Source organism: Micromonospora sp. NPDC049529 (assembly GCF_055586685.1).
In genome coordinates, this window is record NZ_JBVJHT010000001.1 from 533,273 (window position 1) to 576,670 (window position 43,398).

42 protein-coding genes and 1 riboswitch are annotated in these 43,398 nt (G+C 72.1%); of the genes, 25 read left to right on the top strand and 17 right to left on the bottom strand.

The window, feature by feature from the left end; all coding sequences use genetic code 11:
- Positions 1 to 181: 181 nt before the first annotated feature.
- Complete coding sequence (locus ACZ6QQ_RS02490) at positions 182 to 1,102, bottom strand: HhH-GPD family protein (RefSeq protein ID WP_465873668.1); 921 nt, start codon at positions 1,100 to 1,102, stop codon at positions 182 to 184.
- Between the two features lie 187 nt (positions 1,103 to 1,289).
- Here ACZ6QQ_RS02490 and ACZ6QQ_RS02495 point away from each other — a divergent pair, with 187 nt between their 5' ends.
- The 3 genes from ACZ6QQ_RS02495 (at position 1,290) to ACZ6QQ_RS02505 (ending at position 3,491) form a co-directional block, all read left to right on the top strand.
- Complete coding sequence (locus ACZ6QQ_RS02495; RefSeq protein WP_465873669.1) at positions 1,290 to 1,802, top strand: glycine cleavage system transcriptional repressor; 513 nt, start codon at positions 1,290 to 1,292, stop codon at positions 1,800 to 1,802.
- Positions 1,803 to 2,020: 218 nt separating this feature from the next.
- On the top strand, positions 2,021 to 2,614 hold the full coding sequence (locus ACZ6QQ_RS02500) for a peptide deformylase (RefSeq protein ID WP_465873671.1): 594 nt from the start codon (positions 2,021 to 2,023) through the stop codon (positions 2,612 to 2,614).
- Positions 2,615 to 2,756: 142 nt separating this feature from the next.
- Positions 2,757 to 3,491, top strand: coding sequence for a hypothetical protein (locus ACZ6QQ_RS02505; RefSeq protein ID WP_465873673.1), 735 nt, complete (start codon positions 2,757 to 2,759; stop codon positions 3,489 to 3,491).
- A 54-nt stretch (positions 3,492 to 3,545) separates the two neighbouring features.
- Here ACZ6QQ_RS02505 and disA read toward each other — a convergent pair whose 3' ends face one another.
- The 4 genes from disA to ACZ6QQ_RS02525 all read right to left on the bottom strand — a co-directional run bounded on the left by disA (position 3,546) and on the right by ACZ6QQ_RS02525 (position 8,218).
- The gene (gene disA, locus ACZ6QQ_RS02510) at positions 3,546 to 4,730 is read right to left on the bottom strand and encodes a DNA integrity scanning diadenylate cyclase DisA (RefSeq protein ID WP_465873675.1); all 1,185 of its coding nucleotides are present in this window, start codon (positions 4,728 to 4,730) and stop codon (positions 3,546 to 3,548) included.
- 163 nt (positions 4,731 to 4,893) lie between these two features.
- The gene (gene radA, locus ACZ6QQ_RS02515; RefSeq protein WP_465873676.1) at positions 4,894 to 6,336 is read right to left on the bottom strand and encodes a DNA repair protein RadA; all 1,443 of its coding nucleotides are present in this window, start codon (positions 6,334 to 6,336) and stop codon (positions 4,894 to 4,896) included.
- Between the two features lie 118 nt (positions 6,337 to 6,454).
- Complete coding sequence (locus ACZ6QQ_RS02520; protein ID WP_465873677.1) at positions 6,455 to 7,189, bottom strand: hypothetical protein; 735 nt, start codon at positions 7,187 to 7,189, stop codon at positions 6,455 to 6,457.
- Between the two features lie 141 nt (positions 7,190 to 7,330).
- Positions 7,331 to 8,218: a UbiA family prenyltransferase gene (locus tag ACZ6QQ_RS02525; protein WP_465873679.1), complete on the bottom strand. Its 888-nt coding sequence runs from the start codon at positions 8,216 to 8,218 to the stop codon at positions 7,331 to 7,333.
- A gap of 20 nt (positions 8,219 to 8,238) precedes the next feature.
- Here ACZ6QQ_RS02525 and ACZ6QQ_RS02530 point away from each other — a divergent pair, with 20 nt between their 5' ends.
- The 4 genes from ACZ6QQ_RS02530 to ACZ6QQ_RS02545 all read left to right on the top strand — a co-directional run bounded on the left by ACZ6QQ_RS02530 (position 8,239) and on the right by ACZ6QQ_RS02545 (position 11,915).
- Positions 8,239 to 9,009, top strand: a complete 771-nt coding sequence (locus tag ACZ6QQ_RS02530) for a methyltransferase domain-containing protein (protein WP_465873680.1) — start codon at positions 8,239 to 8,241, stop codon at positions 9,007 to 9,009.
- Between the two features lie 70 nt (positions 9,010 to 9,079).
- The gene (locus tag ACZ6QQ_RS02535) at positions 9,080 to 10,249 is read left to right on the top strand and encodes an acyl-CoA dehydrogenase family protein (protein ID WP_465873682.1); all 1,170 of its coding nucleotides are present in this window, start codon (positions 9,080 to 9,082) and stop codon (positions 10,247 to 10,249) included.
- Positions 10,243 to 11,322 (top strand): type III polyketide synthase, encoded by a 1,080-nt coding sequence (locus tag ACZ6QQ_RS02540; protein ID WP_465873684.1) that lies wholly within the window; start codon positions 10,243 to 10,245, stop codon positions 11,320 to 11,322. The genes ACZ6QQ_RS02535 and ACZ6QQ_RS02540 overlap by 7 nt, the downstream gene beginning before the upstream one ends.
- Positions 11,316 to 11,915 carry a hypothetical protein gene (locus ACZ6QQ_RS02545; protein ID WP_465873685.1) on the top strand — a complete coding sequence of 200 codons (600 nt, stop codon included), beginning with the start codon at positions 11,316 to 11,318 and terminating at the stop codon, positions 11,913 to 11,915. Before ACZ6QQ_RS02540 ends, ACZ6QQ_RS02545 begins: the two co-directional genes overlap by 7 nt.
- 84 nt (positions 11,916 to 11,999) lie before the next feature.
- Here ACZ6QQ_RS02545 and ACZ6QQ_RS02550 read toward each other — a convergent pair whose 3' ends face one another.
- Positions 12,000 to 12,746, bottom strand: a complete 747-nt coding sequence (locus ACZ6QQ_RS02550; protein WP_465873687.1) for a hypothetical protein — start codon at positions 12,744 to 12,746, stop codon at positions 12,000 to 12,002.
- Positions 12,747 to 13,073: 327 nt separating this feature from the next.
- Here ACZ6QQ_RS02550 and ACZ6QQ_RS02555 point away from each other — a divergent pair, with 327 nt between their 5' ends.
- The 4 genes from ACZ6QQ_RS02555 (at position 13,074) to ACZ6QQ_RS02570 (ending at position 16,016) form a co-directional block, all read left to right on the top strand.
- Positions 13,074 to 13,559 (top strand): CarD family transcriptional regulator, encoded by a 486-nt coding sequence (locus ACZ6QQ_RS02555; protein ID WP_121157498.1) that lies wholly within the window; start codon positions 13,074 to 13,076, stop codon positions 13,557 to 13,559.
- A 64-nt stretch (positions 13,560 to 13,623) separates the two neighbouring features.
- Entirely contained in the window at positions 13,624 to 14,334 is a 711-nt protein-coding gene (gene ispD, locus ACZ6QQ_RS02560; RefSeq protein WP_465873689.1) for a 2-C-methyl-D-erythritol 4-phosphate cytidylyltransferase, read from the top strand.
- A 35-nt stretch (positions 14,335 to 14,369) separates the two neighbouring features.
- Positions 14,370 to 14,843 (top strand): 2-C-methyl-D-erythritol 2,4-cyclodiphosphate synthase, encoded by a 474-nt coding sequence (gene ispF, locus ACZ6QQ_RS02565; protein WP_465873691.1) that lies wholly within the window; start codon positions 14,370 to 14,372, stop codon positions 14,841 to 14,843.
- 105 nt (positions 14,844 to 14,948) lie between these two features.
- Entirely contained in the window at positions 14,949 to 16,016 is a 1,068-nt protein-coding gene (locus ACZ6QQ_RS02570) for a tetratricopeptide repeat protein (protein ID WP_465873692.1), read from the top strand.
- A gap of 113 nt (positions 16,017 to 16,129) precedes the next feature.
- Here ACZ6QQ_RS02570 and ACZ6QQ_RS02575 read toward each other — a convergent pair whose 3' ends face one another.
- Positions 16,130 to 17,299, bottom strand: coding sequence for a homogentisate 1,2-dioxygenase (locus tag ACZ6QQ_RS02575; RefSeq protein WP_465873694.1), 1,170 nt, complete (start codon positions 17,297 to 17,299; stop codon positions 16,130 to 16,132).
- A 95-nt stretch (positions 17,300 to 17,394) separates the two neighbouring features.
- On the opposite strand from ACZ6QQ_RS02575, the gene ACZ6QQ_RS02580 reads away from it, so the two are divergent.
- From ACZ6QQ_RS02580 to ACZ6QQ_RS02590, 3 genes are all read left to right on the top strand, one after another.
- Positions 17,395 to 18,387 carry a hypothetical protein gene (locus tag ACZ6QQ_RS02580; RefSeq protein WP_465873696.1) on the top strand — a complete coding sequence of 331 codons (993 nt, stop codon included), beginning with the start codon at positions 17,395 to 17,397 and terminating at the stop codon, positions 18,385 to 18,387.
- On the top strand, positions 18,384 to 19,586 hold the full coding sequence (gene fahA / locus ACZ6QQ_RS02585; RefSeq protein WP_465873697.1) for a fumarylacetoacetase: 1,203 nt from the start codon (positions 18,384 to 18,386) through the stop codon (positions 19,584 to 19,586). Before ACZ6QQ_RS02580 ends, fahA begins: the two co-directional genes overlap by 4 nt.
- A 268-nt stretch (positions 19,587 to 19,854) precedes the next feature.
- On the top strand, positions 19,855 to 20,058 hold the full coding sequence (locus ACZ6QQ_RS02590) for a DUF397 domain-containing protein (protein ID WP_465873698.1): 204 nt from the start codon (positions 19,855 to 19,857) through the stop codon (positions 20,056 to 20,058).
- A 105-nt stretch (positions 20,059 to 20,163) separates the two neighbouring features.
- Here the strand turns inward: ACZ6QQ_RS02590 and ACZ6QQ_RS02595 are convergent, their stop codons facing one another.
- Positions 20,164 to 20,367, bottom strand: a complete 204-nt coding sequence (locus tag ACZ6QQ_RS02595) for a hypothetical protein (RefSeq protein WP_465873699.1) — start codon at positions 20,365 to 20,367, stop codon at positions 20,164 to 20,166.
- Positions 20,364 to 20,780: a hypothetical protein gene (locus ACZ6QQ_RS02600; RefSeq protein ID WP_465873700.1), complete on the bottom strand. Its 417-nt coding sequence runs from the start codon at positions 20,778 to 20,780 to the stop codon at positions 20,364 to 20,366. The genes ACZ6QQ_RS02595 and ACZ6QQ_RS02600 overlap by 4 nt, the downstream gene beginning before the upstream one ends.
- Positions 20,781 to 21,118: 338 nt before the next feature.
- Between ACZ6QQ_RS02600 and ACZ6QQ_RS02605 the strand changes: the two genes are divergently transcribed.
- Both ACZ6QQ_RS02605 and ACZ6QQ_RS02610 read left to right on the top strand, forming a co-directional pair.
- The gene (locus ACZ6QQ_RS02605; RefSeq protein WP_465873701.1) at positions 21,119 to 22,057 is read left to right on the top strand and encodes a helix-turn-helix domain-containing protein; all 939 of its coding nucleotides are present in this window, start codon (positions 21,119 to 21,121) and stop codon (positions 22,055 to 22,057) included.
- The gene (locus ACZ6QQ_RS02610; protein ID WP_465873702.1) at positions 22,054 to 22,254 is read left to right on the top strand and encodes a DUF397 domain-containing protein; all 201 of its coding nucleotides are present in this window, start codon (positions 22,054 to 22,056) and stop codon (positions 22,252 to 22,254) included. The genes ACZ6QQ_RS02605 and ACZ6QQ_RS02610 overlap by 4 nt, the downstream gene beginning before the upstream one ends.
- A 376-nt stretch (positions 22,255 to 22,630) precedes the next feature.
- Here the strand turns inward: ACZ6QQ_RS02610 and bluB are convergent, their stop codons facing one another.
- Positions 22,631 to 23,263: a 5,6-dimethylbenzimidazole synthase gene (gene bluB / locus ACZ6QQ_RS02615; protein WP_465873704.1), complete on the bottom strand. Its 633-nt coding sequence runs from the start codon at positions 23,261 to 23,263 to the stop codon at positions 22,631 to 22,633.
- A gap of 33 nt (positions 23,264 to 23,296) precedes the next feature.
- Positions 23,297 to 23,497, bottom strand: a riboswitch (cobalamin riboswitch).
- Positions 23,498 to 23,636: 139 nt separating this feature from the next.
- Between bluB and ACZ6QQ_RS02620 the strand changes: the two genes are divergently transcribed.
- Positions 23,637 to 24,143 carry an SRPBCC family protein gene (locus ACZ6QQ_RS02620; RefSeq protein ID WP_465873705.1) on the top strand — a complete coding sequence of 169 codons (507 nt, stop codon included), beginning with the start codon at positions 23,637 to 23,639 and terminating at the stop codon, positions 24,141 to 24,143.
- 207 nt (positions 24,144 to 24,350) lie between these two features.
- Positions 24,351 to 25,568, top strand: a complete 1,218-nt coding sequence (locus ACZ6QQ_RS02625) for an outer membrane protein assembly factor BamB family protein (protein ID WP_465873707.1) — start codon at positions 24,351 to 24,353, stop codon at positions 25,566 to 25,568.
- A 29-nt stretch (positions 25,569 to 25,597) separates the two neighbouring features.
- On the opposite strand, the gene ACZ6QQ_RS02630 is transcribed toward ACZ6QQ_RS02625, so the two are convergent.
- The 6 genes from ACZ6QQ_RS02630 to hppD form a co-directional block, all read right to left on the bottom strand.
- Positions 25,598 to 26,593 (bottom strand): hypothetical protein, encoded by a 996-nt coding sequence (locus tag ACZ6QQ_RS02630; RefSeq protein ID WP_465873708.1) that lies wholly within the window; start codon positions 26,591 to 26,593, stop codon positions 25,598 to 25,600.
- A gap of 25 nt (positions 26,594 to 26,618) precedes the next feature.
- The gene (locus ACZ6QQ_RS02635) at positions 26,619 to 27,173 is read right to left on the bottom strand and encodes a hypothetical protein (RefSeq protein WP_465873710.1); all 555 of its coding nucleotides are present in this window, start codon (positions 27,171 to 27,173) and stop codon (positions 26,619 to 26,621) included.
- 140 nt (positions 27,174 to 27,313) lie between these two features.
- Positions 27,314 to 28,432: a histidinol-phosphate transaminase gene (gene hisC / locus ACZ6QQ_RS02640; RefSeq protein WP_465873712.1), complete on the bottom strand. Its 1,119-nt coding sequence runs from the start codon at positions 28,430 to 28,432 to the stop codon at positions 27,314 to 27,316.
- A complete protein-coding gene (locus tag ACZ6QQ_RS02645) occupies positions 28,429 to 29,469 on the bottom strand; it encodes an RDD family protein (protein WP_465873714.1) in 1,041 nt (346 codons plus the stop codon). Before ACZ6QQ_RS02645 ends, hisC begins: the two co-directional genes overlap by 4 nt.
- Complete coding sequence (locus ACZ6QQ_RS02650) at positions 29,466 to 30,212, bottom strand: RDD family protein (protein ID WP_465873715.1); 747 nt, start codon at positions 30,210 to 30,212, stop codon at positions 29,466 to 29,468. Before ACZ6QQ_RS02650 ends, ACZ6QQ_RS02645 begins: the two co-directional genes overlap by 4 nt.
- 10 nt (positions 30,213 to 30,222) lie before the next feature.
- Entirely contained in the window at positions 30,223 to 31,431 is a 1,209-nt protein-coding gene (hppD, locus tag ACZ6QQ_RS02655) for a 4-hydroxyphenylpyruvate dioxygenase (RefSeq protein WP_465873717.1), read from the bottom strand.
- 133 nt (positions 31,432 to 31,564) lie between these two features.
- Here hppD and ACZ6QQ_RS02660 point away from each other — a divergent pair, with 133 nt between their 5' ends.
- The 5 genes from ACZ6QQ_RS02660 to ACZ6QQ_RS02680 all read left to right on the top strand — a co-directional run bounded on the left by ACZ6QQ_RS02660 (position 31,565) and on the right by ACZ6QQ_RS02680 (position 39,966).
- Positions 31,565 to 32,125, top strand: a complete 561-nt coding sequence (locus tag ACZ6QQ_RS02660; RefSeq protein WP_465873718.1) for an Lrp/AsnC family transcriptional regulator — start codon at positions 31,565 to 31,567, stop codon at positions 32,123 to 32,125.
- Between the two features lie 26 nt (positions 32,126 to 32,151).
- Complete coding sequence (locus ACZ6QQ_RS02665; protein ID WP_465873719.1) at positions 32,152 to 33,600, top strand: PQQ-binding-like beta-propeller repeat protein; 1,449 nt, start codon at positions 32,152 to 32,154, stop codon at positions 33,598 to 33,600.
- A 101-nt stretch (positions 33,601 to 33,701) separates the two neighbouring features.
- Positions 33,702 to 35,372, top strand: coding sequence for a fumarate hydratase (locus ACZ6QQ_RS02670; protein WP_465873721.1), 1,671 nt, complete (start codon positions 33,702 to 33,704; stop codon positions 35,370 to 35,372).
- A 237-nt stretch (positions 35,373 to 35,609) separates the two neighbouring features.
- Positions 35,610 to 38,504: an AfsR/SARP family transcriptional regulator gene (locus ACZ6QQ_RS02675; RefSeq protein WP_465873722.1), complete on the top strand. Its 2,895-nt coding sequence runs from the start codon at positions 35,610 to 35,612 to the stop codon at positions 38,502 to 38,504.
- A gap of 52 nt (positions 38,505 to 38,556) precedes the next feature.
- Positions 38,557 to 39,966: a class II fumarate hydratase gene (locus ACZ6QQ_RS02680; RefSeq protein ID WP_465873723.1), complete on the top strand. Its 1,410-nt coding sequence runs from the start codon at positions 38,557 to 38,559 to the stop codon at positions 39,964 to 39,966.
- Between the two features lie 4 nt (positions 39,967 to 39,970).
- On the opposite strand, the gene ACZ6QQ_RS02685 is transcribed toward ACZ6QQ_RS02680, so the two are convergent.
- Complete coding sequence (locus ACZ6QQ_RS02685; RefSeq protein ID WP_465873725.1) at positions 39,971 to 40,618, bottom strand: IclR family transcriptional regulator; 648 nt, start codon at positions 40,616 to 40,618, stop codon at positions 39,971 to 39,973.
- A 90-nt stretch (positions 40,619 to 40,708) separates the two neighbouring features.
- Between ACZ6QQ_RS02685 and cysS the strand changes: the two genes are divergently transcribed.
- Positions 40,709 to 42,124, top strand: coding sequence for a cysteine--tRNA ligase (gene cysS, locus ACZ6QQ_RS02690; protein WP_465873726.1), 1,416 nt, complete (start codon positions 40,709 to 40,711; stop codon positions 42,122 to 42,124).
- Entirely contained in the window at positions 42,124 to 43,287 is a 1,164-nt protein-coding gene (gene rlmB / locus ACZ6QQ_RS02695; protein ID WP_465873728.1) for a 23S rRNA (guanosine(2251)-2'-O)-methyltransferase RlmB, read from the top strand. Before cysS ends, rlmB begins: the two co-directional genes overlap by 1 nt.
- Positions 43,288 to 43,398 lie beyond the last annotated feature (111 nt).

The following is a 43,398-nucleotide window of genomic DNA, read 5'->3' on the forward strand; positions in this document are numbered from 1 at the left end:
CAAGAGCGGGAGGGGAGGGGCAAAACAACCCCCCCCCCCCCCCCCCCCCCCCCCCCCCCCCCCCCCCCCCCCCCCCCCCCCCCCCCCCCCCGCTTCACGCCCCCCACCCCCACCCGCCACCCCCCCACCGTCGATCTAGGGCAAATACGTGTGGTTAGAGATCAACAAGCACGTATTTGCCCTAGATCGACGCGGGGAGGGGTGGCGGGGGGAGGGGCGGGAGGGGGTGGGTGGGGAGGGTGTAGGTGGTGTTGGGGAGACGGGTTACCAGGCCGTCTTCGACGAGGGTGGCCAGGGCGCGGGTGCGTTGGGCGTCGTCGGGCCAGACGAGGTCGAGCTGGGCGAGGGGTACAGGGGCGGTCGCGTCCCGGAGCACCGCCAGCAGAAGGCCGCGTACCTGACGGTCGGTGCCGGCGTAGCCCTGGGGGCGGCGGGTCGGGCCGGTCGGCGGCGGTGCGCCCGAGGCCAGCCAGGCGCACCGGTCGGCGAGCGGGCAGTCCACACACCGGGGAGCACGGGCGGTGCAGATCAACGCCCCGAGCTCCATGAACGCCGCGCTGGCCCGAGCCGCCCTGGCCGGCTCCACCGGCAGCAGTTCCGCCGTGGCGACCAGGTCCGAGGGGCGGGTCGCCGGGCCGGCATCCGCGGCACCGGCCACCGCCCGAGCCACCAACCGGCGTACGTTCGTGTCCACCACCGGATGCCGCTGCCCGTACGCGAACGCGAGCACCGCCCGTGCCGTGTAGTCACCGATACCGGGCAGGGAGAGCAGGGCAGTCAGGTCGGTCGGCACTTCGCCGCCGTGCCGTTCGACCAGTGCCACCGCACAGTCGCGCAGCCGGAGCGCCCGACGGGGGTAACCGAGCCGCCCCCACATCCTGATCGCCTCGCCTGGCGGGTCGGCGGCCAGTTCGGCCGGCCCCGGCCAGCGGGCCAGCCACGCACGCCAGGCGGGTAGGACCCGTACGACCGGGGTCTGCTGCAGCATGACCTCGCTGACCAGCACCGCCCAGGCGGTCACGTCGGGCTCTCGCCACGGCAGGTCACGCGCGTTCTCGTCGTACCACCGGATGGCCACGGTGGCGAGGGATGGTTCGGACATCGCGCCCGATCCTGTCACGGCCACCGGCGCCGCGACAGCGGACCGCCGTCGGCGTCGTCGTCCGCACATCCCGACGTGCGGTGGCGCGCCGTGGATCGGTGCCCGGCGGTGTGGTGGCTGTCCCGCAGCGTGGACCGGTGGGCCGTCCCGAGGCGAAAGGCGGGCGCCGATCGGGCAGAATGCCCGGATGAGCCAGCTCGCGATCACCGTCATCGGTCATGACCGGCCCGGCATCGTGGCCGATGTGGCAGAGGCGCTCGCCCGGCTCGGTGCCAATCTGACCGACTCGACGATGACCCGGTTGCGCGGGCACTTCGCGATGACGCTGATCTGTGTCGGCCCCAGCGCCGACGAGGTCGAGTCCGCGCTGCTCCCGCTGGGCGCCGACGGTCAACTGCTGGCCACCGTACGGGCGGTGCGCGCGGACGGGGAACAGCCACCGGCCGGCGAGCCGTACGTGCTCGCGGTCCACGGTGCCGACCGTCTCGGCATCGTCGCCACGGTCACCCGGGTCCTGGCCGAGTACGGCGGCAACGTCACCGACCTGACCACCCGGCTCACCGGGCCGCTCTACCTGATCGTGGCCGAGGTGGATCTGCCGCCGGGTACCGCCGACCCGCTCGGCGTCGCGCTGACCGAGGTGGCCGCGGGCCTGGACGTTGAGGTGACCCTGCGACGAGCCGACTCGGACCTGCTGTGAGCGCCGACGACGCCCTCGTCGAGCCGGGGCCCACCGACGATCGACAACGGAACGGGTCGGGTGACCCGACTCCGGCCGGGTCGGGTGGTGGCGTGGGCCGAGCCGGACAGACGCCGGTGGTGGCCGATCGGGCTGCCGGGCCGAGTCACAAGGCCGCTGGCGGGGACGCCGGGCAAACGCCCGAGGTCGCTGGCGGGAAGGTCGGGCAGAGTCCCGAGGTGGCTGGCGGGGACGCCGGGCAGGGGCCCGCAGAGGCCGGCGGGGATGTTGGGCTGGGGGGCTGGAGGCCGGAGCTGCTCGGCCCGGTGGGGCGGGTACGGCCGGTGGTTTCCGCGCCGGACCCGGTGCTGAGCCGGGGCGGTGTCGATGTCGACCCGACCGCCGACGAGGTGGTCCAACTCGCCGCCGACCTGATCGCCACCATGCGCGCCGCACCCGGCTGCGTCGGGCTGGCGGCGCCGCAGATCGGGATCGGGGTACGGGTGTTCGCGGTCGACGTGACCGGACATCCGAAGGCGGTGACCGTGCACGGGACGTTCGTGTTGTGCAACGCGACGGTGGTCGAGGCGAGCCGGTGGCGGCCGGGCCGGGAGGGCTGTATGTCGGTGCCGGACCTGACCGGTGACGTGAAGCGGGCCAGTCGGCTCGTGGTGACCGGTGAACTGCCCGGCACCGGTGAGCTGGTCCGGTTGGTCGCGGACGGCTTCGAGGCGCGGGCGTTGCAGCACGAGATCGACCACTGTGCCGGTCTGCTCTTCCTGGACCGGGTGGCCGGTGCCCACGCTGTGTACCAACGCAAGGTCTACCTGTGATCGACACCGGATTGGCTTGCCCCGTACGGGTTTCCGGACGCCCGCAGCGGGTCTGCGGGGGCTCGGATCGGGGATTCCGTACCCGCGAACCCCGGCGCGTCGCGGGAGTCCGCCGAGTGCGCCCGGATACGGTGAACGCATCATGCGTTTGACGGTTGGCCCCCTGTCACCCGCCGTCTATTGGCGGCGTCGAGCCGTCGTGCTCGGCGTGGCTCTGCTCTTCCTCATCGTCGTGCTCTGGTCCTTCACCGGGCAGGGTAAGTCCGATCCGAACGCGGCGAAGCCCACGCCGACGCCGACCACACCGGCCGAGGGGCAGCCCAGTTCGCCGGTGCTGACCCCGGAGACCGGTGCGCCGGCCTCCGAGGGGGCGGAGGAGCAGCCGGCGGATGTCGGACCGGCCGTCGCGGACCCGCAGCCGCCGGCCGGAGATCCGGTGGCCCCGCCGGCCGGGACCGTGCCGGACGTGGTGCCGCCGGCCGCCGGCTCGTGCACCGACGACGAGATCTCGGTCGTGCCGGTGCCGTTGGCAAAGTCGATCAAGCAGGGTGGCACGGTCGGGCTGCGACTCGAAGTCACGAACACCTCGAACCGTACGTGCAGCCGTGATCTGGGGGCCGATCTCCAGGAACTCTTCATCAAGCGCGGTGCGGAGCGGGTCTGGTCGTCGGACACCTGCGGGACGAAGGGCACCAGCGTGGTGTCGCTGGTGCCGAACGTGAAGCACACCTTCCAGGCGGACTGGAACGGCAACCGCGACACGAAGTGCAGCGGCTCCCTGGCGGCGGGAGACAACGCGGAGCCCGGCGAGTATCAGATCTTCGCGCGGCTCGGCACCAAGCACAGCGACCCGGTGGCGCTGACCGTCACGAGTTGACCCCGGTCACCGCCCACCCGGCCGCTGTGAGCCGGCCGGGTGACGGCTGACGAGTCAGACGTACCGCTCCAGGATGGACGCCTCGGCGAGCCGGGACAGACCTTCCCGTACGCCACGGGCGCGCGCGTCACCGACGCCGTCGACCGCCTGGAGGTCCTCGACGGTGGCGCCGAGCAGTTGCTGAAGGCTGCCGAAGTGACCGACCAGCCGGTCGACCACCGCACCGGGCAGCCGGGGCACCTTGGCGAGCAGCCGGAAGCCGCGTGGGCTGACCGCCGCGTCCAGCGCGTCGGAGGCACCGTGGTAGCCGATCGCCTTCGCGACCGCCACCAGATCGATCAGCTCGGTGGCGGTCAGCAGGTCGAGTTCGACCAGCGCCTCGTCCAGAGTCCGCGCCTTGCGCCCGGTGGGCAGGTAGTCGCGGATCACCAGGGTCCGGTCGGCGTCGACCCCGGCCATCAGCTCGTCCAGTTGCAGGGCGAGCAGTCGGCCGTCGGTGCCGAGTTCGACCACGTAGCCGGCGATCTCGTCGGCGATCCGGCGCACCATCTCCAGGCGCTGCACCACGGCCACCGCGTCCCGTACGGTGACCAGGTCCTCGATCTCCAGCGCCGACAGGGTGCCGGAGACCTCGTCGAGCCGCAGCTTGTAGCGCTCCAGGGTGGCGAGCGCCTGGTTGGCCCGGGACAGGATCGCGGCCGAGTCGTCGAGCACGTGCCGCTGGCCGTTGACGTAGAGGCTGATGATCCGCATGGACTGGCTGACCGAGATGACCGGGTAGCCGGTCTGCCGGGCGACCCGTTCGGCGGTGCGGTGCCGGGTGCCGGACTCCTCGGTCGGGATCGACGGGTCGGGCATCAGGTGCACGGCGGCCCGGACGATCCGGGTGCCGTCGCTGGACAGCACCACCGCACCGTCCATCTTGCACAGTTCGCGAACTCGCGTCGCGGAGAACTCGACGTCGAGCGGGAAGCCGCCGGTGCAGAGGGTCTCGACGACCTTGTCGTAGCCGAGCACGATCAACGCGCCGGTACGGCCGCGCAGGATCCGCTCCAAACCGTCGCGCAGGGCGGTGCCCGGCGCCATCAGCGCGAGATTGGCGCGTAGCGGATCGCCGGTGGTTCCGGGTACGTTCACGGTCACCCCCGCGCTGATGGTGCGTGCCAGAGAACCCACGGCGCTGCCGCGGGCCGGGGCACTCGCGCCAGCGCTTCTGCTCGCGTCGCGGTCGGTTGGCACCCGGACAGTCTACGGATCGGCGTGCACTCGGTGCTGCCGCGGTTACTGTGATGTGGCACTGCGTCCGTTCCCTTCGCCGCGATCGGGCCGGCGCCGGGCTCGGCGCAGACCATCCGGGTGTCGGTCAGATTCGTCGTACGAGGATCTATCAGGGACTTTCCGGTCACTCGGCGGAGACCCGGGCAGCCTGTTGCAGGGCCGATCGTACGTCGGTGACCTCCAATACCCGCATGTTCTCCTGGCTCACACCGGTCGATTCCGGTCCGCAGCCCTGCGGCACCAGGGCGAAGCGGAAGCCCAGCCGGGCGGCCTCGGCCAGTCGCCGGGGCACGGCACCGACCCGGCGGACCTCGCCGGTCAGGCCGACCTCCCCGATCGCCACCAGGTTCGGTGCGATGGCGAGGTTGAGGCCACCGGACGCGACGGCGAGCGCGACGGCCAGGTCGGCGGCTGGTTCGACCACCCGGATTCCGCCGACGGTGGCGGCGAAGACCTCCCGGTCGTGCAGGGTGAGCCGCTCCGTACGGCGTTGCAGGACGGCGAGGACCATGGCCAGCCGGGCCGAGTCGAGCCCGGAGACCGTCCGCCGGGGCGAGCCGGCGACGGTCGCCCCGATCAGTGCCTGGACCTCGGTGAGCAGGGCCCGGCGCCCCTCCATCGCCACCGTGACGCAGGTGCCGGGCACCGGCTCCGTGTAGCGGGTGAGGAACAGCCCGGACGGGTCGGCGAGACTGCTGATCCCGCCCTCGTGCATCTCGAAGCAGCCGACCTCGTCGGCGGCGCCGAACCGGTTCTTCACCCCGCGCACCATCCGCAGCGAGGAGTGCTTGTCGCCCTCGAAGTGCAGCACCACGTCGACCAGGTGTTCCAGCACCCGGGGGCCGGCGACCTGGCCGTCCTTGGTGACGTGCCCCACCAGTACGACCGCCACGCCGCGCTCCTTGGCGACCGACACCAGGGCGGCGGTGACCGCCCGGACCTGGGTCACCCCGCCGGGCACCCCGTCGCTGGTCTGGGTGGCGATGGTCTGCACCGAGTCGAGCACCAGCAGGCCGGGCTTGACCGCGTCGAGGTGGCCGAGCACCGCGCCGAGGTCGTTCTCGGCGGCCAGGTAGAGCTGCTCGTGCAGGGTGCCCATCCGTTCGGCCCGCAGCCGGACCTGGCTGACCGACTCCTCACCGCTGACCACGAGCGACGGGCTGCCGGCGACGGCGGCCCACTGCTGGGCCACGTCGAGCAGGAGGGTCGACTTGCCGACGCCGGGCTCACCGGCGAGCAGCACCACCGCGCCGGGCACCAGGCCGCCGCCGAGCACCCGGTCCAGTTCGCCGATGCCGGTCGGTCGGGCCTTCGCCGGAGCGGCGCTGATGGTCGCGATCGGCCGGGCCGGCTCGCCCGGCATGCGGGAGCTGACCACCCGGCCGCCCACCGTGGGGCCGCTGACCACCGTCTCGATGACCGCGCCCCACTCGCCGCACTCGGGGCACCGGCCGACCCATTTCGGTGGCTGGTGCCCGCAGGCGTCGCACTGGTAGGCGGGCCGGGGTTCACGGGTCGTGGCTCGGGCACGCGTGGGGGTCGCGCGGGGAGCGGGGGGCGGGGTCACCCCGCGACGTTAGCCAATCCGTACGACGAAACGGGCCGGTCGTGGCCACTGCCACGCCGACCCGGTTCGATGATCTTGCGATGTGCCGGCGGTGCGCCGACCTCGGAGCCCCGGAGGCTCAGCCCTCGTGGCCCTCGCCACCGACCACCGGGGTGGCCGCCGGAGGGGCGGTCAACGGGATCGCGACCGGAGCCGGGGTCCGGATCTGCTGGCCGCCGAAGTCGAAGACGAGCTCGACCGACTGTCCCGGCCGCAGCGTCTCGTTGAGCCCGGCGAGCTGGAGGAAGCTGCCGGTGGTCGGGTTGAGCACGACGAATTCGTGCGCCGGGATCTCGATCTTCGCAGGCTGGTTGCTCGGCGGCTGGCTGGTCGCGGCGGTGGTCGGCTCCGGCGAGCCGCTTGCGCCGCCGGACGGGGTCACGCTCGGCGAGCCGGACGGGGTCACGCTCGGCGAGCCGGACGGGGAACCGGACGGCGAAGCGGGAGCGGAAGCCGGCGGCGACGCGCTCGGCTGCGGGCTCGGGGCCAGCTTTCCGCCGAGCACCACGGCCTGGGCACTGGTGGTGGTGACGGTGACCGTCACCGGCTTCATCGAGTCGTTGTAGATGGAGACCTCGAGCGGCGCGTCGGAACCGGCCGGGTAGCCCTTGGTGTCCTTGTAGACGACCGCGAGGTTGCGCAGCTTGAAGGCGTCGTCGTCCGTCTGGGTGTTCACCCCGGAGACGGTCGGCCGCATGGCCGCCGTCTCGGCGATCTGGCCCGTCCCGCAACCGGAGAGCAGCAGGGCGGCAGCGGTTGCCGCACCGCCCAGCAGCAGCGCCGCCCGCCGGGGTCGCCTGATCGAGCGCGTCACGTCGGTCCTCCTCGTTGCGATCCACGCCCAGCTGACACCGGGCGCGGTGGCCATACCCGCGCAGACCGGGCTCCAGGGTAGTGGGGGGTCGTGCCGTCCCGTACGCCGACCCGGTTAACCCGCCAACAGGGGACGGCCCGCTCACACCACCCGTCCGCTGGCGACCAGGAGCACCACGTCGATCACGGCCACCACCAGCACCGCCCGGAACACGCCGACGGCCCGGTTGCCCCGTCGACCGGCCGAGCGGCCGGCGTACCAGCCGAGCGGAAGGACCACGGCGGCGGCGGCGATGGCCGCGAGCCCGGCCCACGACGGCGGCCCGGACGGACCGAAGACGAGCATCGCGGTCGCGGCGAGCAGCAGTACGGCGGCGGCCACCCGCGACCCGGCCGGGCCGATCCGGTGCGGCAGGCCCCGCACCCCGGTCCGGGCGTCGTCGTCGAGATCCGGCAGTACGTTCGCGAAGTGCGCGCCCGCGCCGAGCAGCGCTCCCGCCGCGACCAGCCAGCCGGGCGGGGCGGGCGAGCCCGGTAGGGCGAGTACGACGAAGGCCGGCAGTGTTCCGAACGAGACCGCGTACGGCAGCACGGAGACCGGAGTGGACTTGAGCGGCCAGTTGTAGAGCAGTGCGGAGATCAACGCCACGCTGATCGCGATCGTGGCGGACGGGTTGAGCAGCAGGGCCAGTGCCGGGGCGGCGAGCGCGGCGGCGAGCCCGCACACCAGGACCAGGCGACGGTCGAGCGTCCCGTCGGTCAGTGGTTTGTCGGTGCGGCCGACGGCGGTGTCGCGGTCGGCGTCGAGCCGGTCGTTGAGCCAGCCGACCGCCAGCTGCGTCGCCAGTACGGTCACCGCCACCGTCGCGACGCCGCCGGGCCGGTGGCCGACCCCCCAGGCAAGGAGTGCCGACACCCCGGTGACGGCGGCTGCCGGCTCCGGGTGACTCGCCCGGACCAGCCCTAACACCATTCGCGACATAGAAGAAGTCTGTTCGTTACCGGCGAGTCGTGCCAGGCTCAACGCCATGGCGAGTGAGGATCCCTGAGGTGGGCGACGTCGAGACGGCGCGCGCCGGGTTTCCGGTCCGGCCGCGTAATGATCCACGACAGTACGACGATCTGGCCGACGAGTGGTGGCGGCCGGATGGTGTCTTCGCGATGCTGCACTGGCTGGCGCGGGCACGGGCGGAGATGGTGCCGGTGGCGACCCGCGCCGGGGCGCTCCTGGTGGACGTGGGCTGCGGCGCCGGCCTGCTCGCCCCGCACGTGGCGGATCGTGGTTACCGGCACGTCGGGGTGGACCTGACCAGGTCGGCGCTGGCTCAGGCGGCGGGGCACGGGGTCACGCCGGTCAACGGCGATGCCACCGCGCTGCCGTTGGCCGACGGCTGCGCGGACGTGGTGGCCGCGGGTGAGCTGCTGGAGCACGTACCGGACTGGCGGGCGGCGGTGGCCGAGGTGTGCCGGGTGCTCCGGCCGGGCGGCACGCTGGTGCTGGACACGCTGAACGACACGGTGATCAGCCGGCTGGTGGCGGTGACGCTGGCGGAGCGGGTGCGCGGGGTGCCGCGCGGGATCCACGATCCACGGTTGTTCGTGGACGCGCGGGCGCTGGTGGTGGAGTGCGCCCGGTACGGGGTGGTGCTGCGGCTGCGCGGGATCCGTCCGGCAGTACCGGGCCTGCTGCGCTGGCTGGTCCACCAGTCGAGTGGTGGCGGGGCGGTGGGACCGGTGGCCGGCGGTCGGGCAGCACCTCGGATCGTGCCCACTCGGTCGACGGCGGTGCTCTACCAGGGCCGTGGGGTGAAGCATGGGTAGGTGTGGAGGGCGGCACGGGTAGGCAGGCGGGTGGCCCGGCAGTACGGGTGACGTGCAGGAGGGGGCAGGTATGGCGGTGGACGCGCTCGGAGCCGCGCGCCGGTTGGCGCCACGGTTGGCCGCGCGAGCGGCCGAGCACGACCGCGAGGGCACGTTTCCCGTTGAGGATTTCGTGGACCTCCGGGATGCGGGCCTGTTCGGGCTGATGGTGCCGGCGAACCTGGGCGGCTTCGGTGCCCGCTTCGCCGAGTACGCCGGCGTCGCCACCGAACTCGGGCGGGGCAACGGTGCGACCGCGCTGGTGTTCAACATGCACGCCTCCGTCACCGGTGCGCTCGGTGCGGTGACCGAGGAGTTGGCCGAGGCGCTGGGCCTACCGGACGAGGCGCTGGCGGCGCGGGACCGGTTGCTGGCCGAGGCGGCGGCCGGCGCCTGGTACGGCGTGGCGATGAGCGAACGGGGTGCCGGTGCCCGGCTGTCCCAGCTTTCCACGGTGTACGAGCCGGTTGACGGCGGTTTTCACATCAAGGGCGCGAAGACGTTCTGCTCCGGTGCGGGGCACGCGGACGCGTACCTGGTGGCGGCCCGGAGCGTGGCCGACCAGTCGGTGGTGTCGCAGTTCCTCGTGCCCGCGTCGGCGGACGGGCTGCGGGTCGAGCCGACCTGGGACTCGCTCGGCATGCGCGCGACCGCCTCGCACGACCTGCACCTGGACGTGACGGTGCCAACGGACCGCCTGCTCGGCGGGGTGGAGGGGCTGGCCCTGGTGGTGGCGCAGTTGATGCCGCACTGGCTGGTGGCGAGCTACGCCGCGGTCTACGTGGGGGTGGCCCAGGCGGCGATCGATGCCGCGGTCGCGCACGTCAACGCCCGCAACCTGGGTGAGCTGCCGGCGATCCGGGCCCGGATCGGGCGGGCCGACGCGGCGGTGGCCGCGGCCCGGCTGGTGGTGGCCGAGGCGGCCCGCCGGGTGGACTCCGAGCCCGGTGACGCGGAGACCAACCGCTGGGTGTGGCGGGCCAAGCTGCTCGCCGGGACGACGGCGGCGGAGGTGGCCGCGTCCATGCTGGAGGCCGCCGGTACGTCGGCGACCCGGCGGGGCCACCCGCTGGAGCGGTTGTACCGGGACGCGCGCTGCGGATCGCTGCACCCGGCGACCTCGGACGTCTGCGCCGACTGGCTCGGCGTCGCGGCGATCGGTGGGGACCCGGACCGGGACGGGTCGGCCCCCCGATGGTGAGCGCGGGCGGTACGGGGGAGCTGCCGGTGATCGCCGGCCTGGGTGTCGCACTGCCGCCCCGCGCGGCACAGACCGACCTGTGGGCCGGTTTCTTCTCGAAACACTTCGAAGGTACGACCCGTGCCCTGGCCGAGCGGATCTTCGCGAACTCGGGCGTGGTGACCCGGCAGGCGGCGGTCAACCCGCTGCTGGAGGACGTTTCGGCCTGGCCGACCGAGCGGCGGATGCGGCGCTACCTGGTGGAGGCGTTGCCGCTGGGTAAGGAGGCGGTCGGCCGGGCGCTGACCGGCGCCGGGCTCTCCGCCGGTGACGTGGGCCTGTTCGCGGTCTGTTCCTGCACCGGGTACGCCACACCGGGGCTGGACATCCTGCTGGCGCGGGACATGGGCATGTCGGCCGCGACCCAGCGGGTCTTCATCGGGCACATGGGCTGTTACGCGGCGCTGCCCGGACTCGGCACGGTGAGTGATTTCGTCGCCGCCCGTGGCCGACCGGCGTTGTTGCTCTGCGCCGAGTTGACCAGCCTGCACATCCAGCCGTCGTCGGCGCGGGTGGACACCCAGCAGATCGTTTCGCACGCGCTCTTCTCGGACGCCGCGGTGGCCGCGGTGCTCACCCCGGCCGGCCGCCCCGGGTACGCGGTCCGCGAGGTCGTCGCGGTGACGGACACCTCGACGGCGGACCACATGACCTGGGACGTCACCGACACCGGGTTCCGGATGGGCCTGTCCCCCCGGGTGCCGCAGGTCCTCGCGATGCACGTACGCGGCCTGGTGGACGACCTGTTGGCCCGGCACGGGCTGGGCATCGACGAGGTGGACGGCTGGGCGGTGCATCCGGGCGGTCCCCGGATCCTGAACGTGGTGGAGCACGAGCTGGGCCTGCCGCCGGAGGCGTTGGCCGACTCCCGGGCGACCCTGGCCGACCACGGCAACTGCTCGTCGCCGACGGTGCTGCTGATCCTGGACCGGTTGCGGTCCAGGCCGGTGCCGCCGCGTCGGGTGGTCATGCTCGCGTTCGGCCCCGGCCTGACCCTGTACGCGACCCTGCTCGAATTCGTCCCGCCGTGCTGAGCCGTGCCGCGCCGAACCGCGCCCGGCCGAGCCGCGCCGGGTCGACCGGTGACCGCCCCGACCCGGCCGGGGCTGATCGGGACGTCGGTGTCCTGCTGGCCGTCGGTACGGCGGTGGTGCTGGCGGCCGGCGGCTGGTGGTGGGTGGCGGCGGAGCCGGAGTCGCCGGCGCCGGTCGCCGCGCCGAGGGTCGCGCCACCGGTCGCTGCGCCGGAGCCGTCGTTCGACGTGTACCGGGTGGAGCCGGGGGCCCGGCTGTTGCTGCCCGACGCCGGTGGGTCGCTGCCGGAGTTTCCCGGGACAGTGCGGCGGGACCTGTTCGCGGTGCACGAGGGGACCACCACCGACTGGCCGGTCCAGGTGGAGTCCGGTGGGCGTTACCTGTTGCAGTACGTCTGCGCCGGGTACGGGGAGTTGACCATCCGGGTGGACGGCGACCGTACGGGTCCGACCGAGAATGCGCTGGTCTGTGGCGACGGGTTCACCAGCAGGATGGTGACCACGGCCGGCACCCGGATGGTTATCCAGGTGTCCCGGGCCCGCCCGCAGTCGGGGCCGGTCGAGGTGGCGATCCAGTTGCTGGCCCTGTCCTGATCAGCGCCGTACCGACCGGTGCCGTCCCGGTCGACCCGTCCTGGTGTGACCTGTTCCGGGCAGGGAGGTGCCGTCGGAGTGGGCTCACCGTCGGGTGAGCGCGGGCAGGTCGGGCTGGTAGTCGGCGGGTGAGGCCAGGGCGGGCAGGATCCGGACGATCGAGCCCGCGCGGTCGACCAGCACGGCGGTGGCGGCATCGGGCCGGGGTTCGACCTGGACGAGACCGCGTAGTTCGGCGGCCGGGTCGGCCAGTGCGCGTACCGGTGCGCCGACCACCGGTGCCGGGCTCGGCAGTGGGCTGGGTCGGGACCGGCCGCTGGTCACCACGATCACGGTCACCCCGGCGGGTGCGGCCGCAGCGGCGGCGGTCACCTGTTCGGCGCAGGCGCAACCGTCGGTCAGCAGGATCACCGCCGGGAGCAGTCCGCGCAGGGCGACCGGGGCGGCGTCAGAGTCGACCAGGTCGAGCGCGGGCAGCGTACGTCCGGGGCTGCCGCCGGTGCTGGCGCGCGGAGCCGCGGGTTGGCGCTGCTGGCCGGGCCAGGCCACCGCGAACAGGCTGCCGAGGGCGGCGATCAGTGCCAGCGGCATGATCAGCAGGGTGAGTCGTACGGCGGAGAGACCGCTGGTACGGCCGAGGCCGAGCCGTCGGCGCCAGGTCGAGCGCCGGGCCTGCTGGCGCAGCTCGCGGCGGACGAGGGCTGCCTCGGCGGCGAGTTCGGCCGGGTCGTCGGGGATGACGATCGGGCCCCAGCCCGGCGGCAGGTCGGGCAGGCCGTCCGGTTGGCCGCCGAACTCCGGCCAACCTTCGCTGTTTCCCGGCGTGCCCATCGTGCCCCCTGGCCGGTCACGTGATAATGGATCGGGCTCCTCGTCCAGCGTCCCGTACCGGGGCCCGTACCGCTAGTCTCCGGCGCCCCCTAAGGGGGAGAGATATGATTGAACCACCGGAACGCCCTACATCCGATTCTTCCGACTAGGCTCGCCGGCCGGTGATCCGGAGGTTACGCAGCGTGGTGGAACTCGTGGATCGGCGGCCTGTCAAGCGGAAGAAAGACCTCTCACAGGGCCTCTGAGCTGCGCTAATGGTCAGGACTGAGGTGGGACATCAGTGCCTGAGCGTGTTACCCTAGACACAGCGAAAGGGGTTTCGAACCTATGGTTTTCAGTGTCGGCGAGACCGTTGTTTACCCCCACCACGGGGCCGCACTCATCGAGGCAATCGAGACTCGGGTCATCAAGGGCGAGCCAAAGCAGTACCTCGTCCTCAGGGTCGCGCAGGGTGACCTGACGGTCCGGGTGCCCGCTGAGAATGCCGAGATCGTCGGCGTCCGCGAAGTGGTCGGCGAAGAGGGCCTGGGCAAGGTCTTCGATGTCCTCCGCGCCCCTCACACCGAGGAGCCGACCAACTGGTCGCGGCGTTACAAGGCGAATCTGGAAAAGCTGGCCTCCGGAAACCCCCTTAAGGTGGCTGAGGTTGTTCGTGACCTCTGGCGCCGGGAGCGGGAGCGGGGCCTGTCGGCGGGCGAGAAGCGGATGCTCGCCAAGGCCCGCGACATCCTGGTCGGCGAGGTCGCGCTCGCCGAGAAGAGCACCAAGGACGAAGCCGAGAACCTTCTCGACAAGGTGCTCACCGAGGCGTAACACCCGGGTTGGGATGATCCGCCGCAATCCCACCCACGGATCGCACAGAAACGAGGACCGCGACGTGACCGCGCAGCTCAATCCGCGCGGTGACGTCGCGGTCCTCGTTCCTGCGGCGGGTGCGGGCGTACGACTCGGGCCCGGTGCGCCGAAGGCCCTCCGGCTGCTCGCCGGGGAGCCGCTGCTGGTGCACGCGGTGCGCCGGATCGCCGCCGCTCCCTCCGTACACACGATCGTGGTGGCGGCGCCGCCGGCCGAGGTCGAGGCGGTGCGGCTGTTGCTCGCCCCGGTCGCCGAACTGACCGTGGTGGTCGGTGGACTGACCCGGCAGGCGTCGGTCGCCGCCGCGCTGGCCGCCGTACCGGACGGCCCGGAGATCGTGCTGGTGCACGACGCCGCGCGGGCACTGCTCCCGCCGGTGCTGGTCGAGTCGGTCGCCGCGACGATCCGGGCCGGGCACGACGCCGCGATCCCGGTACTGCCGGTGATCGACACGGTCAAGGAGGTCTCCGTCGACGGGATGGTGCTCGGCACCGTCGACCGGTCCGTCCTGCGCTCCGTGCAGACCCCGCAGGGCTTCCGCCGGGCGGTGCTGGCCGCCGCGCACGCCGTCGCCGTCGACTCGCTCACCGACGACGCCGGGTTGGTGGAGAAGCAGGGCGTACAGGTGACCTGCGTGCCCGGATCGCCGTACGCGATGAAGATCACTCAGCCGTTCGACCTGGCCCTGGCCGAGCACCTGTTGCAGAGCCAGCCGGGACCAGACACCGCCTGACCGGTGTCGAGCCGTCCGCTCGGTACCCTGTCCCGGTGATCGTTCCCCGGGTCGGCATCGGCACCGACGTACACGCCTTCGAAGCTGGCCGGGCCTGCTGGGTCGCCGGCCTGCACTGGCCCGGCGTCGACGGGCTGGCCGGACACTCCGACGGTGACGTCGCCGCGCACGCCGCCTGCGACGCGCTGCTCTCCGCCGCCGGGCTCGGCGACCTCGGCGCCAACTTCGGCACCGACCGGCCGGAGTGGGCCGGCGCGGCCGGGGTGGTCCTGCTCTCCGAGACCGCCCGCCGGGTCCGGGCCGCCGGATTCGAGATCGGCAACGTGTCGATCCAGGTGATCGGCGTACGGCCGAAGATCGGGCCCCGACGCGACGAGGCGCAGCGGGTGCTCTCCGACGCGGTCGGCGCCCCGGTGACGGTCTCCGGCACCACCACCGACGGCCTCGGGCTGACCGGCCGGGCCGAGGGGCTGGCCGGACTCGCGGTGGCCCTGATCCACGCTCGCTGACACCCCGGAACCGGCGACGGTGACACCCTCGATCCGGCCCCGGTGACAGTCCTGCCCATCCATGGCCGCCGGCCCTCGTTCGTCCGGTCCGTCTAGGCTCGAACGGTGTCCAGCGACGCCGTACCCGAACAGCACGCCTCCGCCGACGACTACCTTCAGCGGGCCGACCTGATGGCCGAACTCGGCCGCTACGACGACGCCGTGGCCGAACTGGGCTTCGCCATCACCCTCGACCAGGCCAGCGTGCAAGCCTGGACCATGCTCGCCCGGGTGCAGTTGGCGGCGGAGCGCCCGGAGGAGGCACTGACCGCCGCCGACACCGCGATCGCCGTGTCGACCGCGACCGCAGCCATCCCCGGTGCCGCACCCGACTGGGCGCCCCCGCTGGTCGCCCGAGGGCTGGCCCTGGTCGACCAGCGCCGGTTCAAGGAGGCCGCCGAGGTCGCCGACGAACTCCTGCGCCGGGGACCGGCGGACGCGTACGCCCAGCGCAGCGCCGCCGGGATCCTGGCCGACGCCCGCAACGGCCAGCCGGCGCTGAACGCGGCCTGGCGTGGGGTCGAGTTGGCCCCGCGCGAGGCGCAGGCGCACTTGGTGCTCGGCATGGTCGCCGCCCGACTGGACCTGTTCGACCTGGCCGAGCGGGCCTACCGGGAGGCGCTGGAACTCGATCCGTCGCTCGCCGAAGCCCGCGACGACGTGGGGCAGAGTCGGCTGGAGCGGCGCCGTTACGTGTGGGCGCTGGAGCAGGTCGCGGCGACCGTCGCGGTCACCCCGATCCGCACGAACAGCGTCCACTCGGTTGGCGAGAGCCTGCTCCGCCTGGTCATGTACGGCGCCGGCTACTCGATCGTGGCGGCGGTGCTGGTCGCGTTCATGGCTGCCGGGAGCGGTCCCACCTCGCGGGTCTGGGCGGCGCTGCTGGCGATCGGTGGCGGGGTGCTGCTGTGGCGGTTCGCCTCGGCGGTGCCCGGCCTGGTCCGCACCATCCTGCCCGAGCTGCTGCCCCGGGACCGGACGTTGGCCCTGGCGGTGTACGCCGCCCTGGCCGCGCCCGTACTGATCCTGCTCTATGCCCTGGTCGGCTCGCCGTGGCCGCTGGTCCTGGCGATCGCCGCCGCGTCAGTGGCCGAACTGGCCGTCCTGCGCCGCTACGGCCCCGCCCCGAGCTGACCCCGCCCCGCTCCGCACTCTTTCAGAGAAAGCGTGCCCACTCCCGCGCGGACAGGCACGCTTTCCGTGGAAGAGTGCGGATCTCGGGACGGTGCGATCTCGGTTGACCGGGGTCAGGTCGTGCGGCGGGCCCAGGTCCAGGCGTAACCGGGGTCCTCCACGCTCAGGCCGGGTTCGCAGAGGTCGAGCGGGCGGAACGTGTCGACCATGACGGCGAGCTCGTCGAAGTAGTCGACCCCGATCGACCGTTCCGCCGCACCGGGCTGCGGGCCGTGGGTGAAACCGGCCGGGTGCAGCGAGATCGAACCCTGCTCGATGCCGGAGCCGCGCCGGGCCTCGTAGTTGCCGCCGGTGTAGAAGAGCATCTCGTCGGAGTCGGTGTTGTGGTGGTTGTACGGCACCGGGATCGCCAGCGGGTGGTAGTCCACCTTGCGCGGGACGAACGAGCAGATGACGAAGTTGGGCCCCTGGAAGGTCTGGTGCACCGGCGGCGGCTGGTGCACCCGGCCGGTGATCGGCTCGAAGTCGTGGATGGAGAACGCCCACGGGTAGAGGTGCCCGTCCCAGCCGACCACGTCGAACGGGTGATTGGCGTAGACGTACCGGGTCCAGCCGCGGCGGTGTTGGACGTACACCTCGACGTCCTCCCCGTCGACCAGGAACGGTTCGGCGGGGCCGCGTACGTCGCGTTCGCAGTAGGGGGAGTGCTCCAGGAACTGGCCCCGCGCGGAGAGGTACCGCTTCGGCGGGCCGATGTGCCCGGTCGCCTCGACGGTGAGCAGGCGCAGCGGAACGGGGGCGATCGGCACGATCCGGTGGATCACCGAGGTCGGGATGATCACGTAGTCGCCGGCGGTCACCCCGAGCACGCCGAAGGTCGACTCGATCCGGGCGGCACCGGACTCGACGTACAGGCACTCGTCGCCGATGGCGTTGCGGTAGAGCGGTGAGGGGCGGTCGGCGACCACGTACGAGATGCGCACATCATCGTTGGCGAGCAGGTGCTGCCGGCCCAGTACCGGGTCCGCGCCGCCCGCGTCGAGCTTGTGCGTACGCAGGTGGCGGGGCTTGAGCGGCAGGTTCGGCAGCCGGGACCAGGCGGTCGGGGTGAACTCCTGCGCGTCCACGATCGCGGTCGGCGGGTAACGGTGGTAGAGCAGCGACGAGTCGGAGGAGAAGCCCTCCTGGCCCATCAGCTCCTCGGAGTAGAGGCTGCCGTCGGGTTGGCGGAACTGGGTGTGGCGTTTACGGGGCAGCTCACCGACGCTGCGGTAGTAAGGCACTTTGACCTCCGCATTTGTCCCATTCAGCGGCCGATGGTGTCCGATAATCGGACGCTGTTGTCCGTTAGTCGTAGCGTCCCGTAAGTTCTCTGTTCGTGTCAACGCAGGTGCCCCGGCTCTTCGCCGGCCTGGTCGACGACGCGGCCGTCTTCCCGCCCGGCAGCGCGTCGCTGGCCGATGCCCTCGCCGCCCACCGAACGCACCGGACCACCTGGTACGCCGACCTCGTCGGCCCGCTGCTCGTCCCCGCCTCGGCCCTGACCCACCTGCCCGCGCTGCTGGGGCCGGGTGAGCGGATCGAGGTCGGTGTCATCGGGGACGTGCCGATCGGCCGGCTGCCCGCCCTGCTGGCGGCGGCCGATCCCCGACTGGTGGTCCGGCAGATCGAGGTGGCGGTCGCGAAACGCGGCGAGGACCCGCTCCCCGGCCTGACCGACCTGCTCGCCGTCCGGGCCGACCTGCCGGCACCTGATCCGACGGCACCTGATCCGACGGCGCCTGATCCAACGGGGCCGGATCCAACGGGGCCGGATCCAACGGGGCCGGATCCAACGGGGCCGGATCCAACGGGGCCGGATCCAACGGGGCCGGACTCGGCGGGGCCCGAGTTCTATGCCGAGGTGCCGCTCACCTGGGGGCTGCTCGCCGCCCTGGACGAGATCGCGGCGGCACGGGCCGCCGGCACCCCGATCGCGGCGAAGTTCCGCACCGGCGGGCTCGCCGCCGAACTCTTCCCCAGCCCGGTCGAACTGGCCGCCGTGATCCGCGCCTGCCGGGACCGGGACCTGCCGTTCAAGCTCACCGCCGGGCTGCACCACGCGCTGCGGCACACCGACCCGGAGACCGGCTTCACCCATCACGGCTTCGTCAACGTCCTGGTGGCTACCGCTGCCGCAGCCGAGGACACCGAGGTGGCCGGGATCGCCGAACTGCTCGCCAGCGGCGACCCGCTGCGCCTGGTCGAGCCGGCCCGGATCCGGCGCGACCGGCCCCGGCCACTCTGGCGCGGCTTCGGCTCGTGCAGTATCGACGAACCACTGACCGACCTGGCCCAACTGGGGCTGATGAACCACGGGGAGACCGAGTGAGCTGGGTCGAGGGCGCGGCGGGTTCGCCGTACGACGTGCACAACCTGCCGTACGGGGTGTTCGTCCGGGGCGACGAGGGGGCGCGGCGGATCGGCGTACGGATCGCGGAGTTCGTCCTCGACCTCGACGGCGCGGAGGCGGCCGGGCTGATCCTGGCCGGCGGTGCGCTGCGCGAGCCGTCGCTCAACGAGTTCATGGCGCTCGGGCACGCCCAGTGGGCCACCGTCCGGCAGCGGATCGTCGAACTGCTCACCGAGCCGGCGCACCGGGCGGCGGTGACCCCGCTGCTGGTCCCGCTGACCGAGGTGAGCATGGTGCTGCCGTTCGAGGTCGGCGACTACGTCGACTTCTACTCCTCCGAGCAGCACGCGTCGAACGTCGGCCAGATCTTCCGCCCGGGTGGGCCGCCGCTGCTGCCGAACTGGAAACACCTGCCGATCGGCTACCACGGCAGGGCCGGCACCGTCGTCGTCTCCGGTACGCCGATCGTCCGCCCGTGCGGGCAGCGCTCCACTCCGGACGGTCCGGTCTACGGCCCGTCGATCCGGCTCGACATCGAGGCCGAGGTCGGCTTCGTGGTGGGGCTGCCGTCGGCGCTCGGTGACCGGGTGCCGGTCGAGGACTTCCGGGCGTACGTCTTCGGGGTGGTGCTGCTCAACGACTGGTCGGCGCGGGACCTGCAGAACTGGGAGTACCGGCCGCTCGGCCCGTTCCTGGGCAAGTCGTTCGCGACCTCGATCTCGCCCTGGGTGGTGCCGCTGGACGCGCTGGCGCACGCCTGGGTGCCGGCGGCCGAGCAGGACCCGCCGGTCCTCGACTACCTGCGCGACGACCCGCATCTCGGTCTCGACCTGCGGTTGGCGGTCGACTGGAACGGCAGCCGGGTGAGCGAGCCGCCGTTCGCCGGCATGTACTGGACCCCGGCCCAGCAGTTGGCCCACCTGACCGTCAACGGCGCCTCCGTACGCGCGGGCGACCTCTATGCCTCCGGCACCGTCTCCGGGCACCGGCGTGACCAGGTCGGCTCGTTCCTGGAGTTGAGCTGGGGCGGCACCGAGCCGCTCACTCTCTCCGACGGAACCACCCGCACCTTCCTCGAAGACGGCGACACCGTCACCATCTCCGCCACCGCCCCCGGCCCCAACGGCCGCCCTCTCGCCCTGGGCGAGGTGACCGGCACCATCACCCCCGCCCGCTGATCCGCGCTTCGTGATCACGGAGACTTCGGCTCGCTACAGCCGGCCGAAGTCTTCGTGATCATCGGGCGCTTCCGATTGTGGTGGAGCGGTCTATCGACTGTGGAGTAGTCCTGGTCGCGGGCTGACGGGCGAGTCGCACAGTGTGTGCGCGGACGTGTCGCCACGCTCGGGCATGTTGCAGTCGGTGACGCACGATTCACGCTGCGCTGTGCGAGAATACCGGCGAATGCACATGAATGTGCATAAACCGCGACCAAAGGGGTAGAACATGCAGCTTGATCTCGCGCGTGCGACGTGGCGGAAGAGCACCCGTTCGAACGACCAGGGCTGGTGCGTCGAGGTGGCCGACAACGTGGCCGACGTGGTGGGTGTGCGTGACTCGAAGGACATCAGCGGCCCGGTGCTGGCATTCAGCCCGGTCGACTGGTCCACGTTCATCGGTGCGGCACGATCCGGCGCCTTCGACGGCTGATACAGACCACCGTCAGAGCTAGGTTTCGGGCGGCCCCGCCCCATCCGTGATCGGTCGGGGCCGCCCATGTGCGTCCGGCACCGGTTGCCGCCGGGCCGGACAAAATCAAGAACTCACCGGTACGGGGCAAGCCGCCGCGCCACCGTCGCGCACCTCGTACGCCCAGGTGAGTTGGGGGCAGCCGGCGGGAGTGCACTGCCAGCAGGTGCCCGGATTCCAGATGTTGCCGCCGGGCTCGTGCTGCCGGATCGTCAGGTCCGCCGACAGTTGCAGGGTTGCCGTAGTGATCGGCTCCAGGTTGCGGCTCATCGGGCCCGTACCCGTGCGCTCGCCTGCTCTAACAGCGCGTCCGCTCGGACGAGGATCTCGACACACGGCGGATGCCGCTCGGTGGACTGCCACGAACACTCCGGCAGGTGCCCGGTGACCCAGACCTCCTCGTGGTTCGGGTGCGCCCGATCAATGTGCACCTTGGCGACGTGCAGGTCGACGGTTTCGCCGGGATGGCGGCCCGTGCAGTGTGACCACTGGCCGGGCAGGAGGCGGATCGGCGTACCGGGTGGCGGGTCGAAGGTGCCGATCTCGATCAGCGCGCCCCGGAGGCGGTGGCAGTCGCCGGGCTCCGCACACCGTTCGCACATCTTCCCGTCGCGGTGCGCGGTGACGACGTTGTGTGCCAAGCGGACGATCTCCGGCCAGAGGTAGCGGGAAAGAATGCTCATATCCGCCGCCTCGGCCAGCCGGGTCCCCGGTTGACCCCGGTACGACCGCCGGTGCGGTTCTCCCTGTCGTCATGATGGTCGGACCGGTTGTCGTACGGGGAAGGCTCTTGTTCTTCGTCCGGATCCTCGGGATCGGACTGACCGGCCACGGCTGTGCGCATGACACCCTCCAGACCTGCCCGTCCGTGGTCGGGCACGGCGAATCGCGCCCGGTTCGGGCGTTTTTCGGATGATTATTCGAACAACCCGAAGCTTCCTCGATCCGTTTCGGTGACGCAATGGTCACCAGGGGATGTGGTAGAGATAGGTACGAATAGCCGAGGCCCGACATCGGGCGAGTGCGCATCGTCTTTGCCGACAGCACGACCGGACGAGTGGACGATGCACAGGCCGGGGGGAGCATCATGCCGGAGTCCGTTGTCGGGTCGACCGTCCCGCGTCGACAGCTCGGCCGGGAGCTGCGCCGGCTCCGCGAACACGAGGCGCGTATGCCGCAGGTGGACGCCGCCCGTGCGCTGGAGTGGTCGGTGACGAAGCTGTGGCGCTTCGAGAGCGGCGAGCTGCCCGCCCGTACGGTCGACGTCAAGGCCATGTGCGACCTGTACGGCGCCGACGAGCAGACCACCACCGCCCTCACCGCCATCGCCCCGCACACCAAGTCCAAGGGCTGGTGGCACGACTACGCGGACATCCCGCCCTGGTTCGAGCTGTTCATCGGTCTCGAAGAGGCCGCGAGCAAGCTCCGCGAGTACCACACCGATCTCGTCTCCGGCGTCCTGCAAACCAGGGAGTACGCCACAGCGGTGTTCAAGAGAAGCGTGCTGGGGTTGTCACCCGATGAGATTGAGCGGCGCGTCGCGGTGCGGATGAGCAGGGCCCGCCTGCTGACCAGGCTCGACCCGCAAGCGCCGGTATTCGACGTGATGCTCGACGAGGCGGTCATTCGTCGGCCCGTCGGGGATGGGCAGATCATGGCCCGGCAGCTGCGGCGCCTGGCCGAGGCAAGCGAGCTGCCCAACGTATCCATCCGCCTGCTGCCGTTCAGCGCCGGCATCCACGGAGGCACCATGGTCGGTGGATTTACCATCATGGACTTTCCGAAGCGCCAGGAACCCACGACAATCTACGTGGAGGGCCTGACCGGTGCTCTCTACCTGGACAAGCCAGCCGAGACCGCGCGGTACGCCCTTGCCTTCGAGGACATCACCGCGTCAGCACTGAACGAGGCCGCATCGCGCGATGAGTTCGTGCGCGCGGCGAAGGAGTATGAGTCGTGAGCAGTCTTTCAGGAGCCCGCTGGCGCAAGAGCAGTCGCTCGAATGATCAAGGTCAGTGCGTTGAGGTGGCGGACAACCTGGTGGGGGTTGTCGGGGTGCGTGATTCGAAGGATGTGGCTGGGCCGGTGCTGGTGGTGGAGTCGGCGGGTTGGATGGCGTTCGTCGGTGGGGCGAAGTCAGGTGCCTTCCGTCGCTGACGGCTGGGTGAACACATGATCCACGCGCGCTCACCTGTTGTGGGGGCGGTCAACAGAACAGCTCAGCGGGCGTCGATCATGGTCTGTCCGTGCGCTTCGGCGCCGAGGTGGGGCGTCTGCGGACAGTAAAAGTTTGCCTAAAAACCCACGTTTAGCTGTCGCAGGCAAACCGGGGTTTTTAGGCAAACTTTGCCAATCGCGCTGTGAGAGTCCCGGCGCGGTCAGGCAGCTCACGGTCGCCCCGGATCGGTCGAGTCTGAGTCTGAGCTGGTCGTGCCGGGGTCGGTGGCGGTACGGATGCGGTGAGCTGTTCCAGGGCGGCGACCTCGGCCCGCAGGGCGGCTCGCCCCTGCCGACCGGTTCCCGACGGAGAGGTTCAGGCCGACGGGTGCCAGCGGTCGTGGTGCAGCGCCGCCGACAGGGGGCGGCGTTGGCGCCAGCCGTGTCGTTCCAGGTCGGGCGTCTGCTCGAAGTGGGTCACCGGGCCCAGGCAGAGCCAGGCGACCGGGCGGATGGTGGCCGGGATGCCGAGCAGGTCACGCAGGAACGTCTCCCGGTAGAAGGAGACCCAGCCGACCCCGAGCTGTTCGGCACTCGCCGCCAGCCAGAGGTTCTGGATCGCCAGGCAGACCGAGTAGAGCCCGGCGTCGGCGATCGCGTGCCGGCCGAGCACCGACGGGCCACCCCGCTCCGGGTCGTACGTGACGACGATCGACAGGGTCGACTCGCGTACGCCGTCGATTTTGATCCCGGCGAACCGCCGCGCGGCCTCACCCTCCAGGGTGGCCGCGAAGCTGTCCCGCTCCCGCTCCACGTGCCGGTGGAACTCCCGCCGCAGGTCCGGATCCCGGACCAGGACGAAGTCCCACGGCTGGGAGAGCCCGACGCTCGGCGCGGCGTGCGCCGCCGTCAGTACCCGCTCCAACACCTCGTCGGCGATCGGTGCTCCAGTGAACTGGCCGCGTACGTCCCGGCGACGGTGGATGACCTCGTAAAGATCCGTGTCCAAGGCAGGCTCCCGCTGCGCTCGTGCCCCGAGAACGGGGCAGGTGACAGCGAGGCCGGTCTTCGGACTCCCGGATCTGCGCTGGTCACCCGCCTTCCCAGCCCTGTTCGGGCCAGTGGCCGCGTCTCGTACGCGTGGGTGGCAGCTCCCCGGTCACCGCGGCGGGCCCGTGCCGGATTCACACCGGCTTCCCGATTCTCCCCGCTCGCGCGGGGCACCTCGCAACGTTTGTGCCAGGACGAACCCTAGCGCCACCGGCTCGGCGGACGGCGAGGACAGGTTCCCGGCGTCACTCGCGTCACGTTCTCGTCGCCTTCCGCGAATGTTCGCGTGGATGGTCGGTCACCCGCCGTACGGTGGAGGTTGGGGAGGTGCGATGGCGACGGTAGCGGTGACCCGGCTCGTGCAGGCGTCCGCCGAGGAACTGTGGCAGGTCTTCACCGACCTGCCCGGCCGGTCCGACTGGCTCTCGACGATCAACGGGATCGAGGTGCTGACCACCGGCCCGATGCGGGTCGGCACGGTCTGGCGGGAGAGTCACCGCCTGCCGGACGGCACCGAGCTGATCGAGGAGTTCCGGGTGGACGAGGCGAGTCCGCCGCACCGGCTCACGGTCAGCTCGTCCGGCGTCGGCGTCGACTACCGGACCGTGTACTCCTTCACACCGGTCGAGGGGCGGCGCCGTCGGCGTGGCTGGACCGCGGTCAGCGTGGTCCAGGAGGGCGCCGTGACGGCGCCGTACGCGCGCCTGCTCGCGCTGGTGTTCGGCGGGCTGGCCGCTCGTACCGTCGAGGGAGCGCTCCGTCGTGACCTGGCCGACCTGGCCGCCGTGGTTACCTCGCCCGACGGCGACCACCGGGGCGACCCGGCCGCCGCGGCCTGATCGGGACCGGCCGCCACAGCCCCGTCCCCGGAGGCGCCGCCCAGCGGCTACCGCCGTCGGCCGAGACACGGGACGGGGCGCCGAGACACGGGACGGGGCGTTGCCGACTGACCTGACAGGCATCGGTCCGGCATGGCTCGGTAGGGTGCCCGGCGGAGGTGCTGGATGCGATCGCGGGGCCGGAGGTGGGGTCGGCGCCGGCCGGCCGTGATCGTGATCGCGGCCGTGCTGGTCGTGGCGTCGGTCGCGGTGATCGCGTACCGGGTGCTCGCTCCGACCGAGGTGCTCACCACCGCCCGTACCGGTTATCCCGCTCCGGTGCGCCCGGCGATCGGGGTGGTCGGCACGCTCGCCTCCGCTCCGCTGATCGTCGACGGTCGGCTGCGGATCTACGCCACCACCCGCCAGGTGCGCGCCGACGAGCCGGTCGACGCCCGGACCCGGCGTACCCCGTACTGGTCGTACCGGCGCTGGCCGGCCGAGCTGATCGGCGTCGTGGCGGTCGGGACGACCGTGGTCAGCCGCTGGTCGGATGGCGACCTGGTCGCGCTGGACGCCCGTACCGGCCGGATCAGGTGGCGGGCCGACGGCCCACCCCCCGGACACGGGTACGACGGGCGGCGCACCGGAGCCGGCACGAACTACACCCCGGCCGGGCTGATTCCGGCGACCGGGAGCAGCGGACGGGCCGTACTGGTGGTGATCGGCGGATCCGGGCTGCGCGGTCTCGACCTGGCCGACGGGCACGAGTTGTGGCGGGTCGACATCGACGGTTCCTGCCGGGCCGGTGCGCTCACCACCACCGCCGGTCAACTCGTCACCGTCGACGCCTGCGCGGCTCCCCAGGTGGCGGAGTTCCACGACGTCCAGACCGGTCGGCTGGTCAACCGGTGGCGGCCGGAGGACGCCGGACCCGAGTTGGGGTTGGTCCCGGTCGGCTGTGGCAACGGCGGTTCGAACTGCTCGGCCATGCGTACGACCAGCGCCGGCAACAGCCGTGGTTGGCTGCTGGACCGGGGCGAACCGGTGCCGGTGCCGGTGCTCGACCCGGCCGAGGCGGTGCTCGACGGCGATGTGGCGCTGACCCCGAGCGGCAACGAGCTGGTGGCCCGTTCGGTCCGGTCCGGGACCGAGCTGTGGCGGCGGACCGGGCCGGCGCCGGTGCGGATCGTCGCCCTACAGCCGGGGTTGGTGCACCTGCTCACCGACGCCCACGAGTTGATCACCCTGGATGCGATGACCGGGGCACAGAAGTCGAGCTTTCCGCTCGTCGCGGGCGACGAGGTCGTGCCCTGGCGACCCGGTTTCGTGTACGCCGCGAACGGCTTCGTCGCGGTGGAGCGGCTGGCGCAGGCGGCGCCCTCGGATGCGGACGACGCGCAGTTCTACGCGGCGCCACAGCCGGTGATCCTGGCCGCCAGCTGACTGGCGCTGACGGCCGGGTACGGGTCGGGCTAGACCGGTACCTTGACCCGGCGACGTCGCGAGCGGCGGATCAGGAACGTCAGTCCGACGACCAGGATCAGTCCCACCGCGAGTGCCGCAGCGGCCAGGATCCATGGTGAGGCGAAGCGACTCAGCGGCGAGCTCGGCTTGCCGACCTCGCCCGGATCCGGGAAGGTGATCCTTCCGGACGCACTCTGTTTGACCAGGCCGCTTTCCAGGTCGACGTCGATCTGCCAGGGGCCGTTGGGTATCTCGCGGGGGAGAGTCGCGAGTAACATCCCGGACTCGCCCGGTGCCAGCGTTGTCCCATCGACCACGTCGAACGGGCCGGCCCGCATGCCGGCGGGGCCGTCGGAGAGAGTTACCGAGCCGGTCAGGTCCAGGGCGCGCTCGCCGGTGTTCCGCACGGCGATGCGTACCGAGGGCACGCCGAGGGTGTCCCGGGCCGGGATCATCTCGTTGATACTGAAACCGGACGGCGGCTCGCCACCGACGCCGATGTCGAGATAAGTTCTGACGCCGACCCTGTGGATCTTGTTGACGTTGGCACCGGGATCGGTCGCCGAGGAGATCGCGGCCCAGATCACCGCGTACCGTTCGCCCCTGGATGCCTTCGGCGGAACGGCGATGGTGGCTCGGAAGCGGGCCTCACCGTGCGGCTCCAGCTCCACCGTCTCGCGGTCGAGCGAGATCCAGGAGGACAGTTCGTTGGCCGTGCGTCCCTCACCGAACCGGAACCGGGCGTCCGCCACCGTCGCGGCGGCCGGGTAGAGCTCGATCTTCTGCCGTTCGTCGGTGTTGTTCGCCACCAACATCTGCCGCTTGACGATGGTGCCCGGCGGCAGGTGGTCCACGATGTAGCGCCGGGCGCGTGGGTCCGCGCGGCGGTCGGCCGGCCCCTCCAGCAACTGGATGCCGATTCTCCCCTGGTCGGGGTCCGGCTCGGCCGCGCTGGCCTGGGCGGGAAGGCCCAGGCCAGCGAGGCACAGCAGCGCCAGGGACACGTGGCGTGCCGACCGGCTCCGGCGGCTACGCCACCGAATGCGTCACCGTCCCGGTGTAGGTGCCGGCCTCGCTGTCCAGCGGTGCGTGGACGATCAGGGTCGGGTTCCAGGTGGCGGTGTTGTTTCCGGTGCCGCCGGTGTGGGTGAAGGCGATGACCGGCACGACGTTGTCCAGCGGCTCCGCGTCGGCCACGGTGGGCTGGCCGGGAGTGAACGTGCCGTCACCCGTGGTCGCCGTTGCCGGGCCCGACCAGTACTCCACCTCGGTGGCCAGGATCACCTCGGAGGGAGTGCCCGTGCCCGTGGTGAAGTTGGTCGAGGTCACGGTGACTTCCCACGAGGCGTCGGCCGAGGCGCGGGAGTCGGTGACGGTGACCGGGCCGATCGGTCCGGTGATGTCGGTTCCGGGCGCGCCGCCGCCGAGGTCGGCGGCGGCGGGCGCGACGATGTCCAGGGTGCCGGCTTCGATGTCGAAGGTGACGACGGTGTCGGCGGTGGGCGCCGCCGCAGCCGGTGCGGCGGCGAGCCCTACGGCCGCGATGGCGGCCGTGCCGACGATGAGAATTTTGCCAATGCGCACGGGTCTTGCCTCAGCTTCCTTGAAGTGTCGATTCGGTCGTGTCGCTCAGGTGCGGCGTCACGCGGCACTTCGAAACATAAGCCAGATCGCGCTTTTATACTCCCAAAACGGACCAAATGGAAGAGTCGCCGAGACGGGGCTCAGAGGGCTGATTCGGCCACGGCGAGGAAGGCGTCGTTCTCCGCCGGGGTGCCGATGGTGACCCGTACGCCCTCACCGGCGAACGGGCGGACGATCACGCCCCGCGACTCGCACACGCGGGCGAACTCGGCCGCCCGGTCACCCTGCCCCGGTACGCCGGACAACGGCAGCCAGACGAAGTTCGCCTGACTCTCCGGCACCTCCGGCAGGAGTTTGCGCAGCGCCTCGGTGACCCGGTCCCGCTCGGCCACCACCAGCGCGCAGCGGCGGCGTACCTCCTCGGCCTGGGTGAGCGCGGCGAGCGCGGCAGCCTGGGCGACGATGTTGCTGGAGAAGGCGATGACCACCTTGCGGACGGTGGCGGCCACCTCCGGATGCGCGATCAGGAAACCGATCCGCAGCCCGGCCAGCCCCCACGCCTTGGACAGCGTCCGCAGCACCACCACGTTCGGCCGGTCGCCGTAGGCGGTCAACGCGTCCGGCACGTCCGGGTCGGTGACGAACTCCCGGTACGCCTCGTCGAACACCACCAGCACGTCGTCCGGCACCGCCTCCAGGAACCGGTCCAACTCGGCCCGGCGCAGGCTGGTGCCGGTCGGGTTGTTCGGGTTGCAGACGAAGATCAGCCGGGTCTGGTCGGTGATCGCACCGGCCATCGCCGCCAGGTCGTGCCCGTGCCCGCCGGTGTTCGGCACCCGTACGCTGGTCGCGCCGCTGGTCGCGGTGATGATCGGGTACGCCTCGAAGGACCGCCACGAGTAGAGCACCTCGTCGCCGGGGAGGCTGGTGGCGCGGACCAGGTGTTCGGCGAGCGCCACCGAACCACAGCCGGTCGCGATCCGGTCGGCGGTGACCCCGTAGTGCTCGGCGAGGGCCTCGCGCAGGGCGACCGCCGCGAGGTCGGGATAGCGGTGCGACCCGGCCGCGGCCTCGGTGATCGCCTCCACCACACCCGGCAGCGGGCCGAACGGGACCTCGTTGCTGGCCAGCTTGATCGCCTCCGGCAGGCCGAGTTCGCGGGCCAGGTCGGCGGGGCTGCGCCCCGGCACGTAGCTCGGCAGCGCGGCAAGGTCGGGGCGGGTCAGGCGGGACGGTTGGGTGCGGTCGCGACCGGTCATGACGTGGGACCTCCGGGAGTGTCGGTACGGTTCGCCGTGGGCGGCGGGGACGGGGCAACCGACCGGTCGAGCCGTACGACGACGGTCTGCGCGCGTTTGTCGTGCAGGGCCTGTCGCAGCGGTCGGTCGAAGAGCGCGAAGGCGCAGTCGACGATTTGCAGCAGGAGGCCGAGACCGCAGCAGTACCAGAAGAAGGTCGGCAGGCCGAGGGTGTTCCACCGGCGGGCGGAGCGGCCGAAGCCGAGCTGTTCACCGTTGGCGAGCGGGACGACCTTGAGCCGGAGCAGCCGCTTGCCGAGGGTCTGTCCGGTGTTCGCCATCGACGGCACCTCGTAGGCGAACCAGAGCGCGACGGCGATCACCAGGATGACCAGGAGCAGCCAGTCGGCCTGCTGGCTGACCGGGGGCAGCCCCTCGGTGGAGCGGTCGCCGGCCACGGAGCGGCGCCAGATCTCCCGGTAGACCGGGCCGATCTCCTGGACGTACCGGTAGACGAACCAGCCGTTGACCACGACGTTGAGCAGCAGCACGGCGACGATGTCGATCAGCCGGGCGGCGATCCGGGCACCGAGTGGCGCCAGCGGTTTGCCGTGCGGCCGTGGTTCCTGCGCGGGAAGCGGGTAGGGCGGGTAGCCCCAGGCGGGCGGCATCGGGGCGCCCTGGTTCGGCGGGTAGGGGCCGGCGGGCTGCTGGCCCGGCCAGGCCGGACCGGCCGCGCCGGGCCACGGTGGTACGCCGTTGGCCGGCGGTGCGCCGGGCGGGCCCGGCTGGACCGGTGACCCCGGTACGCCGGGCAGCCCGCTGGTCGGACCCGCTGTCGGGGCGGCGGTGGTGGTCGTCCCGCCCGGTGTTCCGGTTCCGCCCGTGGTCGGCGTCTGGGCGGCCGGGCTGGTCGGTGGCTCCGGCTCGGCGGGTGGGGGTCCCGGCGGTGGGGTCGCATCGGCGGGCAGTGGCGCACCGATCCATCCGCCGCCGTCCCAGTAGCGCTGGGTGCTCGGCTCGGCGGGGTCGGTGTACCAGCCCGGTTGCACCGTCATGGTGCCAACCTCAGTTCGTTCACCCTGGGAACCTTAACCACCACGGTTCGGGCGGCCTTGTCGTGGAGGCACTGTTGGTACGGCTTGTCCCACAGTTGCCACAGTCCGTCGAGGTAGCTCAGGCCGGGTACGAACCCGGCCGCCACGAACTGGACCAGGTAGCGCTTGGCCGCGGCGGCACGGGTGAGGGTCGCCTGCGGGTCGAGCGGCACCACCCGGATCTTCATGATCCGCTTACCGAGGGTCTGCCCGGACCGGAACATCATCTCGACGTGGTAGACGTACGCCAGCGCCAGCAGGACCACGACCAGGGCCAACTGGAGCAGGAGTAGCGGCCGCAGCGCGCCGAAGAAGTCGGGCTCGACCAGCGCGCCGTCCGGGGTCGTCTCGAACAGTGCCGGCAGCGTCCGGGTCAGGTAGAAGATCATCATGGGTACGCTGAAAACCATGCTGGCCAGGAAGTAGATGCCGTAGTCCACCAGCCCGGCCAGGAACCGGTCGGAGAACTCGGCCAGCGGCTGACCGGACGGACTCACCGGCGGCGGGGTAGGGAAGCCGGGCCGGAAGTACGGCGGCTGGCCGGGGACCGGGTGCGGCGGCGGTGAGGCGTACCAGAGCGACGGCTGGCCGGGCGGTGGCCCGGCCTGCGACGGGAGGTGGCCGCCCGGCGGGACCTGCCCCTGGGGGTGAGGGGTGGGGGTCCCGCCGGGCGGCGGCGACGAGGGTGGGGGCGGGGCGGTCACGCGGACAGTGTTACAGGTTCCCGCGCGCTTCCTGCTCCCGCTCGATCGCCTGGAACAACGCCTTGAAGTTGCCCTTGCCGAAGCCGAGCGAGCCGTGCCGTTCGATCAACTCGAAGAAGACCGTCGGCCGGTCCTGGACCGGCTTGGTGAAGATCTGCAACAGGTAGCCGTCCTCGTCCCGGTCGACCAGGATCTTGCGGGCCTTCAGCTCCTCGATCGGCGCCCGTACGTTGCCGATCCGCTCCCGCAGCTCCGGGTCGTCGTAGTACGAGTCCGGGGTGTCCAGGAACTCCACCCCGGCCGCCCGCATCGCGTCCACGCTGGCCAGGATGTCGTTCGTGGCGACCGCGATGTGCTGCGCGCCGGGGCCGCCGTAGAACTCCAGGTACTCGTCGATCTGCGACTTCTTGCGCGCCACCGCCGGCTCGTTCAGCGGGAACTTGACCTTGCGGGTGCCGCTCGCCACCACCTTCGACATCAGCGCCGAGTAGTCGGTCGCGATGTCGTCGCCGACGAACTCGGCCATGTTGGTGAAGCCCATCACCCGCCGGTAGAACTCCACCCACTCGTCCATCCGGCCCAACTCGACGTTGCCGACCACGTGGTCGACGGCCTGGAAGAACCGCTTCGGCTGGACGCCCGCGTCGATCAACGGCTGCCGGTCCACGATCGGCCCACGGGCCACGAAGCCGGGCAGGAACGGCCCGGTGTACCCGGACCGGTCGACCAGGGTGTGCCGGGTGTCGCCGTACGCGGCGATGGTCGCCATCCGGACCGTGCCGTAGGCGTCCGTCACGTCGTACGGGGCGACGATCGCGGTGGCGCCCTGGGTGAGCGCGTGGTCGTACGCGGCGTTCACGTCCGGCACCTCCAGCGCGATGTCCTGCACCCCGTCGCTGTGCCTGGCCACGTGCTCGGTGCCGGGCGCGTTCGCCCGTACCGCGCCGGTCAGCACGAACCGGGCCGAACCGCTGGTCAGCACGTACTCGGCGTGGTCGCGGAAGCCCTGCTCCGGCCCCCGGTACGCGACACAGGTCATGCCGAAGGCGGTCGAGTAGTAGTGCGCGGCCTGCTTCGCGTTGCCGACCAGGAACTGGATGTGGTCGATGCCGCGCACCGGGAACGGGTCGGCCGAGATGTCGTGGTCGACCGCGCCCACCAGCACGTCGACGTCGACGTCCTGGATGTCGGGCGAGGGTCGATCGATCGCCTGGGTCATGGTCGCGACTCCCTCCGTGCCGGCGCCCGCCGATGAGCAGCCGTCCTGTGGCGAGGATCTCGTCTCGCCAGTCGGGTGAGCAACCGTCACGTTTTCCGCTGGTCAGCTTGCACATTCGGTATGGTCAACCACCGTGACCGCTGCACAGGATGTCCAGCTCGATCGGCTGGACGCCAGACTGATCGACCTGCTCGCCGCCGAGCCTCGGATCGGGGTGCTCGAATGCTCCCGCCGGCTGCGGGTGGCCCGTGGCACGGTCCAGGCCCGGCTCGACAAACTGCTGGCCCGAGGGGTGATCCGAGGCTTCGGCCCGGACCTGGCACCGGCCGCGATCGGCTTCGGGGTGACCTCCTTCGTCACCCTGGAGATCAGCCAGCGGCACGGCCACGACCCGGTCGCCGCCCACCTGCGGCGGATCCCCGAGGTGCTGGAGGCGCACACCATCACCGGCTCCGGCGACATGCTCTGCCGGATCGTCGCCCGGTCCAACGCCGACCTGCAACGCGTCATCGACCAGATCGTGTCGTACGCGGGAATCGCCCGCGCCTCGACGATCATCGCGCTGGCCGAGCAGATCCCGTACCGGGTGCTGCCGCTGGTCCGCTCGGCCGCGACCGGCGCCGGGAGCACGGCCGGGGCCGGGGTCGTACGGCCAACTCCGGAAGATCCCGGCGGCGAGCCCTCCCGCGTTTGACCCCCGCGCGTCGCTACGGTAGCCGGATGGCGAAGGGGAGCGCCGGGCGGAGCGCGAAGTGGTTCCTCGCCTTCATGCTGGTCGCGGTCATCGTGCTCTCGGCCACCGGGGTCTGGAACCCCTTCCCCAACGTGGTGTCCTGGATCAACCGCAGCCAACCACTCTCCGAACCGGACGTGGTCTGGCAGCAGCGGGTCGGCGGCACACCGCAGAGCGTCACCATCGCCGGCAGCACCGTCGTGGTCGAACAACGTACCTTCGTGGAGTCGCGCAGCCTGGCGACCGGCGGCAAGCTCTGGGAACGCAAGGCCGACTGGGCCGCGGTCGCCGGTGGCGAAACCGACCCGGTCGTCGCCGTCGGCAAGCTCCTGGAGAAGGGGTACGAGCTGATCGACCCCGAGTCCGGTGCGGTACGCCGCCGCGACACCAGGGCGAGCGGGGTCTGGACCTACCGCAACGCGCTGCTCGACGTCCGCTGCTCCGACCCGCGCGAATGCACCCTGACCCGGTGGGACCCGCGCGGCACCAAACCGGTCTGGACCGCGTTCCTGCCCGGTGTCGGCACCGGACTCTTCGCCGACAACCCGGAGGTGCTCGGCACCCGACGGCTGACCACCAAACTCGTCGCCGACGACGCGAGCGGCCCGGAGACGATGCCGTCGCTGCTCGGCTTCCCGGTCGACGGCCGGGTGCACATCGTGGACACCGCCACCGGCCGGGTGCTGCGCGACGTACAACCCGGCCGGGCCGACCGGCTGGTGGTGGTCGGCGGGCGGATGCTGCGAATCGAGGCGCGGGCCGAGGACGGCAGCTGCTACTTCACCGTGGTGGCCCGTGACCCGATCACCGGCCAGGAGGTCTGGCGCCGCTCCGGAATCAACCTGCGTACGGCGAACGCGGGCGGCTGCGTCCAGCGGGAGGATCCGCAGGGCGGCCAGAGCGTGCTGGTCGGCGTCGGCCCGGACGGCCGCGAGACGATCCTCGACGGGTACGACGGGCGGGTGCTCTGGTCCGGCGCCGAAGGCGAGAAACTGCTCGCCGTCGACGACCGGTACGCGCTGGTCCGCTCGGCCGACCACCGCACCGTCATCGGCCGTGAGCTGGCCCGCGAGGCGCCCCGCTGGAACCGCCCGCTGAGCCCCGAGGGGGCCGCCACGCTGACCCGCTGGGCGGCGGTGCTGGTCGACGAGAAACCGAACCGGGTGCTCGCCCTCGACCCGCTCAGCGGGCGTGAGCTGCTCACCCTCGCCACCTCGGCCAGGGTGCTCGCGGTCGGTCCGGGCGGGATGGTCATCGGCGACGGGCGGGACATCGGTTATGTCCAATTCAGCACGACTGCCGGCGTACCCGGACCGGGGCCCGGCGGCCCCGGCGCACCGCCCGGACCGGGGGCGGGTCCCGGTGACACCGGGCCGACCTGCGGCGGGCCGAAGATGGAACAGTGCCGCCCTGCCGGCCCCGGCAAGGACGGTTGAGCGCGGCCGGGACCGCGCCACGCGCGGCGGAGGAGCGGCACCGCACCGGAGGCGACCGGCGGGTAGGACGGTTCCGGTCGGCTGGCCTAGGCTTTCCGGTCATGAGCAGTGCCGCCGCGTTCTCCTACGCTCCCTTGCTCCCCGTCGGTGCCGACCAGACCGAGTACCGGCTGATCACCGACGAGGGTGTCGACGTGGTACACGGGCCGGGTGGCCGGCGTTTCCTCACCGTGGAGCCCGCCGCGCTGACCGCGCTGACCGCCGAGGCGATGCACGACATCGCGCACTACCTGCGCCCCGCGCACCTGGCCCAGCTCCGGTCGATCATCGAGGATCCGGCCGCCTCGCCGAACGACCGGTTCGTCGCGCTCGACCTGCTGCGCAACGCGAACATCGCGGCCGGCGGGGTGCTGCCGATGTGCCAGGACACCGGCACCGCGATCGTGATGGGCAAGCGCGGCCGGCACGTGCTCACCGACGGGTCCGACCACGAGGCGGTGTCGCGCGGGGTCTACCAGGCCTACACCCGGCTCAACCTGCGCTACTCGCAACTCGCCCCGCTCACCATGTGGGACGAACGCAACACCGGCAGCAACCTGCCCGCCCAGGTGGAGATCTACGCCGAGGACCCGGACGGGTACCCGGACGCGTACAAGTTCCTGTTCATGGCCAAGGGCGGCGGCTCGGCCAACAAGTCGTACCTCTACCAGGAGACCAAGGCTCTGCTGAACCCGACCAGGATGATGCAGTTCCTGGAGGAGAAGCTGCGGCTGATCGGCACCGCCGCCTGCCCGCCGTACCACCTGGCGATCGTCATCGGCGGCACCTCCGCCGAGTACGCGCTGAAGACCGCCAAGCTCGCCTCGGCGAAGTACCTCGACGCGCTGCCGACCGAGGGGTCCATGCTGGCGCACGGCTTCCGGGACATCGAACTGGAGGCGGAGGTGCTGGAGCTGACCCGCCAGTTCGGCATCGGCGCCCAGTTCGGTGGCCGCTACTTCTGCCACGACGTACGGGTGGTCCGGCTGCCCCGGCACGGCGCCTCCTGCCCGGTGGCGATCGCCGTCTCGTGCTCGGCCGACCGGCAGGCGGTGGCGAAGATCACGCCGTCCGGGGTCTGGCTGGAGCGGCTGGAGACCGACCCGGCGCGCTTCCTGCCGGATGTGACCGACACCCAGCTCGACGCCGGGTCCGAGGTGGTCCGGATCGACCTCAACCGGCCGATGGACGAGATCCGGGCCGAGCTGTCGAAGTACCCGGTCAAGACCCGGCTCTCGCTCACCGGCCCGCTGGTGGTGGCCCGCGACATCGCCCACGCGAAGATCGCCGAGCGGCTCGACGCCGGTGAGCCGATGCCGCAGTACCTGCGCGACCACGCGGTCTACTACGCCGGTCCGGCCAAGACCCCCGAGGGTTACGCCTCCGGCTCGTTCGGTCCGACCACCGCCGGCCGGATGGACGCGTACGTGGAGAAGTTCCAGGCGGCCGGCGGCTCGCAGGTGATGCTCGCCAAGGGCAACCGGTCCGGCCAGGTCACCCGCTCCTGCCACGAACACGGCGGCTTCTACCTCGGCTCGATCGGCGGCCCCGCCGCCCGGCTGGCCCAGGACTGCATCAAGCGGGTCGAGGTGCTGGAGTACCCGGAGCTCGGCATGGAGGCGATCTGGCGGATCGAGGTCGAGGACTTCCCCGCCTTCGTCGTCGTCGACGACAAGGGCAACGACTTCTTCGCCGAGGTGACCAAGCCGGTCCTGACCGTCGGCCGGCGCTGACCGCGCCACCACCCGCAAACCACCCCGCGGACCGGTACGACCGCCCGGTGCACCCGCCGCCCAACGGCGACGGGTGCACCGCCCCCGATCAGGGCAGACCGACGTAAGCCGGGGACCCGGTGCGCATCGTGCCCGGAAGCGCTCTCGAATCACTCCCGCCCCGCTATCGTCCGGCTGATCATCGACTGTGTTGTCCGGGCTACTCTTTGATCATCGCTGGTCGCACGAGGGCGGGGAATGCGCTTCGGAATCCTGGGTCCGCTGGAAGTGGACGGTGGAGTCACGGTCACCGCGGGTCGGGACCGGATCGTGCTCGGCATGCTGCTGCTGCGAGCCGGCCGACCCGTACCGGTCGACGACCTGGTGGACGCGGTCTGGGGCGACGACCCACCGGCCACCTCCCGGGCCCAGTTGCAGACCTGCGTGTCCCGGCTGCGCCGGCTGTTCGCCCAGGCGGGCGCGGGCAACGACGTCATCGTCACCGACCCGGTCGGGTACGGCTTCCGGCCCGGCACGGTCGAGTCGGACGCGCAGGCGTTCAGCCAACTGGTCGACGCCGCGCGGGCCGAGGTGAGCGCCGGGCGCCTGCCCGCCGCCCGGTTGCACTTCCGGGCCGCGCTGGCCCTCTGGCGGGGGCCCGCGCTCGGCGGGATCGGCGGTGCCGGCGTACGCCGGGCCGCGATCGCGCTGGACGAGGAACGCACCGTGGTCACCGAGGAGTGGGTCGAGGTCGAGCTGCGGCTGGGCCACGACGGTGAGCTGATCGGTGAGCTGACCGACCTGATCGCCCGGCACCCGCTGCGGGAGCGGCTGCGCAGCCAACTGATGCGTGCCCTCTGCGCGGTCGGACGGCAGGCCGACGCCCTCGCCGTCTACCGGGACGCCCGGCGCGCACTCGCCGACGAACTCGGCATCGAGCCCGGCGCCGAACTGCGGGACCTGCACCGCCGGATCCTCGCCGGTGAACTGCCCGACGAGGTGACCGGCGACGACGAGGCGGCACCGGCCCGGTGCCTGCCGCGCGACGTACCCGACTTCACCGGGCGGGCGGAACTGCTCGGCCGGGTACGGCACGCGATCGCGACCGCCGAGCCGGCCAGACCGGTGGTGGTGCTGGTCGAGGGGATGGCCGGGAGCGGGAAGACCGCTCTCGCCGTACACCTGGCCACGTCGCTCGCGGACCGCTACCCGGACGCCCACCTCTTCCTCGACCTGCACGGGCACAGCGAACGCAGCCCGGTCGACCCGGCCGCCGCACTGGTGACCCTGCTGCGGCAGCTCGGCGTCGACGGCGAGCGGATCCCGGCGGACTTCGACGGGCGGCTCGGCCGCTGGCGTACCGAACTCGCCGGGCGGCGGGCGGTGATCGTGCTCGACAACGCGGCCAGCGCCCAGCAGGTGGGGCCGCTGCTGCCGGCGGGTGCCGGCTGCCTGGTGCTGGTCACCACCAGACGGCGGCTGGTCGGGTTGGACGGGGTGCAGCCGTACCCGTTGCCGGTGTTCAACCCGGACGAGGCGGTGGAGCTGCTGGCCCGGATCGCCGGCCCGGAGCGGGTACGCGCCGAGCCGGCGGCGGCCGCCGAGGTGGTCCGCAGGTGCGGCTACCTGCCGTTGGCGATCCGGCTGGCCGGTGCCCGGCTGGCGCACCGGCCCCGGTGGACGGTCACCGACCTTCACGACCGGCTCGCCGACGACGGGGCGGTGCTGACCGAGCTGGCGGCCGAGGAACGGACGGTGGCCGGGGCCTTCACCCTGTCGTACGCCCAGTTGCCGGCGCCGGCGCAGCGGATGCTCCGGCTGCTGGCGCTGCATCCGGGGGAGTCGTTCGACGCGGCGGCCGCGGCGGCGCTCACCGGCGACACCCTGCTCGCCGCCCGGGACCTGCTCGACGACCTGGTCGACGGGCACCTGCTCGAAGAACCGGCGGCCGGGCGGTTCCGGTTCCACGACCTGATGCGCCAGTACGCGGCGAACCTGGTCGCGACCGACCCGCCGCAGGTACGGCGGACGGCCACGACCGGGCTGTTGGACCACCTGTTCCACCTGGTCGCCCGGGTGACCCGGCCGATGGAACCGTTGACCGTGCCGTTGACCGGGCACGAGCCGGCGAACCCGCTGCGCCCGGACCTGCTGCCCGCCTCCGCCGAGACCGGGCTGGACCGGTTGGAGCCGGACCGGAGCACCGTGGTCCGCGCGGTCCGGTACGCCGCCGCGCACCAGCACGACACGTACGCCTGCGTGCTGTCCCGGGCGCTCTGGTTCTACCTCTACCTGCGCGGCTACCACGACGACCTGATCGACACCCATCAGCAGGCGATCGTGTCGGCGTCTCGGCTCGGTGAGCCGAGCCTGGTCGCGTCGCTGCGCATCCAGGTCGCCTCGGGGCACTACCGGGCCGGGCAGTGGGCGGCGGCGAAACGTGAGCTCGAACTGGCGCTGTCGGTGTACGAGGAGCACGGGGACCCGGTCGGGATGGCCCGGGTCCGGACGAACCTGAGCGGCGTCCTCACCCACATGGGGAAGTTCGAGGAGGCGGAGCGGCACATCCGGCTGGCGGCGAGGGGTTGGGGCAACCAGGCGCTGTCCCTGCTCCGGCTGCCGCAGGCGCTCAGTGATCTGTATCTGCAGATGGGCCGGCTGGCCGAGGCGCTGCCGCTGGCCCGGCACAGCATCTTCCTGGCCCGGGTGTACGGCACCGACCGGAACCTGACCACCGCGCTCTGCAACGCCGGGCACATCCGGGCCCGGCTGGGCCACCACCGCCCGGCTCACCGGCTGCTCACCGCCGCGTTGCGGCGGGCCGTCGCGACCGCCGACCGGCTCACCGAGGGCGAGGTCCTGCACAGTCTCGGGCTGACCCTGCGCGGGCTGGGCCGGGACGAGGAGGCGGTCGGTGTGCTGCACGACGCGCTGCGGATCCTCCAGGAGTTCGGCGAGACGCGGATACTGGTCGACTGCCAGGTCGACCTGGCGCAGGCGGTCTGGGACACCGGTGACCGGGTCAGCCCGCTGGCCCTGTACGAGCGGGCGTTCGCGGCGGCCACCACCCTGGCGTACCTGGCCGGGCGGACGCGGGCGCGGGACGGGATGACCGCCTGCCGGCGGGACCTCGCCCTCGTCGCCGGCCAGTGACTCACCGGTCGGTGACCCGGATCATCTGCGGTTCGGCGCGACGCGCGGCAGGATGGAACGCGTGAGCACATCAGTGACGACGGGCTACCGGGTCGAGCGGGACACCATGGGCGAGGTCGAGGTACCCGCCGAGGCGTTGTGGCGGGCCCAGACCCAGCGGGCGGTGCAGAACTTCCCCATCTCCGGGCGTGGGCTGGAACCGGCGCACATCCGTGCCCTGGCCCAGATCAAGGGCGCGGCGGCCCAGGTCAACGCGGAGCTGGGCGTGGTCGACGCGGACATCGCGGCGGCGATCGCGACGGCGGCGGCGCACGTCGCCGACGGCGGCTACGACGACCAGTTCCCGGTGGACGTGTTCCAGACCGGCTCCGGCACCTCGTCGAACATGAACGCCAACGAGGTGATCGCCACGCTGGCCACCCGTGAGCTGGGTCGTGACGTGCACCCGAACGACCACGTGAACGCCTCCCAGTCCAGCAACGACGTCTTCCCGTCGTCGATCCACCTGGCGGCCACCCAGTCGGTGATCCAGGACCTGGTCCCGGCGCTGCGGCACCTCGAACTGACCCTGCGTTCCAAGGTGGAGGAGTTCTCCACGGTGGTGAAGGCCGGTCGTACGCACCTGATGGACGCCACTCCGGTCACCCTCGGGCAGGAGTTCTCCGGCTACGCCACCCAGGTCCGGTACGGCGCCGACCGGATCGAGTCGGTGCTGCCCCGGCTGGCCGAGCTGCCGCTGGGCGGGACGGCGGTCGGCACCGGGATCAACACCCCGGCCGGGTTCGCCCCGGCGGTGATCGCGAAGCTGCGCGAGCAGACCGGCGTGCCGGTGACCGAGGCGGGCAACCACTTCGAGGCGCAGGGCGCGCGGGACGCGCTGGTGGAGGCGTCCGGTCAGCTCCGGACGATCGCGGTCGGCCTCTACAAGATCGCCAATGACATCCGCTGGATGGGCTCCGGGCCGCGCGCCGGCCTGCGCGAGTTGCAGATCCCCGACCTCCAGCCCGGCTCGTCGATCATGCCCGGCAAGGTCAACCCGGTGGTCTGCGAGGCGGTCCGCCAGGTCAGCGCCCAGGTGATCGGCAACGACGCCACCGTCGCCTTCGCCGGCTCCCAGGGCGACTTCGAACTCAACGTGATGCTCCCGGTGATGGGCCGCAACCTGCTGGAGTCGATCCGCCTGCTGGCCGCCGTGAGCCGCCTGCTGGCCGACCGCTGCGTGGCCGGCCTGGTCGCGAACGCGGAGGTCTGCCTGGCGTACGCGGAGGGCTCGCCGTCGGTGGTCACCCCGCTCAACCGCTACCTCGGGTACGACGAGGCGGCCTCGATCGCCAAGGAGGCCCTGGCCAGCGAGTCGACGATCAAGGCGGTGGTGCTCGCCCGGGGTCACGTCGACGCGGGCAAGCTCACCGAGGAGCAGCTCGACCAGGCCCTCGACGTCCTCCGGATGACCCACCCCTGACCGCTCAGGCCAGCGCCCGGCCGATCGTGTCGGCGGCGGCGCGTACCTGCGCACCGACGGCGGGTACGTCCAGCGCGGCCAGCGCCACCACCCCGACACTCGCCTCCAGCCCCGGTACGCCGAGCACCGGCGCGGCCACCCCGTACGCCCCGGGTTGCAGCTCGCCGGTGGTGGCGACCGGTTCGGCCCGCCCGGCGCGACCGGCGAGGATCGCCTGCCCGGCGGCGCCCCGGTCCAGCGGATGCCGGTAACCGGTCCGGTAGGCGACGTGGAACGAGGTCCAGCTCGGCTCGACCACCGCGACCGCGACCGCCTCGCCGCCCTCGACCACGGTCAGGTGGGCGGTCGCCCCGGCCTGTTCGGCCAGCCGGCGCAGCGCCGGCAGGGCGGCCTCGGCGAGCAGCGGTTGGGCCCGTCGGGCCAGGTGCAGCACCCCGACGCCGAGGCGTAGCCGCCCGGCGGTGTCCCGCCGGACCATGCCGTGCTGGGTGAGGGCGCCGACCAGCCGGTAGACCACCGCCCGACCCACCCCGAGCCGGGTCGCCGCCTCGGTCACGGTCAGTCCGCCGGGTGCGTCGGCGACCAGGTGCAGCAGGCGCAGGCCCCGATCCAGGGTCTGTGCCGTCTCGCCCGCGTGACCCGTCGGCTCCACACCCGCAGCGTACGGCGGGGTGGTTGGCGGACCACGGCGCAGGGGCGCGCGCGTACAACGGCGGAAACCGGTGACCGTTACCCTGGTGCGGTGACGCTACGCCTATATGACACCGCCACCCGATCGGTGCGGGACTTCGTTCCGCGGCAGCCCGGCAAGGTGGGGGTCTATCTGTGTGGTCTCACTCTCCAGGGGCCGCCGCACATCGGCCACCTTCGCTCCGGGGTCAACTACGACGTGCTGCGCCGCTGGCTGACGTACGCCGGTCTTGAGGTGACCTTCATCCGGAACCTGACCGACATCGACGACAAGCTCCTGGTCAAGTGCCGCGAGCAGGACCGCCCGTTCTGGTCGATCGCGTACGCCAACGAGGTGATCCTGGCTGACACGTACCGGACGCTGAACGTGGCGCCGCCGACGTACGAGCCTCGGGCGACCGGTCACATCCCGGAGATGCACGAGCTGATCCAGGCGCTGATCGACGGCGGGCACGCCTACGCGGCCGGTGACGACTCGGGCGACGTCTATTTCGACGTGAAGTCCGACCCCGACTACGGCTTCCTCTCCGGCCAGCAGTTGGAGGCGGTGCAGGCCGGGGTGGACGAGTTCGAACGGGGCAAGCGGGATCCCCGTGACTTCGCCCTGTGGAAAGGCATCAAACCGGAGGAACCGGAGGATGCGTCCTGGCCGTCGCCGTGGGGGCGGGGACGGCCCGGCTGGCACATCGAGTGCTCGGCGATGTGCCGCCGCTACCTCGGCGCCGAGTTCGACATCCACGGCGGTGGCCTCGACCTGGTCTTCCCGCACCACGAGAACGAACTCGCCCAGTCCCGTTCGGCCGGGCTGCCGTTCGCCCGGTACTGGGTGCACCACGGCCTGCTCAACCTCGGCGAGGCCAAGATGGGCAAGTCGCTCGGGAACGCGCTCGACCTGGCGCACGTCACCGCGCTCGGCGTACGCCCGGTGGAGCTGCGCTACTACCTGGCCTCGCCGCACTACCGGTCCCGGATCGACTACTCCGACGAGGCGCTCGGCGAGGCCGCCGTGGCGTACCGCCGGTTGGAGGGCTTCGTCCAGCGGGCGGTGGAGCGGGTCGGCCCGGCCGAGCTGGGTGCCGTACCGGCCGAGTTCGCCGCCGCGATGGACGACGACCTGAACACCTCGGCCGCCCTCGCGGTGCTGCACGAGGCGCTCCGCGAGGGCAACAACGCGCTGGCCGAAGACGACAACGACGCCACCCGCAGTACGCTGGTGTCGGTCCGCACCATGCTGGACCTGCTCGGCGTTGACCCCCTCGATCCGGCCTGGGCCGGTCACGGGCAGGACGGCGAGCTGCGGGACGTCATCGACGCGTTGGTGGCGCTGGCGCTGGAACAGCGCGCGCAGGCCCGCGCCCGGAAGGACTGGACCGCCGCCGACGGGGTGCGCGACCAGCTCAGGCACGCTGGTGTCGTGGTCGAGGACACCCCCCACGGACCCCGTTGGACGATCGGAGAACAGGACTGATGGCCGGCAATTCACAGCGGCGTGGCCGGCGGGTGACCGCCAAGAAGGGCGCTCCCGCCGGATCCGGCGGCAAGAACCGGGCCTCGCTCGCCGGCCGGGGTCGAACCCTGCCCGCCGACGAGCGTCCCTGGCACAAGGGCTACTCCGGCACCGAGCAGGTGCCGCAGCGCACCGCCTGGAAGCAGGACAAGGAGCGCCGGGCGGCGGCCGAGGAGGGTCGCGCCCCGAAGATCGGTCAGCCGGGCACGAAGGACACCACCTGGGGCGCCGGTGGCGGTGGCAGCGGTCGGGGCAGCCGGGCCGCCGGTGCGACCCGGGGTGCCGGCGCCGCTCGGGGCGCGGGTGGCCGGGGTGGGGTGAAGCAGCCGAGCCGGGGCCCACGGGTCGCGCCGGGGCGCAAGTCGAACCCGGCCAAGGACGCGCCGGAGTTGCTGGTCGGGCGGAACCCGGTGGTCGAGGCGCTGCGGGCGAACGTACCGGCGACGGCGCTCTACATCGCGCAGGGCATCGAGATCGACGACCGGGTGAACGAGCTGGTCCGGATCGCCGCCGACCGGGGGATCGCGATCCTGGAGATCAGCCGGGCCGAGCTGGACCGGATGACCGGCGGGGTGCTGCACCAGGGCGTCGGCATCCAGGTGCCGCCGTTCGCGTACCAGTCGTTCGAGGACCTGGTCACGGCGTCGCTGGAACAGACCGCGCCGCTGCTGGTCGCGCTCGACGGGGTCACCGACCCGCGCAACCTCGGCGCGGTGATCCGGTCGGCGGCGGCGTTCGGCGCCCAGGGGATCTTCGTACCGGAGCGGCGGGCGGCGGGCATCACCGCCACCGCGTGGCGGACCAGCGCGGGCGCCGCGGCGCGGGTGCCGGTGAGCCAGGTCACGAACCTGACCCGGTCGTTGAAGGCGTGCCAGGAGGCCGGGTTCATGGTGGTCGGGCTCGACGCCGACGGCGAAACCGACCTGTACGACCTGGAGGCGGCGGTCGGGCCGCTGGTCGTGGTGGTCGGCTCGGAGGGGCGCGGGTTGTCGCGCCTGGTCGGGGCGACGTGTGATCTGCGGGTGAGCATTCCGATGATGTCTTCGGTGGAGTCGTTGAACGCCAGTGTCGCGGCTGCGGTGACGTTGGCGGAGGTGGCTCGGCGGCGGGCTGCTGCTCTCTAGGATTCTGTTCACGCAGCGGGGGTTGGGGGGGGGGGGGGGGGGGGGGGGGGGGGGGGGGTGGGGGGGGGGGGGGGGGGGGGGAGAGGGGGAGGGGGAGGGGGGGGGGGAGGG

Excerpts from the sequence above, each read along its gene's own strand:
- ACZ6QQ_RS02490 (WP_465873668.1), bottom strand. The coding sequence starts at position 1,102 with ATGTCCGAACCATCCCTCGCCACCGTGGCCATCCGGTGGTACGACGAG.
- ACZ6QQ_RS02495 (WP_465873669.1), top strand. The coding sequence starts at position 1,290 with ATGAGCCAGCTCGCGATCACCGTCATCGGTCATGACCGGCCCGGCATC.
- ACZ6QQ_RS02505 (WP_465873673.1), top strand. The coding sequence starts at position 2,757 with ATGCGTTTGACGGTTGGCCCCCTGTCACCCGCCGTCTATTGGCGGCGT.
- ACZ6QQ_RS02525 (WP_465873679.1), bottom strand. The coding sequence starts at position 8,218 with ATGGCGTTGAGCCTGGCACGACTCGCCGGTAACGAACAGACTTCTTCT.
- ACZ6QQ_RS02535 (WP_465873682.1), top strand. The coding sequence starts at position 9,080 with ATGGCGGTGGACGCGCTCGGAGCCGCGCGCCGGTTGGCGCCACGGTTG.
- ACZ6QQ_RS02540 (WP_465873684.1), top strand. The coding sequence starts at position 10,243 with ATGGTGAGCGCGGGCGGTACGGGGGAGCTGCCGGTGATCGCCGGCCTG.
- ACZ6QQ_RS02550 (WP_465873687.1), bottom strand. The coding sequence starts at position 12,746 with ATGGGCACGCCGGGAAACAGCGAAGGTTGGCCGGAGTTCGGCGGCCAA.
- ACZ6QQ_RS02555 (WP_121157498.1), top strand. The coding sequence starts at position 13,074 with ATGGTTTTCAGTGTCGGCGAGACCGTTGTTTACCCCCACCACGGGGCC.
- ACZ6QQ_RS02590 (WP_465873698.1), top strand. The coding sequence starts at position 19,855 with ATGCAGCTTGATCTCGCGCGTGCGACGTGGCGGAAGAGCACCCGTTCG.
- ACZ6QQ_RS02595 (WP_465873699.1), bottom strand. The coding sequence starts at position 20,367 with ATGAGCCGCAACCTGGAGCCGATCACTACGGCAACCCTGCAACTGTCG.
- ACZ6QQ_RS02600 (WP_465873700.1), bottom strand. The coding sequence starts at position 20,780 with ATGAGCATTCTTTCCCGCTACCTCTGGCCGGAGATCGTCCGCTTGGCA.
- ACZ6QQ_RS02620 (WP_465873705.1), top strand. The coding sequence starts at position 23,637 with ATGGCGACGGTAGCGGTGACCCGGCTCGTGCAGGCGTCCGCCGAGGAA.
- hisC (WP_465873712.1), bottom strand. The coding sequence starts at position 28,432 with ATGACCGGTCGCGACCGCACCCAACCGTCCCGCCTGACCCGCCCCGAC.
- ACZ6QQ_RS02645 (WP_465873714.1), bottom strand. The coding sequence starts at position 29,469 with ATGACGGTGCAACCGGGCTGGTACACCGACCCCGCCGAGCCGAGCACC.
- hppD (WP_465873717.1), bottom strand. The coding sequence starts at position 31,431 with ATGACCCAGGCGATCGATCGACCCTCGCCCGACATCCAGGACGTCGAC.
- ACZ6QQ_RS02665 (WP_465873719.1), top strand. The coding sequence starts at position 32,152 with ATGGCGAAGGGGAGCGCCGGGCGGAGCGCGAAGTGGTTCCTCGCCTTC.
- ACZ6QQ_RS02670 (WP_465873721.1), top strand. The coding sequence starts at position 33,702 with ATGAGCAGTGCCGCCGCGTTCTCCTACGCTCCCTTGCTCCCCGTCGGT.
- ACZ6QQ_RS02675 (WP_465873722.1), top strand. The coding sequence starts at position 35,610 with ATGCGCTTCGGAATCCTGGGTCCGCTGGAAGTGGACGGTGGAGTCACG.
- ACZ6QQ_RS02680 (WP_465873723.1), top strand. The coding sequence starts at position 38,557 with ATGGAACGCGTGAGCACATCAGTGACGACGGGCTACCGGGTCGAGCGG.
- rlmB (WP_465873728.1), top strand. The coding sequence starts at position 42,124 with ATGGCCGGCAATTCACAGCGGCGTGGCCGGCGGGTGACCGCCAAGAAG.